This window comes from Streptomyces sp. NPDC040410, from assembly GCF_055595715.1.
Genome location: NZ_JBVIVK010000023.1, coordinates 57,672 through 100,576 on the forward strand (window position 1 = coordinate 57,672; position 42,905 = coordinate 100,576).

The 42,905-nt window shown below is 69.5% G+C and carries 31 protein-coding genes and 2 pseudogenes (1 of these 33 only partly in view); 22 read left to right on the plus strand and 11 right to left on the minus strand.

Going from position 1 to position 42,905, the window contains the following annotated elements; translation table 11 throughout:
• From ACZ562_RS32475 to ACZ562_RS32490, 4 genes are all read left to right on the plus strand, one after another.
• Positions 1-1,123: the 3' portion of a solute symporter family protein gene (locus tag ACZ562_RS32475; protein ID WP_471186563.1), read on the plus strand. It extends 470 nt beyond the left edge of the window; the window shows 1,123 of its 1,593 coding nt (coding positions 471-1,593); its start codon lies beyond the left edge, outside the window; the stop codon is at positions 1,121-1,123.
• Positions 1,124-1,986: 863 nt separating this feature from the next.
• Positions 1,987-2,649, plus strand: coding sequence for a helix-turn-helix transcriptional regulator (locus tag ACZ562_RS32480; protein WP_471186566.1), 663 nt, complete (start codon positions 1,987-1,989; stop codon positions 2,647-2,649).
• Between the two features lie 10 nt (positions 2,650-2,659).
• Complete coding sequence (locus ACZ562_RS32485; RefSeq protein WP_471186569.1) at positions 2,660-3,664, plus strand: ornithine cyclodeaminase family protein; 1,005 nt, start codon at positions 2,660-2,662, stop codon at positions 3,662-3,664.
• Positions 3,661-4,839 (plus strand): DSD1 family PLP-dependent enzyme, encoded by a 1,179-nt coding sequence (locus ACZ562_RS32490; RefSeq protein WP_471186572.1) that lies wholly within the window; start codon positions 3,661-3,663, stop codon positions 4,837-4,839. The genes ACZ562_RS32485 and ACZ562_RS32490 overlap by 4 nt, the downstream gene beginning before the upstream one ends.
• Before the next feature lie 247 nt (positions 4,840-5,086).
• On the opposite strand, the gene ACZ562_RS32495 is transcribed toward ACZ562_RS32490, so the two are convergent.
• Positions 5,087-5,521, minus strand: coding sequence for a hypothetical protein (locus ACZ562_RS32495; RefSeq protein ID WP_471186575.1), 435 nt, complete (start codon positions 5,519-5,521; stop codon positions 5,087-5,089).
• Between the two features lie 250 nt (positions 5,522-5,771).
• On the opposite strand from ACZ562_RS32495, the gene ACZ562_RS32500 reads away from it, so the two are divergent.
• The 4 genes from ACZ562_RS32500 to ACZ562_RS32515 all read left to right on the plus strand — a co-directional run bounded on the left by ACZ562_RS32500 (position 5,772) and on the right by ACZ562_RS32515 (position 12,016).
• A complete protein-coding gene (locus ACZ562_RS32500; protein WP_471186578.1) occupies positions 5,772-8,630 on the plus strand; it encodes an AfsR/SARP family transcriptional regulator in 2,859 nt (952 codons plus the stop codon).
• A gap of 275 nt (positions 8,631-8,905) precedes the next feature.
• Positions 8,906-9,472: a DUF4291 domain-containing protein gene (locus tag ACZ562_RS32505; protein ID WP_471186581.1), complete on the plus strand. Its 567-nt coding sequence runs from the start codon at positions 8,906-8,908 to the stop codon at positions 9,470-9,472.
• A gap of 933 nt (positions 9,473-10,405) precedes the next feature.
• Positions 10,406-11,614 (plus strand): S8 family peptidase, encoded by a 1,209-nt coding sequence (locus ACZ562_RS32510; protein ID WP_471186584.1) that lies wholly within the window; start codon positions 10,406-10,408, stop codon positions 11,612-11,614.
• Between the two features lie 264 nt (positions 11,615-11,878).
• A complete protein-coding gene (locus ACZ562_RS32515) occupies positions 11,879-12,016 on the plus strand; it encodes a hypothetical protein (protein ID WP_471186586.1) in 138 nt (45 codons plus the stop codon).
• 69 nt (positions 12,017-12,085) lie between these two features.
• Here ACZ562_RS32515 and ACZ562_RS32520 read toward each other — a convergent pair whose 3' ends face one another.
• Positions 12,086-12,286: a hypothetical protein gene (locus tag ACZ562_RS32520; protein ID WP_471186589.1), complete on the minus strand. Its 201-nt coding sequence runs from the start codon at positions 12,284-12,286 to the stop codon at positions 12,086-12,088.
• 129 nt (positions 12,287-12,415) lie between these two features.
• Between ACZ562_RS32520 and ACZ562_RS32525 the strand changes: the two genes are divergently transcribed.
• The 4 genes from ACZ562_RS32525 to ACZ562_RS32540 all read left to right on the plus strand — a co-directional run bounded on the left by ACZ562_RS32525 (position 12,416) and on the right by ACZ562_RS32540 (position 16,298).
• Positions 12,416-12,832, plus strand: coding sequence for a MarR family winged helix-turn-helix transcriptional regulator (locus ACZ562_RS32525; RefSeq protein ID WP_471186592.1), 417 nt, complete (start codon positions 12,416-12,418; stop codon positions 12,830-12,832).
• A gap of 678 nt (positions 12,833-13,510) precedes the next feature.
• Positions 13,511-14,851 (plus strand): phosphatase PAP2 family protein, encoded by a 1,341-nt coding sequence (locus ACZ562_RS32530; RefSeq protein ID WP_471186595.1) that lies wholly within the window; start codon positions 13,511-13,513, stop codon positions 14,849-14,851.
• 268 nt (positions 14,852-15,119) lie between these two features.
• Positions 15,120-15,299, plus strand: coding sequence for a hypothetical protein (locus ACZ562_RS32535; RefSeq protein WP_471186599.1), 180 nt, complete (start codon positions 15,120-15,122; stop codon positions 15,297-15,299).
• Positions 15,300-15,461: 162 nt separating this feature from the next.
• Positions 15,462-16,298, plus strand: coding sequence for a DUF2182 domain-containing protein (locus tag ACZ562_RS32540; protein ID WP_471186602.1), 837 nt, complete (start codon positions 15,462-15,464; stop codon positions 16,296-16,298).
• A gap of 315 nt (positions 16,299-16,613) precedes the next feature.
• Here the strand turns inward: ACZ562_RS32540 and ACZ562_RS32545 are convergent, their stop codons facing one another.
• Together ACZ562_RS32545 and ACZ562_RS32550 are read right to left on the minus strand one after the other, a co-directional pair.
• Entirely contained in the window at positions 16,614-17,270 is a 657-nt protein-coding gene (locus ACZ562_RS32545) for a DUF1326 domain-containing protein (protein ID WP_471186605.1), read from the minus strand.
• Between the two features lie 556 nt (positions 17,271-17,826).
• Positions 17,827-18,213: a hypothetical protein gene (locus ACZ562_RS32550; RefSeq protein ID WP_471186608.1), complete on the minus strand. Its 387-nt coding sequence runs from the start codon at positions 18,211-18,213 to the stop codon at positions 17,827-17,829.
• A gap of 291 nt (positions 18,214-18,504) precedes the next feature.
• On the opposite strand from ACZ562_RS32550, the gene ACZ562_RS32555 reads away from it, so the two are divergent.
• Positions 18,505-18,768: a hypothetical protein gene (locus ACZ562_RS32555; RefSeq protein ID WP_471186610.1), complete on the plus strand. Its 264-nt coding sequence runs from the start codon at positions 18,505-18,507 to the stop codon at positions 18,766-18,768.
• Positions 18,769-18,885: 117 nt separating this feature from the next.
• On the opposite strand, the gene ACZ562_RS32560 is transcribed toward ACZ562_RS32555, so the two are convergent.
• The 4 genes and pseudogenes from ACZ562_RS32560 to ACZ562_RS32575 form a co-directional block, all read right to left on the minus strand.
• A complete protein-coding gene (locus tag ACZ562_RS32560; RefSeq protein ID WP_471186612.1) occupies positions 18,886-20,112 on the minus strand; it encodes a hypothetical protein in 1,227 nt (408 codons plus the stop codon).
• A gap of 785 nt (positions 20,113-20,897) precedes the next feature.
• A pseudogene (locus ACZ562_RS32565) lies at positions 20,898-21,035 on the minus strand (helix-turn-helix domain-containing protein); the annotation flags it as partial.
• A 360-nt stretch (positions 21,036-21,395) separates the two neighbouring features.
• The gene (locus ACZ562_RS32570; protein WP_471186614.1) at positions 21,396-22,547 is read right to left on the minus strand and encodes a WD40 repeat domain-containing protein; all 1,152 of its coding nucleotides are present in this window, start codon (positions 22,545-22,547) and stop codon (positions 21,396-21,398) included.
• A gap of 739 nt (positions 22,548-23,286) precedes the next feature.
• Positions 23,287-23,562 carry a helix-turn-helix domain-containing protein gene (locus ACZ562_RS32575; protein WP_471186617.1) on the minus strand — a complete coding sequence of 92 codons (276 nt, stop codon included), beginning with the start codon at positions 23,560-23,562 and terminating at the stop codon, positions 23,287-23,289.
• A 61-nt stretch (positions 23,563-23,623) separates the two neighbouring features.
• Here ACZ562_RS32575 and map point away from each other — a divergent pair.
• From map to ACZ562_RS32590, 3 genes and pseudogenes are all read left to right on the plus strand, one after another.
• Positions 23,624-24,390, plus strand: a pseudogene (map, locus tag ACZ562_RS32580) (type I methionyl aminopeptidase).
• Positions 24,391-24,586: 196 nt separating this feature from the next.
• The gene (locus tag ACZ562_RS32585; RefSeq protein WP_471186620.1) at positions 24,587-25,387 is read left to right on the plus strand and encodes an IS630 family transposase; all 801 of its coding nucleotides are present in this window, start codon (positions 24,587-24,589) and stop codon (positions 25,385-25,387) included.
• 447 nt (positions 25,388-25,834) lie between these two features.
• Complete coding sequence (locus tag ACZ562_RS32590) at positions 25,835-27,490, plus strand: SWIM zinc finger family protein (RefSeq protein ID WP_471186622.1); 1,656 nt, start codon at positions 25,835-25,837, stop codon at positions 27,488-27,490.
• A 238-nt stretch (positions 27,491-27,728) separates the two neighbouring features.
• On the opposite strand, the gene ACZ562_RS32595 is transcribed toward ACZ562_RS32590, so the two are convergent.
• Positions 27,729-28,355 carry a hypothetical protein gene (locus ACZ562_RS32595; RefSeq protein WP_471186625.1) on the minus strand — a complete coding sequence of 209 codons (627 nt, stop codon included), beginning with the start codon at positions 28,353-28,355 and terminating at the stop codon, positions 27,729-27,731.
• A 325-nt stretch (positions 28,356-28,680) separates the two neighbouring features.
• On the opposite strand from ACZ562_RS32595, the gene ACZ562_RS32600 reads away from it, so the two are divergent.
• Both ACZ562_RS32600 and ACZ562_RS32605 read left to right on the plus strand, forming a co-directional pair.
• Positions 28,681-30,021 carry a sensor histidine kinase gene (locus ACZ562_RS32600; protein ID WP_471186628.1) on the plus strand — a complete coding sequence of 447 codons (1,341 nt, stop codon included), beginning with the start codon at positions 28,681-28,683 and terminating at the stop codon, positions 30,019-30,021.
• Positions 30,018-30,704: a response regulator gene (locus tag ACZ562_RS32605; RefSeq protein WP_471186631.1), complete on the plus strand. Its 687-nt coding sequence runs from the start codon at positions 30,018-30,020 to the stop codon at positions 30,702-30,704. The genes ACZ562_RS32600 and ACZ562_RS32605 overlap by 4 nt, the downstream gene beginning before the upstream one ends.
• A 105-nt stretch (positions 30,705-30,809) precedes the next feature.
• On the opposite strand, the gene ACZ562_RS32610 is transcribed toward ACZ562_RS32605, so the two are convergent.
• Complete coding sequence (locus tag ACZ562_RS32610; protein WP_471186634.1) at positions 30,810-31,028, minus strand: DUF5988 family protein; 219 nt, start codon at positions 31,026-31,028, stop codon at positions 30,810-30,812.
• A gap of 804 nt (positions 31,029-31,832) precedes the next feature.
• On the opposite strand from ACZ562_RS32610, the gene ACZ562_RS32615 reads away from it, so the two are divergent.
• The 4 genes from ACZ562_RS32615 (at position 31,833) to ACZ562_RS32630 (ending at position 40,809) form a co-directional block, all read left to right on the plus strand.
• Positions 31,833-32,042, plus strand: a complete 210-nt coding sequence (locus tag ACZ562_RS32615) for a DUF5988 family protein (protein ID WP_471186637.1) — start codon at positions 31,833-31,835, stop codon at positions 32,040-32,042.
• Between the two features lie 185 nt (positions 32,043-32,227).
• Positions 32,228-33,511: a beta-ketoacyl synthase N-terminal-like domain-containing protein gene (locus ACZ562_RS32620; protein WP_471186649.1), complete on the plus strand. Its 1,284-nt coding sequence runs from the start codon at positions 32,228-32,230 to the stop codon at positions 33,509-33,511.
• 196 nt (positions 33,512-33,707) lie between these two features.
• Entirely contained in the window at positions 33,708-40,151 is a 6,444-nt protein-coding gene (locus ACZ562_RS32625; RefSeq protein ID WP_471186640.1) for an SDR family NAD(P)-dependent oxidoreductase, read from the plus strand.
• A gap of 160 nt (positions 40,152-40,311) precedes the next feature.
• Positions 40,312-40,809: an SRPBCC family protein gene (locus tag ACZ562_RS32630; RefSeq protein WP_471186643.1), complete on the plus strand. Its 498-nt coding sequence runs from the start codon at positions 40,312-40,314 to the stop codon at positions 40,807-40,809.
• A 321-nt stretch (positions 40,810-41,130) separates the two neighbouring features.
• Here ACZ562_RS32630 and ACZ562_RS32635 read toward each other — a convergent pair whose 3' ends face one another.
• Entirely contained in the window at positions 41,131-42,606 is a 1,476-nt protein-coding gene (locus ACZ562_RS32635) for a short-chain fatty acid transporter (RefSeq protein WP_471186646.1), read from the minus strand.
• Between the last annotated feature and the right edge of the window lie 299 nt (positions 42,607-42,905).

The window sequence follows — 42,905 nt, forward strand, 5'->3', positions numbered from 1 at the left end:
GCTCGGCATCTCCGGAGTCGCCGCCCAGAACTTCCTGATGCTGTTCCTCGGCATCCTGATGATCATCTACGTGGTCATCAGCGGAATGTACGGCGCGACGCTCGTGCAGTGCTTCAAGGCCGCTTTCCTGCTGGTGGCCAGCGGGTACCTGGCCGTTCTGGTGCTGGGGAAGTTCGGCTGGAACCCCAGTCACCTGCTGGGGGCCGCGGCCGAACGAAGCGGCGTCGGCGAGGCATTCCTCGCGCCCGGGGCACGGTCTCAGGGCGGTGGTGCCGACAAGCTGGACGCGCTGAGCCTCCAACTGGGAGCGGTGCTCGGGGCAGCCGGCCTTCCCCATCTCCTGTTGCGCCTGCGCGCTGTGCCCAGCGCGCGCTCTGCCCGGCGTTCCGTCCAATGGACAGCCGCATTGACGTGCGTCTTCTGCGTGACCGCCGGAGTGCTGGGGTTCGGCTCCGCGGCCGTTCTGGGCCCCCAAGCGATCACGAGCAACAATCCCTCCGGGAACACGGCCACCCTGCTGCTGGGGGGCTCGCTCGGCGGGTCGGTGCTGCTCACCGTGATGTCGTGCGTGGCGTTCGCCACCATCCTGGCCGTTGTGGCGGGCATCGCTCTCGCCGCCGCGACCTCACTGGCGCACGATATCTATGGTGCGGTGATCAAGAAGGGGCGCGCCAGCGCCTCCCAGGAAGTGGTGGTGGCCCGGGCGTCGGTGGTGGTGATCGGCGCTGCTGCGACGACCATTGCCCTCTTCGCCTCACGCATCAACGTCTCCTTCGCGGCGGGACTGGCGTTCGCCGTCGCGGCCTCGGCGATCCTCCCGGCACTGCTGTTCGGCCTGTACTGGCGGGGCTTCACCACCACCGGAGCACTGTGGAGCATCTACGGCGGCCTGATCTGCTCGGTGTCACTGGCCGTGCTCTCTCCCGCTGTCTCCGGAACGCCGACGGCGTTGTTCCCCGACATGGACTTCGCCGTCTTCCCGCTCAAGTACCCGAGCATCGTCTCGGTCCCCTTCGGCTTCTTGCTCGGCTGGCTGGGTTCAGTGATGGGAGGGGAGAGGCCCCGGCCGGCCGCCCGATCCGCCTTCGAGCTCCGCATGCTCGTGGGCAGCGACTCCTCGTAAAGCCGCACGGTAGTGGTCGCCAGCATGCCGCCGGTATGGAAGGTCGATCGACTGCGCCCTACGCGGCGCCGCCAGAAAGGGATGGAAGCCGGCGGGCGGGTGGTCGATGGGGAGAGAGGCCGCCGGACGGGGGACGGTGATCCGGTCGGCCCTGTCATGCCGGAGCTGATGTCACGGCCGCGGCCATGGTCGGCGGCGATGACGCCAAGACGCGCCCGCTCGAAGTCGACCCAGTCCGCGCTCACACGGTCACCGGCGGCAGCCGGGTTCCTCTCCGCTCCACGTGACATCCGTTCCGGCTGCTTTCGTTGCGGCAGCTGAGCGTGTCCGTGTGCCCAGGTTGAGGGACCAGGAGACCAGGAGGGGTGGAAGCTACCATTGGTAACACGCCCAGCACACCCAGCAGCCCCACCAGCAGGGCACGCGTGGAGCCTTCGATCGGCCGGATCTACGGATGGACCCGGTGCCACGTTCTTCGTCCGCTGCCGGCCCTGACCTCGGGTGAGGACTCCACCCGCGGCCCGTCCGGCGTACGGGCCACGCCGAGGTAGTCGCCCGTCGGAAACGGCACAGGGTCAGCAGCCGCTCAGAGATGCACGGACCGAGCAGCGCCGTGCCGGCTGATCCGGGCTCCCCACGTCGTCGCGGACCCCCCGACGGATTCAGACCCCTCCGCGCCCGCCTGGCCGCCGGTGACCGTGCCCGCTTCGAGGCTGGCTGGCTGCTGCACAGCAACACTGACCGGCCGGTTCGCGGCATCCTCCTCGACCCCACCATCTAGACTCATTATCTAGAGCAAGATAATGTGTCTATTCACTTCTTCGGGATGAGGCATGGTGGAAAGCGTCGCTGATGATGCGGAGATGGACGAGCCCCGCCAAGGCGTGGTCGTCGCGGCCACGGCTGAGGCGGACGAGCACTTCATCCACGAAGCCGAAAAGATCGCTGTTGCGCTGGGGCGCATGTTCCCGGGCCTGTGCGAGGTGGTGCTGCACGACCTGCGGGATCCGGATCACGCGATCCGGGCGATCGAGAACAACCTCTCCGGCCGCAAGGTCGGGGACTCCGTCACGGAGCTGGGCCTGGCCCGCATCGAAGACCCCAACTACCCCAGCGTCATCCAGAACTACCCCAACCGGTTCCCGGACGGCCGCCCGGCGAAGAGCACGTCCATCGGCATCAAGAACGCCGCGGGCGAATACATCGCGGCACTCTGCCTGAACCTCGACGTGTCCGTCCTGTCCCCCGTGACACTCGCATTGTCCAACCTCGTGGCCACGGACACCGACCACCGCGAGCAGCCCCTGGAGACCCTGCGGGACCGCACCGCGCGCGAACTGCGCCTAGCGGTGGAGGCACTCGCCGCGGAGCGGGCCACCACCCCCAGGTCGCTCAGCCGGGAAGACAAGAAGGCGGTCGTACGGCAACTGCACCGCGACGGCTACTTCGACTCACGCGACGCCGCACAGGCCATCGCGGACCTGCTCGGCGTGTCCCGGGCGACCGTCTACAACTACGCGAAGTGAAGGACCACTCATGACCGCCCCCGGACCGACCACAGGCTCCGTGTCCGCTCCCGGTCCCGACTCGGGCCGGGGGCAGGGTGCACGCCGCCTGCTGCACATCACCGAGGAACAGACCGCCGTGCTCGTGGACGAGGAGCTGGCCCTCGAAGCGGCCCGCGCCGCCTTCGCCGCGACGGTGGACGGCACGGTCTTCCCCAGTCTCGCCCTGCACGGGTCGGATCCGCGCAACCGCTTCACCCTCAAGCCGTCCGCGTCCGCGACGCACGCCGGGGTGAAGATCGGCACCTTCTGGCCGGACAATCCGGAGCACGGGCTGCCGCGCCATCACTCCACCCTGCTGCTGTTCGACCAGACGATCGGCCGGATCGCGGCCGTCCTGGAGGTCGGCACGGCCAACGCCTACCGGACGGCCGCGGCGGACGCCCTCGCCGTCGACCTGTTGGCCCGCCCCGACGCCGCCACCCTGGCCGTCTTCGGCACCGGTCACCAGGCCGCCTACGAGGTACGGGCCGTCAGCCGTGTCAGGCCGATCGGCGAAGTCCTGGTCGTGGGAAGGGACGTTGACCGTGCCACGGAGACGGCCTCCAAACTGACGGCACAGGGCCACCACGCCCGTGCCGCCGGCGCCGAGGAAGCCTGCGCCCAGGCCGACGTCATCGTCACCGCCACCACCGCCCGCACCGACGACCCACCCCTGTTCGAGGCCGACTGGGTCCGCCCCGGCACGCACCTCTCCTGCATGGGGGCCGACGCCCCCGGCAAGCGAGAACTCCCGCCCGAACTGCTGAGCCGCGCCCGTGTCTTCTGCGACCTTCCCGAGCAGGCCCGCCGCATGGGCGAAAGCCAGCACGCACCCGCGGCGACGGTCCTCACCCCGCTCGGCGACATCCTCACCGGACGCGCCGTGGGGCGCGCCGACGACCGCGACACCACGATCTTCGACAGCTCCGGAATCGGGCTGCAGGACCTGTATCTGGGCCTGGCCCTTCTGAAGAAGATGGACATCTCCCTGTGAACAGCCCCACGAGCACCACCCCCTCAACCGCTCCCCGGACCCTCGCCGACCCGGACACCCCGTTCGCCGTCGTCGACGTGCACAAGACGCGGCGCAACATCGCACGCCTCGCAGAGCGGGCCGACCGGCTCGGGGTCACCCTGCGCCCGCACGTGAAGACTGCCAAGAGCCTCGACGTCGCCGCCCTCCTGCACGGCGAGACGCCCTGCCCGGTCACCGTCTCCACCCTCGCCGAGGCCGAGGCGTTCGCCGACGGTGGCTACACCGACATCACCTACGCCGTCGGCATCGATCCGCGCAAACTCCCGCGCGTGATCGCTCTGCTGCGCCGCGGTGTGACCCTGCGCATCCTGCTGGACAGCATCGAGCAGGCGACGTCCGTCGCCGAAGCCTCCCGCCGGGCCGGCCTCCGCATCCCCGCCCAGATCGAGATCGACTGCGACGGCCACCGCGGCGGGCTGAAGCCCGATGACCCCACCCTGACCGAGGTCGGCCGTATCCTGTACGACGCGGGCTGTCTGGACGGCGTACTCACCCATGCGGGCGAGTCGTACTTCGCCTACACCGCCGTAGAACAGCGCAAAGCCGCCGACAACGAACGCGACACCGCGATCGCCGCGGCCGAGCGGCTGCGTCTGGCCGGCCTGCCGGTGGACACCGTAAGCGTGGGTTCCACCCCCACCGCCCATGCCGCCGAGGAGCTCGCCGGGGTCACCGAACTCCGCGCGGGCAACTACGTCTTCTTCGACCTGGTGATGGCCGGCCTCGGCGTCTGCGACATCGACGACCTTGCCCTCTCGGTCGTCGTGACCGTCATCGGCCGCCGCCCCGGGTACGGGTGGATCCTCACCGACGGCGGCTGGATGGCCACGTCCCGCGACCGGGGCACGGCCGTTCAGGCACAGGACCAGGGCTACGGCCTGGTCACCGACCTGGAAGGCAGCCCGATCCCGGGCCTGGTCATGACCGCCGCCAGCCAGGAACACGGCACCCTCACCGCCCGCGACGGCGCCCACCTGCCCGACCTGCCCCTCGGCACCCGCCTGCGCATCCTGCCCAACCACGCCTGCGCCACCGCCGCCCAGCACCACGGTTACCACGTCATCGACGGTGTCCAGACCACGAACACGGCACCGGAGATCCGGGCCTTCTGGAAGCGCGTCACCGGCTGGTGACCTGCCGTCGGCGAAGGAGCCGGCACGCAGCGTGTCACCTTCTTCAACTCCGTGCTCTGATCACGATCGTTGCGGCGTGGGCTGACCTTCGGCGGGCCGGCCACGCGGTCCTCCACCGCCGATCGGCAGTGGAGGACCTGCGACTTGGCCCTGGCGGTTACGGCCGGTGCCGCGTGCGTGCTCGTCCGCCGGCGTTGCGCCCGTGCGCACGTCGCCGTCCGACTGCTGGGCCCTGGGCCCGGCAGGGTCAGGTCGATGCCCACGTCCACGAGCTGCACGTGTCCCCGATGACCACGCCGTCCGACAGATCGACCTCGCACACCCGGAAGTTGAAGTCACCGTATTCATCGAAGCTCTTGTTCAGATTGGTCCATCCGGCCGCGGAACCGCCGTCCCAGTAGGCGTGTCCGGAGCGGTATCCGGAGGGGCCCTCGTAGGACCATTCCATCGCCACCGGTTCCCCGTTGGTGTACGTGTCGCGCAGCCAGATCCACTCGCCGTAGCCCTGGAAACAGGCCTGCCCGTACGCAGTGGTGGCGCACTTCTTGGCGTGGCCGTTGGCGTAGGAGCTGTCCGACACGTCGGCGGTGCGCTGCCAGCCGTCGGCCGCGGTGGCCGGAGAGGTCACCACCCCCAGGGCCAGTACCGCGCCGAACAGCGAGCCTGCAAAAACTCGTCCCATGCGCAACTTCTTCCTCCGTTTCGCCGCCGGCGGCGGCTGTTGGTGTCGGACGCCGAGGTTCCTGTCACAGCCGTCTGGTGTCCTTCACGGACTCCGGCCTTGACTGAAGCTCCCGGTTGACCCTCGCTGAACCTGCTGGGTGACAAGGCCACCTTGGTCGGCTGAGCGTGTCCAAACCTTGAGAAGAGCTTGAAATTGCTGGTCAGAGCCACTGGCTTCGACCCTAGGATCCTGCCTGGGGGTGGTTCGTGTGGCGGTGGAGTTCCGTGTGCTGGGCGGAGTCGAGGTCCGGGCGGACGGCAACCGGCTGGACCTGGGGCCCGCCCGGCAGCAGCGCGTTCTGGCGGCGCTGCTGTTCGAGGCCAACGGCGTGGTGACGGTGGACCAACTCGTCGGCCGGGTCTGGGGAGAGCGGGTTCCGCAGCGCGCCCGGCCGACTCTGTACAGCTACCTCTCCAGGCTGCGCCAGGCCTTGGGGCCCGCGGCCGAGGAGGCTCGGATCGAGCGGCGATCGGGGGGTTACGAGCTGGTTGTCGCCCCGTCAGCCACCGACCTGCACCGCTTCCGGGCCCTCACCGCCGGGGCACGAACCGCGGTGTACGCGGGGGACGAGGACGAGGCTGCCCGTCTGTTCGAGGAGGCCCTCGCGCTCTGGCGGGGCGATGTGTGTCCCGGCATGGACACCCCCTGGTTCAACGCCCAGCGCGAGACGGCGCAGGTGGAACGGCTCGCTGCCGCCCTGGACTGGGGCGACGTCCAATTACGCCGGGGGCTGCACGCCGAGTTGTTGACCGCGCTGCCTGCCCACGCCGAGACACACCCTCTGGACGAGCGGCTGGCCGCCCAGCTGATGCTCGCCCTTTACCGTGGTGGACGTCCGGCCGAGGCCCTCAGTCACTATCAGGCTGTACGGCGGCGCCTCGCCGAAGAGTTGGGCATCGACCCGGGGCCACCGCTGCAGGAGCTTCATCAACAAATCCTGATCTCGGATCCGCGGCTCGCGCCACCAGTCCGGGTCGTCAAGCCGAACCTGGCGCGTACCGCCGCAGCGCACCCCAGACAACTGCCAGCACCGCCGTCGCTGTTCACCGGCCGCGACAGCGAACTGTCCCGCCTGGCAAAGCTGTTGGCGCCGCAGGACGAGTCGGCCGACGGCACCGTGGTGGTGGCGGCGATCTGCGGCACAGGCGGAGTGGGCAAGACCTGGCTGGCGCTGCGCTGGGCTCACGACCAGCAAGAGCGTTTCCCCGATGGGCAGTTGTACGCCGATCTGCGGGGCTTCACCCCGTGCGGGGAACCGGTGGGCCCGTACGCGGTCATGCGGGGATTCCTGGAGGCCCTGGGCGCCGACCCGGCGAACCTGCCCACGGCCCCGCAGTCACAGGCCGCGATGTACCGAAGTCTTACGGCGGGCCGACGACTGCTCATCGTGCTCGACAACGCTCGCGACAGTGACCAGGTGGTGCCCCTGCTGCCAGGCAGCCCCACCTGTACGGTCCTGATCACCAGCCGCCACCAGCTCCCAGGGCTGGCCGCCTCCCACGACGTCGGCCAGCTCACCCTGGAAACGCTCGACGACACCGAGGCGAGCGACCTGCTCGTCCGCCGTATCGGCGCCGACCGGCTCGCCGCGGAACCCGCCGCAGCGGCAGAGCTCCTCCATCACTGCGCGGGGCTCCCGCTGGCCATCAGCGTTCTCGCCGCCCGCGTCGCCACCAACCCGGTGCTCACCCTGACCGCCCTGGCGAGCGAAGTGGGCGACACCGAAACCCGTCTCGACGCCTTGGAGAGCGGCGAGGCGACCAGTGACGTACGGACCGTATTCGCCTCGTCCTACCTCGCCCTCGACCCCGATTCCGCCCGGGTCTTCCGGCAGCTCGCCCAGGCACCCGGCGCCGACATCGGCCTGTCCGCCGCCGTCAGCCTCACCACTTTGCCGCTCGCCCGGCTCCGCACGCGGCTGCGCCGTCTCCAGGCCCACCACCTCGTCCAGGAACGCGTCCCCGGCCGTTTCGGCTGCCACGACCTGCTGCGTGCCTACGCCCTCGAACTGGCTGAAACCGCAGAGTGGGCCACCGAAGCGGACGCGGCACTGACCCGCGTACACGACCACTACGCACACACGGCGTACGCAGCCGACCGACTCCTGCTGCCCCACCGCGACCCGCTCCAGCCGGCCCCGGCGGCAGACGGCACACAACCCGAGGAATTCGCCACGCATGACCAGGCCATGGGGTGGTTCACCGCCGAGCACGCCGTGCTGACGGCGTCCGTCGACCACGCCGCACGCACCGGACGCGACGCCCAGGCATGGCAGCTGGCGTGGGCCCTCACCACCTTCCTGGCCCGCAGGGGACGCTGGGCCGACGTCACGGCCGTGCACACCACCGCCCTCGCAGCCGCGGTTCGCCTCGGCAGCCCGGCGGCCCAGGCCGAGTCCCACCGCACGCTCGCCTGGGCCTGCACGGAGACCGGCCGCTTCGCCGAGGCCCACCACGAGCTGGCCCATGCGTTGACCCTCTCGGAGTCGAGCGGCAAACTCCTGTCGGCTGCCCACACTCACCTTGCTCTGGGCTGGCTGTACGAGCGCCAGGGCGACAGGCCCGCTGCTCTTCGGCACGACCAGCGCGCGGCCGGCCTGTTCACCTCGCTCGGGAACCTTCCAGGACAGGCCCGGGCCCTGAACGCGGTGGCCTGGGATCACGCACAGCTCGGGGATCACGCCGCATCGGTACGCCACTGCCAGGAGGCACTGGCCATCCAGCGCGAGCTGGGCGACGAACGGGGCCAGGCCGCCACCTGGGACACGCTCGGATACGCATACCACCAGCTGGGCGAACACAAGAACGCGATCGTCTGCTACGAGCACAGCCTCGACCTCAACCGGGCACTGGGCCACCGCTACAACGAGGCCGAGACCCTGGTCCACCTGAGCCAGACCCGCCGGGCAACAGGAGCCGTCGAAGCGGCCGGGGAAGCCCTGCGCGAGGCCCTCGGCATCTACCTCGACATCGACGCCCCCGACCCAGACGTGGACCAGGTCCACACACTCCTGCGCGAACTCGACAGCCCACCGGGTCCGGCGGATCCGGACACCACAACCCCGTAAGAAGGACGTTCCGGGGCGACGGGCTTATGGCGCGTATCGGCGCATGCGCAGTGGCCCCGCCTGGGGCTGCTGTGGTCGGCGGGCAGGAAGCCGGGACGCCCGCCGGTATGGCCCCGCGGCAGCTGAATGACGGCATACGTGGCGGACTCGAATGGTGCCCGGCCGGGCACCACGGCAACTCCCCTCGGTTCGAGCCCGTACTTCGAGACGGGCTCCGGGATCGGTGCGAGAAAACGGCTCGCCAGGCTGATGGGAGGGGTGGCAGGGTGCGGCGCATGGCCCCCCAGCATCAGATTCGTGCCGACTACGACGCTCAAACGATCGTGGTCTACCAGGCGTACGCGCCTGTCATCGCCGACGTGGCGCTGCGAGCGGGCCGCTTTGTTGCGCCGTTCTCGTTCCATCGGATGACATGGATCAAGCCGTCGTTCATGTGGCTGATGCACCGCAGCAACTGGGCCCGCAAGCCCGGTCAGGAGCGCGTTCTCGCGGTGCGGATGACGCGGGAGGGCTGGGAGGAGGCCCTGTCCCAGGCCGTGCTGACGACCGCAGACCCGGCGGCCGTGGCCCAGGCGACCGTGCATGTCCAATGGGACCCGGAGCGCTCGCAGCGCGGGGCGGCGCTCAACCACTACAGCATCCAGGTCGGCATCGGCCGCCACCTGATCCGCACGTTCACCGACGACTGGATCGTCAGTCTCACCGACCTCACCCCGCAGGTCCGCAAGGCCGCGGCACTGATACAGACCGGGCATGCCACAAAAGCCCAACGGCTGTTCCCCACCGAGCGCGCCTACCCGCTGCCGCAGGCGCTGGAGAATCGCCTTTCCTCAGGTGGGTGACCACCAACTGGTGCGGAGCCGTGTACCGCACCGACTACCATCGCACGCCGGTGAAATGGCCCCAACCAGCTCTAATCGCAACATGCTCCGGCTCCGGTTCTCGGCCGCAGCCCCCTGTCCCTGCGCCGCGTCTGTCGCAGGCAGTTGCGTGTGGCTGTCCGCTCGGCCTCTGCGCGCAGGTCTGTGCGGCAAGCGACAGCCTTTGCCCGTGCTGCGGTACCTCCGCCATCACGGTGCGGCGATTTCGTGAGAGAAGTGCCGCCAAACCTGCGGGAGTTGAAGGCGAGCGCGGGACGGGTGACCGGACGGGTTCCTGCGCACCTTATCGAGCGGCAACTGGACAGGCAGCAGTGAGTCGTGCTTCTCGACGGCTGGACGAGACTGCAGACGTACACGATCGCAGGCTGGTGGCCTCCTGGATACGGCGGCAGATCGAGGGCGATGGGGCCGTCTGCCGGTCTCCGAAGAGGGCGTATTCCGTGCCGACCTCTCACCACTGGACCACCTCCTCACGGTGAGGGGCCGTCAGCTTCCCCCGTTGCGTTAGGGCCTGCGCTCGACGCACGGCGACACTCGCTGGCTAAACACACCACGCCCTGTTTCACAGTGCCACGAGTGCTTTTTGGTCTTTCCGCGCAGCGGCTTTCCCCTGCCGGATCCCTTGAGGGGTTCTGCTTGATGAGGATTGTGTAAGGAGACACTCACAGCCCCCACGCAAGTAGCGTTTTCCATTTTCAACCAACGCGTCTAGCTGAGCGTTCGCACCGGGGTTGGTTCGGCAATGAGCGAATCCTGTGCAGATCCAGGCCGAGGGCCCGTCGACGGGCCACCGCAGGTATTGATCTGAACGTGACAACCCGTCAGTCTTCTCGTCACCTCCGCGTGACGCCTTCGCTGGAGGCAATCCCCCCACCGATGAGGAGACCCCTCACAATGACGCATCAGTTGCGTGTCGGCACCTTGAAGCTGACCGTCGCGGCCTCTACCGCAGCGGCTGCGACCACGGCAGCCTTGCTCATGCCGGCATCGGCCCATGCTGGTGAGCCCGCCCAGGGCACCGTTCACGGCCTCGGCGCCAAAGGAAGGGTCGCCGGCAGCTACATCGTCCTGCTCGACGAGCAGGCATCGACCGATGACAAGAAGGAACTGGCCCAGCACTACGGCGGCCTGCTCCACCGGTCCTACGGCTCGGCTGTCAACGGCTTCGCTGCGACAAACCTGACCGAGGAAGAAGCGAAGAGCCTCGCCGCCGACCCGGCAGTGAGCACCGTCGTGGCCAACCGCACGTTCCGCGCCACGGCCACCCAGGACAACCCGCCCTCCTGGGGTCTGGACCGGATCGACCAGAGCGACACCGCCGGCGACAGCAAGTACAGCTACCCGGACAAGGCGGGAGAAGGGGTGACCGCCTACGTCATCGACACCGGGGTGCGCATCACGCACAAGGACTTCCAGGGACGGGCCGGTTACGGCTTCGACGCCATCGACAACGACGACACCGCGGACGACGGCAACGGCCACGGCACCCATGTCGCCGCCACCATCGCCGGCGCCCAGCACGGCGTCGCCAAAAAGGCGAAGATCGTCGCCGTCAGAGTCCTCGACAACAACGGATCTGGCACCACCGAGCAGGTCGTTGCCGGCATCGACTGGGTCACCAAGAACCACCAGGGACCCTCGGTGGCCAACATGAGCCTCGGCGGCAGCGCCGACCCCGCCTTGGACGCGGCGGTGAGCAAGGCCATCGCCTCAGGCGTCACCTTCGCCGTCGCCGCCGGCAACGAATCCACCGACGCCGGCCAGTCCTCGCCCGCCCGCGTACCGGAAGCCATCACGGTCGCCTCCAGCACCAAGGACGACGCCCAGTCCGACTTCTCCAACTTCGGCCAGGTCGTCGACATCTACGCGCCTGGCTCCGACATCACCTCGGCCTGGAACGACAGCGACACGGGCACCAAGACGATATCCGGCACCTCTATGGCCTCACCTCACGTAGCCGGTGCCGCCGCCGTGTACCTGGCCGGCCACCCCGACGCCACTCCCGCGGCCGTGGCAACAGCGCTGACCGGCGGCGCCACCGCCGACAAAATCAACAACCCTGGCTCCGGTACACCGAACAAGCTCCTGAAGATCACCGAATAGGCGGCCACTCCGCCGGCAGCGGGTGGCTCTGGCCATGGCGGGACGACGGCCGGCGCGGCGCCGGCCGTCGTCCCGCGGGCGGTGACGGAGCTCCGGCGCGGCCTTGCACGGAGTGCGGTCAGGCACTGACCGCCGTGCGTGCGGACGTGGTTTCGCGATCGCTGGCGGGGCGGGCGCGCCGGTGGTGGGCGAGGGGGACGTGCGGCGGGTCGCCAGGCCGACCATGGCCACGGCGATGACCAGCAGGAATGCCATGTCAGCGTCTTGGAGGCGACGAGCGAGCTGATGACCGCGCTGCCGATCGCACTGCCGGTGCGGCGGGAGATGGAATTGATGCCGTTGGCGATGCCGGTCTGGTGGTGGGGAACGACGGCCACGATCAGGGCGGCCATCGCGGCGTAGCCGAAGCTGATGGCAACGCCGACGACCATGCCGGCCAGATCACCGACGCGGTGGTGTCGTGGGCGAGGGTCAGCCAGGCGAACCCGACGACGCCGAAGGAGGCACCGGCGGCGAGGGTGAAACGTGCGCCGATGCGGCGTACCAGCATGCCTCCGAGGCGGCCAGCCAGAAGACGAGGTGGTAGTCGGGGTGCGCACCCTGGGGCAGGAGTCCGGCGCTCACCAGGGCCAGGCCGCTGCCGAACCCGAGCGTTCCGCTGACCAGGGCCATGGCGCCGGGCAGCCGCGCGGACCAGCGGCGAGGCCTAGCACCAGGACGAGGCTGCCGGTGCAAACAATGGGAGCTGGTGGTGGAGGTCAAAGATCGGGAGGGTCAAGCTTCGCGCGGTACCCTCGACGCATGGCGCCCATCCCGTCCAAGGCGCAGCTCATGGAGCTGCTCGCTCATTCGGTCAGTACGCACTACGCCGACTTCACGGCAGCCGCCGCTGACATGAGCCTCACCGCCAGCCAGGCGAAGACCCTCACGGTGCTGCGCCGGGCGCCCGCCTCGATGCGCTCGCTCGCGGACACCCTCGCCTGCGACGCGTCGAACATGACCGGGATCATCGACCGACTCGAAAAGCGCGATTTGGTCCGCCGCGAAGTCAGCACCACCGACCGGCGCGTGAAGAACGTCGCCCTCACCGAGGTGGGCGAGAAGGCGATCGACGCGATCCGCGAGCGGATGGAGCAGACGCAGACCGGCCTGGACAACCTGTCCGACGAGGAGCGCGCCGAACTCTTCCGCCTGTTGACGGTCGTCTTCCCACGCTGATGTGCGCGGGTGTTGTGCTGGCGAACACCACGAGCGGTGGCTGACGCGCCGGCCAGGGCCCAAGAGCGTCTGCTGCTGCGCGCTGATGATGGGCACGGAAGACCGGCCCTGCCCTTGCCGGGCTGCCGGGCGAGGGCCGGCGGCTGCCACCGCGCATTTGCTGCGCAGACTCGCTGTCACCGCCACACGAGGCTGAGCGGGGAAGGCGACGGCACTGACCGGCAAGCAGCCGGGTCCACCGCCATCGCCAGTCCGGCTGGTCTGGCGTCACAGTGGGCCACACCCTCAGACCTGCGAAGATGGTTGAATTGCACCGCGTGCGGCGGTCAGGCTCAGTCGACGTGACCGTTGTCCCAGGCTTCGTCGCCAAGGGGAACTGCTCGCCGTATTCGGTGTGTTGGCCGTATGCCAACATCCCTGCCCGGGCTGCCAGTTCACGGCCCCGCGCACACGCCTCAGAGCCGCTGGGCAACGCGTGACGCCTCTATGCCCGCGGGCGTCGAGAGTTCCATGGTCATCCCCGAGGTGCTGGACCATCGAGCGCAGCATCGACCGGCCCTCGCGCCACCCGTGACCAGCGAAGTCCGGCCGTTCCGCTCCGATAACATGCTCGAACTCACGATGATCGCTCTGAAAATCTAACAAATCGGCTGAAAATTGATAGGCATAACATCACGGATGTTTTCGCGAATAAGATGCAGAATTGCATTCACCGCGTGGCGTCAACCACGGGCGCTGCTGTGGGCCTTGGTGGGTGTGGCGACCCTCGGATTCCTCATCGCGCTGGAGATCGCCGCGCGCCGCTACGGCCTGCCGGGGCCGATCACGAACCAGGCGCGAGAGCTGATATTCCCGCCCAAATCGGGCTTCCTGTTGTACGCCAGCATGGCGTTGATGATGGTGGTGCTCACCCCGCGGCAACGGTTCATCGCGGCTGGTGCCGCGATCGGCATCGACGTCGTCTTCTTGCTGGTGCGGTGGGCGGTCGGCGCCAAAATGACCGACGGCCACCCCTTCGGCAACGGCGCCTTGTGGGTGATATTGGGCTATGCGGTCATCGCTGTCACGCACCGCACCGGCCGGGAACGTGTCCTGCTGCTGAAGGCCGTCGGGCTGGGCCTGCTGCTGGTGACGGGCCGCAAGACTGGCGATACCTGGCTACTCATCACGTCGAAGAGCCGACCGGTTGTGCTCGACCAGTACGTCGCAACCGCCGATCACGCGCTGGGCGACCCGTCGTGGCTGGTAGGCCGGATGGTCACGGCCACCGGCCCGATCGGTGCCCGTACACTCGACTACATCTACGCTCAGCTTGCAGTGGCCGCGGTCGTCGTCGCGCTGTACCAACTGCGTAACGTGGCGGCCGAGCGCCGCTTTCCGAGCCATCATCTGGTGCGCACCTTTCTGGTGATCGGCCTCCTCGGGCCGGGCATCTACATGATCTTCCCGGTGGTCGGACCGATCTTCGCCTACGGCGCCGACGGCGGGCACTGGGCGGTGGCCAACCTGTGGCCGGACACGCCACCGCCATTCGATACCCCGCACGAGATGCCGTTCGACGAGATCACGCCGCGCAACTGCATGCCCAGCCTGCACACGGCGTGGGCTACCGCGATCTTCATCCATTCCCGCAAGGGACCACGGATCCTGCAATTCGCAGGCACGTTCTGGCTGATTGCTACGCTCGGCGCAACACTGGGATTCGGCTACCACTACGGCGCGGATCTCGTTGCAGGCGTGGTGTTCGCGTTCACGATCGAGGCAGCGCTGCGGTCGCTCGACCGCGGCTGGGACCGGCCAGGAATCCGGCTGGTCACTTACGGGGCAACGGTCTTCGCTGCGCTCTTGGTGTCATATCGCTATCTGCCGATGGAGATGGCCGAACATCCGTGGGTGTTCGGACCACTTCTCATTCTGGCGATGACCTCAGTGGTCCGCGGCTACGTGCGGACCACCGAACTGTGGGAACCGAAGGCCGCACCAGCGCAGCAACCGGAACCGCAACCCGAACCAGTTTGAGGCATGTTGCATCAGACTTGGGCTGAGCGCGTTCCGAGTGGGCCCGTGCCGCCGCATGAAGCTGACGATACGGCTGCGCGGCGGAAGCGCGCGGCGCGCCGCGGATCCCTGGCGAGCAGTGCGGTGATCAGCCGGTCGGTGGGCCCGTTCCCGCCTGGGCACACCCACACGAATCGCCTTCGAGTGCAGGCGCGGTCGACGGAGCGGTGCCCGCGCGCGCAGGACGGTGGCCCGGTCTTCCCGCCGCCCGGCCTGGCAGGTGGCTCCGTTGACGGACACCAGCACCGCGAGGGAGGCGGTGAGGATGGTGAGCGCGCGCGGTGCGGTGACGTCGTCCCAGCCGGGCACCGGCCGTGGGCGTCTGCGGTGGCTTGACGACCTCGTGCCCACCCGGCCCTGGTGCCAAGCACTCGTCGCCGTCGGACTGCCCGGACCGGCCGCCGACTGAGGAACTGCGCTTGCCTCCGAGAAGGCGCCTGCCCGAGGCGGATAGCCGGCCGCCTGGCCGTTCTGCACCCCGGGCAGGGCCTCTCAAGGAACGTGAGTTTGGTGAGGTCGCGCCGTACGTTGAGGCGTGGTGTGCTGGATGTATCCGTAGGAGGGCACGCCGATGCGCTTCGCCCGGACCTTCGTCTTCGCACGCACGCAGTCGCCCGCGCCGACCGGAGCCAGCGGAGGCCTGCTGCCGGCGCGGGATCTCGCGGCCGCCTGGTTCCTGGTCGTCCTGATCGCGGCGCCCGCCTGGGCGCTGACGATTGAGCAGGCCCGGGACATGGGAGTCCAGCCCGGCACGATGGGAATGGCTTTGCCGCTGTTTCTGCTGCTGTGGGTGACGATGATGGCGGCCATGATGCTCCCGTCCATGGCGCCGGTGGCCATCACGTGGGTGCGCGGGATCGGCCGGCAGTCCTCCGGCTGGACGCGGACCGTGCGCACCGTCGAGTTCGTCGGCGGGTATCTGCTGGTGTGGACCGGCTTCGGACTGCTCGCCTACGCGGCCCTGGCCCTCACCGGCGGCTTGGTAGGCGACCATCCGGCCGTCGGACGCTGGATCGGCGCGGTGGCCTTCCTGCTCGCGGGCCTATATCAGCTCGGCCCCCTCAAGTACGTCTGTCTGCGGCACTGTCGCGACCCCATGAGCCACCTGGTGCGCTACGCCGGGTTCCGGCAGCCCGCGCGTGACCTTCGGGTGGGAGTCCATCACGGCGCCTACTGTGTCGGCTGCTGCGCGGGACTGATGGTCGTCCTGATCCCGCTCGGCGTGATGAACGTGGCGGCGATGGCCGGACTGGCCGTGGTGATCTTCGTGGAGAAGCTGTGGTCCCGGGGCCCGCTGCTCGCCGGCGTCGTGGGCGTCGCGTTTCTGGTGCTGGCCGTGCTCGCGCCGTTCCAGGACTGGCTGCTGCCGGGGCTGCAGGATTCGATGCCGTCGATGGACGACATGTGATCACCTGGCCCGTTCCGCCCTTCCTGTGCGAGCGACGGGTGAACCAGGCACGGAGCAGGCCGATGGGACCGCCCGTTCTATGGAGGCCACGCGGTGATGGACATGCCAGTGCGGGCGGAGGCACCCTCGCCCAGGATGAGGGGGCGGAGACGAAGTGGCCGATGATCTTGAAGGGCAACGCGCCCCGTAACATCGCACACGTCGGGAGTGGTAACGGTCCCGTGTTCACGGATTCGGCCGGACGTCGAACCGCCGCGGCACGTGCCCGGTGTCGCGCGTCCGCCGGATACGGTTCCCGCCGGGCCACCCGGCTTTTCAGTCAGGCCCGCTCCAGTCGAACCGGAAGTGTTTGCTCGACTTCCCCGAGCGTTCCCAAGAGAAGCCGAATGCGTCGGCACGGTCGGCAGTGGCCCGTCCCCAGGTGGCGATCTGGCCCGGCCCGACCTCGGCGCCCGGGGCGTTATGGACCTGGACGCGTGCACCGTCCGGAGTCGTCGGGCCGGTGAGCGCCTCGGCGGTAGCCGTGACCCGGCCCGGAATCTCGGCTCGCCAGGTGGCGAGGTCCTCGTCGATCTCCACGTGGATGGGGGCGATGTCCATCCCCCGCATCTCGGGGTGGAACATCTCCCCGAACTGCGCCGGCCATCCGCCCGCCTCACCGCCGAAAATGGCCCCGAGCGCACCGCGCTGCTGTTCGTCGGCTCGTTCGTCGAGGAAGACCGCGGCGTACGCGTCGGTGTGCGCGCCGGCCCAGACATTACCGACGAAGGACCCCAGCATCAGGACGTTGAGATCGTCGAGCCGCACGTCGCCGAAGCTGCCCTCCCGGATATGCCACACCAACACGCCTTCGCAGTCGCCGTAGGTCGGAGCCTGGGCGAACGTGCAGGGGCACGGTATGGCGCACTTGCACACATCGAACCAATCACCGGCCAGGCGCCAACGCGTACCGGTGGTGACCTGCTCTGTCATCTCGCTTCCCTCCTGACGAGCCCGAGGGAGCCCACTCGGAGTGGCGAGACCGCCCGTGCCGAGCCCGTTTCCGGGGTGGCGAGACGGCCTCAGTTCCAGCTTGCACCTCACGTTCCGGTATGGGAAACCCGGCCATCGCGGCGCTCACGTGAGCGGTCCTTCCGGGGCCCGCCCCACTTGGCCGATTGAGGGGCGTCGTGGCCAGACCCTGTGCCTTGGCTGGAGTGAAGGAGAAGGGCTGGGCGGGATGTGCGGCTCGGGCGCAGTAGGGGATCGGGGCAAGCTCAGTCGTTTTGCGCGTCGGCCGGGGGCGACGCGCCCGCGCTGCCCGACGGACTGACCTTGAGTAGAAGTCATGAAAAGGGTTTGGCCGGGCCGCCGCCCTCAACCTCCGCCGACTGATCACCTTCATTGGCGCGCGCGAGCCTTTGACCTGCACCGATGTCGTCGCTGACGGACTCTGGAAGGCTGCAGAGTCACTGGCATTGAGACCGCCGACACCGACCGCGCCGCGGTCGTCCTGCACGGAATCCGGAAGTGATCAGCGTTGTGAACCTCACTGTTCCTCGGCCCAGGCTTGCACCATCCCGAACCATATGAACACCAGGAGACCGTTCGCACCGAACATTACGAGGGCCCAGACTATTGGTTCTCCTCCGAGGAAAGTCGGGCCGAGGTAGCCGATCAGTCCGGCTACGAGCGATCCGAGTGCGGCCAGCACGGCCGGCCGCACCAGCCTGACCCACAGCGGGCCGTGCAAGCGCCCCCCGATCAATTCAACCAACAGGGCCACACCGCAAGGGCCCCCCACTGCTTTAGCAATCTGCGCCACCGTCAACTGCGGCGGCTGTTTCATCGAGGCCAGCTTGTGCAGAAAGAACATCGGATACGAGAGCAGAGCGCCTACCACGAGCAAAACTATCAGCATCGCCATCAGCGCCATGATCCCCCCTACGATCTTCCCCAGGCATCCCTCATCACGTTCCACCACCCAATCTCGCGCGTCATGTATTCCTCCCGCATCGTGCCGAACCGCCATCAGGGCAGAAGTGAGCCCCACAACGAGAGACAATTCTTGGTGGCAGGCACCCGCCCGCCATCTGTAGAACTACTCAGCCCTGACCTGAGGTTGCACCTTGGGCGTGGACACCCCTGACAACCGGATTCGAGGATCCGGGAGGGGAGATCGAGGTGGGACGTTCGTCGAAGTACAGCGACGAGTTCAAGAGACGCGGTGACGCTGGTCCGGTCCACCGGCCGGACGATCGACTCGGTGGCGGTGGAGCTCGGGGTGAACCGGGAGACCTGCGGACCTGGGGGCGCCGCTCCCGAGCAGGAAGACACCACCGCGGGTGCGTTGAGCGCCGACGAGCGTGCCGAGTCGGCCCGGCCGCGCAAGGAAGAGCGCGAGTGGGAGCTGGAGCGGGAGATCTTGCGCCGGGCGGCCCAGTACTTCGCCAGGCATTGTGTCCTGAAGACGAAGGGGAGTTGGTTGTAGGACAGCTTCCAAGAGTGGTGCTGTGCGGAAGTTGAACGTTTTGTGGCCTTTCGGAGTCGCCCTGCGGGGGAAGACTCGACAGCGCTGCCGCACCAGACCGGTACGAGGAGCTGATCCTCACCGATCGACGTCTGCCTTCTTGCGAACGGCCGCCAGCCATGTGTCGACGAGCCCACACACGACAACGCCCGTCACCAGGAATCCGGCGAGGGCGGACAGCAGGGCCACCTCGTCGTACGACCTGGGGGTCAGTCGGACGGCCACGGCCGCGCCACCGGTTCCCGCTGTGATCGCGCATCCGATCGCGCCGGCCAGCAGCAGGGCAGACATCGGTCGCGCGGCTCCTCCGGGCGAGTCCCACGTCTTCGTCAGCGTGTCGCGGCCAGCCTGCATGCACGCGACCGTGGCCGTCAGTCCGCCCGTCGCCAGGGCCAGTGACGGCGTCCCGAACAGCAGCCCGTACCGCACCGCCAGGGCCGGCACGAAGAACAGCACCAACCAGCGCCGCAGGGCGTGGACCACAAACGTCCGCGCCGGCGCGGACGTGGACCGGGCCTGCAGGCGCGGCGCGGCCGCGCGCAGACAGAGCAGGACGCCCGCGGCAGCCAGGGCGAGCGGCAGACGGTCGTCGAGCCGGCCCAAGTTGTACAGCAGCGCGGTGTCGTACACGACCAGTACCAGGCCGCCCAGAGCTCCCAGAGAGCCGATGAACACCAGCAGTCCCGCGACGGAGGCCGTCACCCGGGTCGTCCCCGTGTCACGCGCGGCCGCACGGGCGATCAGCAGCGGGGTGATCACGGCCGAGACGGCGCGGATCGCCAGGTCGTCGACGGTGTACGGATTGCGCAGGTCCCACTCGACCAGACAGAACACGGCCGTGTACGACATGGAGGCCAGCGGCAGCAGGGCGGAGCACGCGATCCGGCGGTACAGATCAGCGTCCAGCCAGCGCACCGCTGTCGCGAACGCCAGCAGCACGAAGGGGAGTTCCAGGAAGGCCTGGATCCGCAGCACGCTCGGCGCGAGAAGCCACGGCGCCGGGAAGTGCTCCGCCAGGCTGCGTAGCACGGGATGCGCCGACGCCAGGTCGAACCATCCGGCGGGCAGATACCGCGCGACGAACGACGGGTCCCCGCCGTGCACGCGGAGCACATAGACGGTGAACAGTACCTGGTTGACGTAGACCAGGCAGGTCACCAGCGCCAGCCAGGCGGCCGGCGAGAAGACGCGGCGGTCCGCCGCCGCGACGGGGTCCGGGCGGTGGCCCGGAACACGCGGGCTGATCGCGAGGGCCGGGACGACCGAAGCGACCACCACCACGTCCACGAGTACCCGCACGTTCATCACGCGTGCTGGTACACCCCCCAACTGGTGCGAACAAGTGCCCCGAACTTTGAAGCTCTGGGCGGAGCCGTCGGTGTGCAACTGTGCCAGATCGTTCCGGAGGCCACGTTGATGCCGATCAGCCACAGCCGCCTCGGCTGCCACGCCTGCGACGATTGGTCTTACCGTCGCCTCCGCGTAAGATCGCGGCCCTGGTTGCTTCCTGCGCGGGGGGTGGCGGGGGTGGCGGGCTCGGCCAGGCGGCACAAGCACGCCGAGGTCCGGGCATGGGGCGCCGACAACGACGTCGAACTCCCGCAGACACAGCCTCAAAACCGTCAACGCGCCGATCATCAGACATATCCCGCAGCGCTCCACCGACACCGCCGATTGCGCTCGCCCATGCATGAGTCACCACCCCCCAGCGGCACCAGGTCCGCAGCCACCCTCGCCCGCGACCTACGCCGCCCCTGGGAAACAGCGTCTGACGCCGGATCGGTCACTCCGGGACGAGTCCGACGAGGCGATCCGCCTCCGGCGCACCCCTGGGCACTCCCGCCGGCGCACCGAAAGCCGCCCGCCGCGGCCCCGGCAGCCCCAAAGGCCGCACCTCCAACCCCACTTGCGGGCACCTCGTCGGCAAGGAACAGCACAAACCGGACGTACTCAAGCGCAGCAAAAACACCGCAAAAACCTATAAAATTCAAGCTAAGTGGTCGACGCTCGAAGTCCTTCGGGGGTTGACGTAGGAGTTCGTGCTGCGTCAGGAACTTCTGATTCCCACCCGGATGGCGCGCGCCTGACGGTCACGCTGACATGGCTTGCTCGCCGCCTTCGGCGTCTTCCGCGCAGGCGGCGGCGAGGTCGTCCAGGGACAGGTGCAGGGCGTGGGCCAGGGCTGCCACGGTAAAGAAGGCCGGGGTCGGGGCCCGGCCGGTCTCGACGTCGGCTGTCACCGACCGAATACTCGATCCATGCCTCTCGACGGTCGACGTCGACGTAATCCCGTAGATCGGTCAGGGCTTCGGGCCGACCGGCGATACGGCACAGTTGTCTGGCGATCGTGACGTACGCGCCCTGGCCACGGACACATGCGGTGTCGAAGTTCCACGCACGGTCGCAGAACCATCGCCCCCATGGCTCGGCCTCGACTTCGCTGCCCAGCGTGAACAGCAACAGGTCGAACGGCATTCGCTCATAGAATTCGCCTGGAGTACAGCATTCATCCGCGGTCCTACCCGCTGCGAGTGGCAGGCCGAGTCCCGCCAATGCGGAAATCTGATGTTCGAGCTTCTCCAGCTTGGTCAGTTCGTGGACGGGCCGACGTTGCGTCCGGTGACGAGTGACGGGTCCCAGTAGCGGATCGTGCCGTCGCATCCGCCGGACAGCAGGGCGGTGCCCTCCGTTGTGGACCACGGGAGGAGGGCGATCGGGATGCCGTGCCCCCAGACAGCCTCGGTATGACCGCGCAGCGATGCGAGGAGGGCGTGCGAAACGGGGTCCCATATCTGGATGTCCCCCCCCAAGGTGTTCCGGGCGATCAGGTCGCCGCGAGCATCGGGCACGACTGCGAGCTCGAACGTCGACTCCGAGGAACCGTCGCTGAGTTCCGCTGCACGGCTGCCACTGTTCGCATCCCACATCACCACCCCGCTGGTGCACTCGCCCCCGGCGGCTATCAGCGGCCGCAGCCCAGGACCGCGTACGGCGGTCAGCGCCTGGACCCGGTCGCCGAACCGCAGCGGCTCACCGACCTCGGTCGCGGTCGCGGTGTCCCACCGTCGAACGGTCTGGTCCATGCCTCCGGAGACGAGCATCGGCCGCTGCCCCGGCACCACGGTCAGCGTGTCGACACCGGCGGTGTGCCCTGCCAACACGCGGCTCACCGGTCGATCGCCACTCAGGTCCCACAGGCGCACCCAACCGTCGAAGCTCGCCGAGGCGAGCAGGGACTGCCCGTCGGCGCCGGTGAAGGTCAACAGGGCGGTCACACCTTCGATGTGTCCGTCCAGCGGCTCACCGACCGGCCGGCCAGTGGCCGGGTCGAACAACCAAATGAGCGGGTGGGAGCGGCCGGCCGTTGCCACCAGTGGCTTGCCACCCGGGCCGGTCACCACGGCGAGCGCGTCGACGTAGCGCTGTGGCGTGACGTCGATACGGTCGATCCGGCGCCCGGTCAGGCGATCCCACAGCCGCAGCTCGTCGGCGTTTTCGTGCGCGGACACCACCGTGTCGGTGCCCGGCAGCCGCTGCAGCGCCGTGATCCTGCCGACCGAGACGTCCAGCTCGGACGCCAGCGGCTCGGCGAGGTCAACGGTGGTTTCCTCCTCGACGATCGCCACCTCCGTGTCGTCCGGGACGCGTGCCCCGGTGGAGGGATCCCACAGCCACCTGACGTCTTCCTCCATGTCGCCCGTACAGGCGATGAGTTCACGCCCGGACCGATCGCGCACCACGGTCACTTCATAAGCGGCTGTGACGGCGGACACCGGTAGCGGCGGGCCGACTGGTGCATGGCTCGCCACATGCCACAGCCGCGCCGTCCCGTCGGAGAGCAGTGTGACCACGACAGGCGTACCGTCCGCCAGACGTATCCGCCGTGCATCGGCTCCCAGGTACCCGTGCGTTCCCGCCAGGACCTTCTGTCCTGGCGTGGGCAGCAGAAAATCGTCGATCACAGAACCGTCCGATGCGCTCGGAGCGGACCCCGGGCCGGACCTGTGGCCCACGCCCGACGGCACCCGTTTGCGTACTGCGTCTGCATGCTGCCGTTTCTTGTTCTCTTCATCGTTCTGTGGGGTTCCCGTGCATCCGTGCGAGGGCGTTGAGTGTGACGTCATCGATCTTCTCGACTGCGTCGCGCTCCCACATGAGGGTAACTACTCAACCGTCGCTCCACCGAGGTGCGGTCGGCGAATTACTCGGCGGCGTTGAGGCCTACAGGGTCAGTGTCGGCCAGATGACCGGGTACGGCCGTCCGGGTTCGAGCCAGTGCAGCCGGTCCCCAGCGTCGGACGCGGTGCCGCCGCACCGGCCCGGGTGCACGTTGCCCGCAAACGGGCGATCTGCCCGCGGAGCATGGTCATACCGCGCAGAGCCCAGGGGTCCGGTTTTGACAGCATTGCAGCCGGCAGGAAGGTAGGCCGTTGTATGACTTACTGGTCGACGCTCACCCGGATGGCGCGCGCCTGACGGTCACGCCGACATGGCTTGCTCGCCGCCTTCGGCGTCTTCCGCGCAGGCGGCGGCGAGGTCGTCCAGGGACAGGTGCAGGGCGTGGGCCAGGGCTGCCACGGTAAAGAAGGCCGGGGTCGGGGCCCGGCCGGTCTCGATCTTGCGGAGCGTTTCAGCGGACACCCCGGCGGCTGCTGCCACGTCGACCATGCTGCGGTCACCGCGGGCCCGGCGGAGCAGGATCCCGAAGCGCTCTCCGCGTTGCCGCTCTTGCGGACTCAAAGGAACTCTCACCATGCCGTGATACTAATACCGGTATAAGTATTGGGTAGCGTTGCATCGCAGGGAGTCACGACACATGGTGGAGATCAAAACCGACACGGCACTGGAGACGATGCGAGAAGCCGGACGCATCGTGGCCCAAGCACTCGCAGCCGTCCGCGCAGCGGCAGCCGTGGGAGTTCGCCTGCGCGAGCTCGACGAAGCCGCCCGCGCGGTTCTCAGCAAGGCCGGAGCACGCTCTCCGTTCCTGGGCTACCAGCCCTCCTTCGCCCCGATCCCCTTCCCCGCCGTGATCTGCGCCTCCGTGAACGACGCCGTCGTGCACGGCATCCCCGACGACTACCGCCTGCGCGACGGCGACCTGGTCAGCATCGACTGCGGAGCCGAACTCGACGGCTGGACCGGCGACGCCGCGATCAGCTTCACCGTCGGCACCCCTCGCCCCGCCGACCTCGAACTCATCGCCGCCACCCAGCAGGCCCTGGACGCCGGCATCGCCGCCGCCACCATCGGCCACCGCATCGGCGACATCTCCCATGCCATCAGCACGGTCGCCCGCAAGGCCGACTGCGGCATGCCGGCCGACTTCGGCGGCCACGGCATCGGCCGCCAGATGCACGAAGACCCCCACGTCCCCAACCACGGACGCCCCGGCCGCGGCTTCCCCTACGCCACGGCCTCGCCCTCGCCATCGAGCCCATGCTCATGGCCGGAGGACGCAACGACTACCGCACCGACCCCGACGGATGGACCCTGCGCACGATCGACGGCAGCCGAGCCGCCCACATCGAACACACCATCGCCATCACCCAGGACGGCCCCCGCATCCTCACCCTGCCCTGACCTCGAATCCGCTCACACCCGGCAGCCAGACACATCAACCATGCTCGGGAAGCACCGACCAGCGATCACGGCTCCTACCGGCGCCGAGCCCCTGGTTGGCAGTACAGGCAACCCTTGAACCACGGAGCGGACGGCGCGTCGCTCAGGGTGATTGACCGTCCCGAACCGTTCCCCCCGAGATTGGCCGTTGCCTTCCATGCCTGTGGCCCGAGCCGTGTCGCTCACCTTGACCGCCTCCGAGCGCCACCGGCTCAAGAAGATGGCCTACGGTCACAAGACCCCGCACCAGGCCCGACAGCGCGCAACTATCGTGCTGCTGGCTGCCCATGGGTGTTCCAACGCCCGGATATCCGAGCAGACGCGGCTGCATGTGGAGACGGTGCGCACCTGGCGGGGCAGGTTCGCCACCGGTGGCCTGCCCGCCCTCGCCGACCGCAAGCGGTCCGGTCGGCCGGCCTCGTTCACAGCGTTGCAGGTCGCGGAGGTCAAGGCGCTGGCCTGTCAGTTACCCGCCGAGACCGGGACACCGCTGTCGCGCTGGTCGTGTCCGGAGCTCGCCCGGGAAGTGGTGGACCGGTCCATCGTCGGGTCGATCTCCACTTCCACCGTGCGGCGCTGGCTCAAGCAGGACGCGCTCAAGCCCTGGCAGTACCAGTCCTGGATCTTCGTGCGCGACCCCGCCTTCCGGCCCAAGGCCGCGCGCGTGCTGGACCTGTACGCCCGCACCTTCGACGGCACCCCGCTGGGAGAGGACGAGTACGTGGTCTCCGCGGACGAGAAGACTTCCATCCAGGCGCGCTGCCGCTGCCACCCGACCCTGGCACCCGGGCAGGCCCGGGCCATGCGCGTCAACCACGAATACGACCGCGGCGGCGCGTTGTCCTACCTGGCCGCCTACGACGTCCATCGCGCCCGTGTCTTCGGCCGCTGCGAACCCAGGACTGGCATCGTGCCGTTCATGAACCTGGTCACCCAGGTCATGACGCAAGAGCCCTAGGCCAGTGCCAGACGCGTCTTCTGGATCGTCGACAACGGCTCCTCCCACCGGGGGAAGAAGGCCATAGATCGCCTTACCAAAGCGTTTCCGAACGCCGTCATGGTCCATACCCCCGTGCACGCCTCCTGGACAAACCAGATCGAAATTTTCTTCTCGATCGTCCAGCGCAAGGTCGTCTCGGCCCAACGACTTCACGGACCTCAGCGAGGTCCAGGATCGGCTCCGAGCATTCGAAGACCGCTACAACGCCACGGCACAGCCGTTCCAGTGGAAGTTCACCACCTCCGACCTGGACGAACTGCTGGCCCGGCTCGACCGACACACACTCGGCCGACAGGAAGAATCCTCCGCCCGCCCCGCCGCATGATCAACCCCCGAAGGACTTCGAGCGTCGACCACTAAGCTGACGCGACGTTGAGTGCACGACCAGAGCAAGGCGGAACGACCATGGGCGGTCTCACCAAGGCGAACCTGAAGAGTCTGTCCGGTGTCCGTTCCTTCGAGCGCGGGCTCGGATACCTTGACGCGGTGTCCGGGGTCGAGATCGGTGACGGCTGGGTCACCGCCACCGTCCACGGCACGCAACGGTACGAGGTCGAGCTGACCCTGGAGGGACCTGGCGGGCTGTCCGGTGAGTGCGACTGCCCCTACGGTCTGGAGGGCAACTTCTGTAAGCACCTGGTCGCCCTCGGCCTGACCGTGCTTGCCCAGCGGGAGAGTCTGCCGCGTCAGCGGAGGGCGGCCCGGGACCGCGCGCAGGGCCTCGATGCCTGGCTGTCCGCCCTGTCCAGGAACGAGTTGCTCGACCTGCTGCGGCAACAGATCGGTGAAGACCGGCAGTTGCGGCGCCGCCTGGAGCTGCGGGCCGCGAGCCACCACGGGGACCACGGCGCGGTCCGGGCCCGCATCCGCGAACTTTTCGACATCGGTCCGTTCGCGCAGTACGGGTACGTCGAATACGCCGATGCCCGCGCCTACGCCGACCAGGCCGGCCAGGCGGTGTCCGCGATCGGCGCGCTCACCGGCTCGGGACGGGCCGCCGACGCGATCACGCTGGCGCGGGAGGCGATGAAGCTGCTGGCTGTGGCTGTGGAGAGTGTCGACGACTCCGACGGATGGCTCGGGCAGGTTGGTTCCTCTCTCGCAGACGCCCATCTTGCCGCCTGCCGCGCGGGGCGCCCCGATCCGGAGGAGCTCGCCCGGTGGCTGGTCAGCCACGTACTCGGCGACCTCGACGACCCCACAGACATGGATCCACTGGACTACGAGGACGTCCTCGGTGAACGGGGGATGACCGTCCTGCGGGAGCTGGCGATCGAGGCCTGGCGGTGCAACCGCAGTGGCTGGACCGAGAAATACCTGATGGAACGTCTGGCCAAGGCCGACGGCGACGTTGACGCGATCATTGCCGTGCACGCGGCCGACCTCGCGCCCAACGGTCAGACGCACCTGGTCATCGCCCGCGAACTGGACACCGCCCGGCGGCCCGACGAGGCCCTGCGCTGGGCGGAGCGTGGAATCCGGGAGGCCGGCGACTTGGCCACCGTCGACACCGCCCTCGTCGACTACCTCTGCGAGCGCCACGCCCAGGCGAACCGGCTGCCCGACGCCGTCGCCGTGCGCCGCGCCCACTTCGGGGCCCGCCGCTCGCTGCTCGCGTACCAGCAGCTGCGCGCCGCCGCGCGTGCCGCCGACTGCTGGCCAACGGAGCGGGAGGGAGCGCTGGCCCTGCTGAGTGCCGAAGCGCAAGTGGGCGGCCAAGCCCTGCTCGACGCCCTGCTCGACGACAAGGACATCGACGCCGCCTGGCAGACGGCCACCGAAACCGGCGCACACGACAGGCAGTGGCTCACCCTCGCCGACCTGGCGCGTGCCACTCGCCCCGCCGACTCGCTCGGCGTCTACCTGCGCCTGGCCGAGTCGCTGACCAAGCACACCGGGAACACCGTCTACGAGCAGTTGGTCGGCCTGCTGCAGAACGTCCGCGACTGCCACCGACGCCTCGGCACGCCGGACGAGTTCACCGCGTACGTTGCTGCCCTGCGCACCACCCAGAAGCGCAAGCGGAACCTGATGCGCCTGATGGACGAACACGGCCTGTGAGCCTGGATAGGCATCACAGCGGTTTTCGCGACGCCCCACGGCCTGGTGCAGGACGCGGTCGGGTACTGGGCGCGGGCTTGAGGTCGTGGCATAGCGGGGCGCGCCGGGCGACGCACACGGGGCCATCAGCCGTAGCCCCCCGGGCAGTGACATCTGGACGAGGAGCGCTGGGCGTCGCTCAGGGCATCGCCCGGGTTCCCGCGTGCGTTGAGGTCGCCGCCCGGCCCGGCGACGGCTGTCAGGGCGCCTGGCTGCGCCGCTCCCGTGCCGCGGGTACCTGTGCCGCCGCCCCGCCGGTCACGACGGACGGCCGGGACCACAGGAACACCGACAGCCAGACGAGGGACGTCCCGGCGAGGACGTGTACGGCGCTGGTGAACACCGAGTCCGGCAGCGGTCCGACGAGAGCCAGCGTACCCAGCCCCAGGATGTACAGCGACGACGCCAGGCGCGGGAAGACTCCCGCACGCACCATCGACACGCCGAACATCACCGTGCCGACGGTGAAGACGGCCACGCTCCCCAGGAGGGCCGTGCGTGCCGGGCCCTGCAACAGATCCTTCACGACCGGCTTGTCGAGGTAGAAGACCACGTTGTCCAGGGCGAACACCGCACCGCCGAAGAGGCCGAGGCCGATGAGGTTCACCCCGTAGGCGACCGCGCCGAAGCGTCCGGCCTTGAAGTGCTGCCGCAGTTGGAGGGCGGTGAGCAGGGGGATGGCGAGCGGCGGCGACAGAGCCAGTACGAAGCTGGTCGCGGCGGTCTCTCCGGTGAACGCCTCGATGATGCCGGGCAGGCTGATGAAAAGGCCGCTGAGGGCGCCGCAGACGGCGCCGAAGCGGAAAAGCCAGGAAGGCAGTGGCATACGTCACGCTCTCGTGGTCGATGGCGGGTTCGCAGGATGCGCGGGTATGCGCTGTCAGGATGCGGCGAACCAGGGACACGACGACCGTAGAAGCCGCCCGGCGGGGGCGGTAAGTGACGGATGGCCGGACCTGGCGGGGAGGTCATGGGCCGCGCGCCGGATCGGTGGCCGAACGGCATGTGCCGTCGGTCAGGCCCCGCCGTGAAATGCTGGGCGGCCGTGTCGCCGGGCCCTAGCCTGGGAAGCCGTGCCCGGACCGGCCGCGCCGGGGGAGGCAGGACGGGGAAGGGCCGGAACACGGACGGACATCTGGGAGGTACCACCGATGGCGATGCCATGGGCGGCGGGCGCGGTGGCGCGCCTGCGAGGCCGCGACGGCCTGAGCCGCGCGCCCGGCACCGGTGAGGTCCCCCGTCCCGTGCCGTGGGTGGCGCCACTGCTCTACGGCACCGTTCTGGCCGCAGGGCTGTACCTCACTCTCGCGGGCCCCGGCGCCCAGGATGCGCGCACCGCACGGACCGCGGGCTTCGTCGCGGGTCTGGTGCTGCTGTTCGCCCTGGAGCAGGTGGAAAAGCACCGCCTCCTCCGCTGGCCGCCCCCATGGCCGACGGCGGTGCTGCTCGCCACCCGCCTGGGTCTGATCGCCCTCGTCGCCTCCCTCGACATATCGGGGCTGTCGCGGGCTCTGCTGGTGCTGGTGCCGTTCAGCGCGTACTTCGCCTTCGGCCGGGCTGCGGCGCTCGCGCTGGGCGCGTGCTGTGCGGCCGTGGTCCTGGGCCTGTATTCCCTGTCGGCGCCGGATTGGTACACGGACCCGGCGTATGTCTCCGACCTGCTGATGCTGGTCATCGGCCTGGTGCTGACCCTCTCGATGGCCGCCGTCGCGGTCGGTGAGCAGGACGGCCGGGCGCGGCTGGAGGGCGCCTTGCGCGAGCTGGAGGACTCCCACGCCCGGCTGACGGAGTACGCGGAGCGGGTCGCGGAGCTGTCCGCCGCGTCGGAACGCAACCGGCTCGCCCGCGACATCCATGACAGCCTCGGCCACCACCTGACGGCGGTCGCCGTCCAGTTGGAGAAGGCGTCGGTTTTCCGCGACCATGATCCGGCCGCCGCGGAGCAGGCCCTGTCCGACGCCCGGCGGTCGGCGGGGCTCGCCCTGGAGGACGTCCGCACGTCGGTGCGTGCGCTGCGCGACGACACCGCGCCGTTCTCCCTGCCGTCCGCGCTCGCCGAGCTCGTACGGCAGGGCGACGACGGGAGCGTACGCACCCGCCTCGACGTCGAAGGCGAAGCCGAGGAGCGCGCGTACGACCGGGCCACGCTGATGGCGCTCTACCGCTCGGCCCAGGAGGGGCTGACCAACGCGCGCCGGCACGCGGACGCCCGCCAGGTGTCCGTGTCGCTGCGTTACGGCGAGAACGGCGCGCGTCTCGTCGTCGCGGACGACGGGCACGGGTTCCGGCCCCCGTCCGGCGGGACGGGTGACCAGGGGCGGGGATTCGGCCTGCTCGGCATCCGGGAACGGGTGCTGCTGCTCGGCGGCAGCGTCGGCGTCGACAGCTCACCGGGGGCGGGAACACGGCTCATCGTGGAGGTCCCGCGCACGCCCCGGTCCCCGGCTCCGGGCGCCGACGCGGATTTCGCCGCACGGGAGGCGGCCGGATGACCGCGGGCCCGGCCTCGCCGCCCGAGGCCACCGTCTCCGTTCTGGTGGTCGACGATCAGCAGCTGGTCAGGGACGGTATCGCCTCCCTGCTCGACATCCAGCCGGGCATCAGCGTCGCGGGGACGGCCGTCGACGGCCGGGACGCGGTCGAGAAGGCGCTGGCGCTCAGCCCGGACGTGATCCTTATGGACGTACGGATGCCGGGCCTGGACGGCATCGAGACCCTGGCGGTCCTGCGCCGACGCGGGTGCGGGGCCCGAATCGTCATGCTGACCACGTTCGATGACGAGGAGTACGTGGTGCAGGCGCTGCGGGCGGGCGCCGGCGGCTACCTGCTCAAGAACCTTCCGGCCGCGCAACTGGCCCACGCGGTGCGGCTGGCGCACGCCGGGATCACCCAGCTCGACGCCTCGGTGACCGGCTACCTGGCCTCCGCACCGGAGCCGGCGAGGGGATCGGCACACCGGCCGCCCGTCGGCCTGCCCGTCTCGACCGGCCTGACCGCCCGCGAGACCGAGGTGCTGCGGCTCATCGCCGAGGGATCGACGAACCGCGAGATCGCCACCCGGCTCTTCCTCAGCGAAGGCACGGTCAAGAACCACATCTCCCGCATTCTGGGCCGCCTCGGCCTCCGCGACCGTACGCAGGCCGCCCTCTACGCACGCGATCACGGACTGCTCTGACATGACAGGGCGGCAGGCGCCGGTCGGGCGGGTGGAGCTGGTTCAGGGGCGGCTACGGCGGCAGTGGGGGCGGGGGCGCCGCCTGACCACGTAGGACACGGGGTCCTACTCGGCGATGGCGGTCCGGTACGACCACTCGTAACGGCGCACTCTGTGCCCGTGGCCGTCCGGCTCCTCATCGGTCACGTACCAGAAGTGCTCGTAGCCCGCGAGGTGCCGCACGCGGATGTGGTCGTCGATGCCTTCGACAGGCACCAGCCGCTCGCGCAGCTGCTCGTCGAGGCCGGCAGGACCGCCGACGAGACGAAGTCGGACAAGCGACACGGGACTCCTCCAGCCAGGGCAGCGCCCGGCGCAATCGGCAGGCGGCAGACATAGGGGAAGGCATGCGCGTTGCTGAACAGCGGAAAGACAGAAATCGCTTCCCATAACCATGCTGGTCACAGAACGGATCAGGGAGGCGTGAACAGCCACTTCTGACGTGTGCGCACGACCTACGAGGTGCGCCCCCACAGACGGCCGCGCCGCCTCGTGTGGCCCTATGAGGTGCGCACGCCTACCCGGCCCGCACCTCGCACGCCCCGCGTACACGACTTGGCGCTCTTGTCCCCCAACCGACCGCCGTGTATCTGCGCGCCTTCCGACGCGCGGCCCCCTGCCGGCACTTACCCCGCACCATGAGCCGTTGCCAAGCTGACTCTCCTGCCCGCGAGTTGGACGCGCCAGCGGAACGATGAACTGGTAAACGGTTTCACGACCAAGATCAACCGTGCTGCGGCAGCTCCGTGTGCTTGTCTACCGGTCGGCGATCGAGCTGTCCAGCCGCACCCTCCGATGCACGGACAGGCTCCCGGTCGGGGCAGCCGCGTTTCACCGCAGCGCACTTGCTCACGGGCTGATCGGCCAGGGTGTGCGCCGGAGCAGCCCCTGACGTACGGGGAGCTCATTTGCGTGGCGATTAACGGACGAGAACATTTCGCGATCGCACACGTCTCCTGCGCTTCAACACTCGTCTGTACTTTGCCTCTTTGCGGAATTTAACTGGGTATGGGTTCTCTGGAAACGCTCGCGGCGGAGCGTCCTCCACAAATTCCCAAAAGGTGCTTCGAATCGCAGGAGGATACTGCCATGCCTTCCGTCAGTCTCGTGTTGCTCAAAGGCGGTCCGAGCGGTGCTCCGCAGGTAGCGCAGGCGCCGTGCGGAGGAACCACCTCACCGGTGAAGATCGAATACTGCGGCCGCTGGGAGCACTACGAATTCACCGGCGAGTACACCGACATCGGTGAGGGCCCCATGCCGGTGTACCACTGGACGCGCCATCAACCCGGAGCACAGTAGCCGCGTTGGCTTTGCAGCCGCCTGGGACGAGCTGGCCCCGCAGGGCCGGTGCCGTGACCCGTTTTCCCTTTGTGGTACCGGCGAACCCTCAATTGCCTCTTGGAGGTCAAGATGAGCAACCCCCTTTGCCCGCGCCCGGAACACCAGATATCCGCAGGACCTGTCCAGTGAGCGCGCGGGACGTCATGGTCACCGGCATGGGGTTCTGCCTGCCGGGCACCAGTCGGCCGGTGTTCACCGTGGACGACCTCTGGGACGTCGCGTCGCGCGGCGCGTCATGCCTTGTCCATGGTGACGTCTACTACGGTTCGGTCGACCTGTCCCGGGCCATGTTCGACTCACGGCTGCCCGACATCCCGCCGGCGTTCTCCCGCCACTACACCAATGCCCACAGGTTCGGACTCGTGTCGCTTGTGGAGGCCTGCCGGGACGCCGGGCTGGACTTCCGTGCGGGCGACCTGACGTGTGCGGCGGTGCTGGCAGGACGTGGCGGGGTGGACACCAACGTCGAACCGTACATGGCGGTGCTCGAGGCCGATCCGCTGACGACCAGCCCGCAGGAGGCGATGGAGCTGTTCGTCCGAGGTCAGCAGGGCATCACACCGTCCGACGTCTCCCTTGTGCAGGGAGCGCTCATCCGGTCGACCGGTCCGTGCTTCACCGTGTCCTGTGGATGCGCCTCGTCCGCCGTGCAGGTCGCCAACGCCCAGCAGATGATCGCCAAGGGCGTGGTCGACCTGGCCGTCGTCTCGGGCGTGGACCTCTTCGGCCTGGAGGTCATCCTGAACGTCCAGCGACTGCTGCGCTCTGCCCAGGGCGCGTACGAGGCTGTCCGGGTTGACGGCATGCCGGAACTCCTGCCGTCCTTCGACCGTCTGATGCGCCCGTACGACCGCCGGGCGGACTGCGTGAACCACGGCGAAGGAGCGGCGACCCTCATCCTGGAGTCCCGGAAGCACGCCGACCAGCGAGGCGCCCGCTCCTATGGCCAGGTGCTGGCTCATGCCATGACCCGCGACGGGCTGTTGAACCCCCTGGCGAGTGACGACAGCGGAGCCGCCCTTGTGGAGGCCGTCCGCCGGTGTCTGGGAGACCGGTGGGACATCTCGCAGGTGCCCTACGTCCACGGCGGCAGCGACGGTGACGTGGTGGTCACGGCATTCGAGGCGAACGCGGTAAGGCAGCTCTACGGCCCGGACAGCGGCCTGGTGATGACCTCGCAGGAGGCATGCTTCGGCCACAACGGAGCTCCGGCGGGCTGCATCGGGGTGGCGTTGAGTCTGCTGATGATGCAGCGCGGCCAGGTGTGTCCCACGGCCAACTGCGAACAGCCCGTCGACGGCCTGCCGTTCGACCCCGTACCCGGCACGAGCAGCAGGCCTCTCGACTTCGACTATGCGCTGACCTGCAATTACCAGATCGGCGGGGTGAAGAGCGTGATTCTCGTCGGCAGCCCGGACGCCGTCTGACGGCGGTGTCCGTTCCGGCACACGCGTGCGATGCCGGCCCGTCGCCCCGGCTCGCCGCCTGCAGGGGTGAGCAGTACGCGCGACTCGGTGCGCTCGCCGGCCCGACGGCAGGCCCTGCGGCACCGGCCACCGGATCGGCGGCGGCCCTCTTCCCACCAGCACACCAATCCGACGGCGACAACAGAGGGAGCAGCTCATGGGACGCAATGCCAAGGATTCAGCAGCCGGTGCCGACGGACGCATCGCCGTCATCGGCATGGGGTGCCGGCTGCCCGGGGACGTCGACTCCCCGGCTGCCTTGTGGCGGCTGCTGGCCGCCGGTCGCGACGCGGTCGGAGATCCGCCGCCCACACGCACGGAGATCGGGCGTACGCCGGATGCCGCGCTGCCCCGGCAAGGCGGCTGGCTGAGGGACGTCGCCGGTTTCGACTCGGCGTTCTTCGGCGTCTCCGGACGGGAGGCGGACATACTCGACCCGCAGCACCGACTGTTACTGGAGGTGTCCTGGGAGGCGCTGGAGCATGCGGGAGTGCCGCCCGGCCGCCTCATGGGAACGTCGACCGGGATCTTCACCGGGCTTAGCTACACCGAGTACATGGACCGCCTGGCGGGGCATCCCAAAGAACTGGAGGGGGCGGTCCTGACGAACGGTCACTGCGTCGCGCCGGGACGCGTCTCCTACCTGCTCGGGCTGCAAGGGCCGTCGGTGGCCCTGGACACCGCGTGCTCGTCCTCGCTGGTCGCCCTGCACCTGGCGGGCCAGGCCCTGCAGAACGGGGAGTGCGATGTCGCGCTCGCCGGGGGTGTCACCCTGGTGCTCGCCTCCAGGACGACACGGTCGTTCGTCCGGATGGGCATGCTCTCAGAGTCGGGCCGCTGCCGCGCGTTCGATGCCGCGGCCGACGGCTTCGTGCGCGGTGAGGGCTGCGCGGTCGTCGTCCTGAAACGCCTGCGGGACGCCATGCGGGACGGTGACCGCGTGCTGGCCGTGATCCGGAGCTCTGCCGTGAACCAGGACGGCCGGTCGGACGGTCTGGCCGCGCCGTCGGCGGCGGCCCAGGAAGCGCTGTTCCGCCAGGCGCTGGCCCGTGCCGGCGTCGACCCCGGCGAAGTGGGCATGATCGAGGCGCACGGCACGGGCACCCCGGTGGGCGATCCGGTGGAGTTCACCAGCCTGGCCCGCGTGTACGGGCAGGGCCGGGACCGTTGTGCGCTGGGCTCGGTGAAGTCCAATCTGGGTCACCTGGAGCCCACTGCGGGCGTTGTCGGTCTGGTGAAAACGGTGTTGTGCCTTCAGCAGGGTGTGGTCCCGCCGAGCCTGCACTTCACGCGCTGGAACCCGGCCCTCGCACCGGAGGGCACGCGCTTCTTCGTGCCCGTCCGGCTGACGGACTGGCCCACGCGGACGCCGTCCCGGCTGGCGGCCGTCTCCTCGTTCGGGTTCTCCGGCACGAACGCGCACGTGGTGCTGGAGCAGGCGCCTGCCGCGGCCGTGCGCCGCCCGACGAACACGCGTCCGCGCCGGGGGCGTTCGGCGGTCGCGGAATCGCATGTGCTGCTGGTGCCCGCCGGCTCGGGGAACGCGTTGCCCGCGGCGGCGCGGCGGCTCGCCGACTGGCTGGAGGGCGATGGCGCGAGCGTGCCACTCGGCGACATCGCGCATACCCTCGCGCTGCGCCGCCCGGCCGGACACGGGCGGCTCGGCGTGGTGGCCTCCTCGCGCCCCTCCCTCGTGCGTGCCCTGAGGTCGTTCGCCGACGGGGAGGCCGTGCCCGGCGTGGTGTCGGGGACGGTGGCTGCCGGTGTGAGCAGGCGGCCGGTGTGGGTGTTCTCCGGGCAGGGCTCCCAGTGGCCAGGCATGGGCCGCGACCTTCTCACGCACGAACCCGCCTTCGCCGCCGCCCTGCGCGAGGTCGAACCGCTGATCGCGGACGAGGCCGGTTTCTCCGTACTGGACGTCGTACGGGAGGGCCGGGAGATCACAGGGTGCGGACATGTGCAGCCGGTGCTGTTCGCGGTGCAGATCGCTCTGGCCGCCGCATGGCGGGCCTACGGCGTGGAGCCCGCCGGGGTCCTGGGCCACTCGATGGGTGAGGTCGCCGCCGCCGTCGTGGCGGGGGCGCTGTCCTTGCAGGACGGCGTCCGGGTGATCTGCCGGCGCTCCGCCCTGCTGACCCGCATCGCGGGCGCCGGTGCCATGGCAAGCGTCGGACTGGGCCGCGGCGATGTGGAGGCGGACCTGGCATCCGCCGACGCCTCGGCATCGGTCTCCGTCGCGGTCCTGGCCGCTCCCGGCTCCACCGTCGTCGCCGGCGACACGGCCGTCGTGAAGCGCCTGGTCGAGCGCTGGGACACCCGGGGCGTTCCCGCCCGTCTGATCGCGGTGGACGTCGCCTCGCACTCGCCGCAGGTGGAGCCGCTGCTGGACGACCTGGCGGCGGCCCTCACCGACGTGACGCCCCGCCCGCCCGCCGTACCGTTCTACTCGACGGTGCTGGACGACCCGCGCGCGGTCCCGGCCTTCGACGCCGCGTACTGGTGCCACAACCTGCGCCGCCCGGTGCGGTTCACGGACGCGGTCCGTGCCGCCGCGCAGGACCGGCACACGGCGTATGCGGAGGTGTCCCCGCATCCGGTCGTCACCCAGGCCGTCACCGGCGGTCTGAGGGGGCTGGTCGACGAGCCCGTCGTCGTGCCCACACTTCGACGCGGGGAAGACGAGCAGGCCACCTTCCGCACCCAACTCGCCGCCCTGTATTGCGCGGGCGTATCCGTCGACTGGGCCGCCCTGTACGAGGGCGGCGCCCTGGCCGATGTGCCCACCATCGCCTTCGACCGGAAACGGCACTGGGTGGATCCGAGCGACCGGCCCGACGCCGCCGGGTACCGGGCGGCACCCGGCGTGGAGGACTCCGGGCCGGGCGGCGGGACGAGTTTCCTGCCCGGACTTCACGAGAGGATTCCGGGCCGTACCGTCCGGCACATCTGGCGGGCGGAAACAGGGACTCACGCCCACCCGTGGCTGGCGGACCACCAGGTGAACCACGGGGTGGTTCTGCCTGGAGCCGCGTACTGCGCCCTCGCCCTCACCGCCGCCTGCCAGGCGTTCGGCGCGCCGCCGCGCGAGGTGGAGGTCAGTGACATCGATTTCCATGAACTGCTCGCCCTGGCCGGCCGCTCCGAGCTCACCATGACGGCGGACCTGTCCGCCCAGGGCCGCGCCACCTGCGAGATCTACGCGCGTGCCGACAACGACGAGGACGGTCGGGGTGACACCCACGAGGGGCAGTGGGCGCTGCATGCCAGTGCCACCCTCGGTTCCGGCAGTCCGGCGAAGGATGCCGCATCCGTTTCCGTGCGCGACCTGGTCACGGAACACCCCGTGGCTCTGCCCGCCGCCACCATGTACCAGCGCCTGCGCTCCAGGGGCCTCCACCACGGAGCGGCATTCGCGGGGATCAGCGAACTGCGTCTGTCGGCCACCGGTGACAGTGTCTGGGCACGGGTCGCCGTCCCGGCCGCGGCCGGTCCCGCGCCGGGCTCCCTGTGCGTCCATCCCGTGCTCGTGGACCTGTGTGCCCAGCTGGCAGTGGCCTCGCTGGTACGCGAGGAGGCCGCAGGCGGCCTGGTCCTCCCGGTCGGCGCGGAGTCGCTGAGGATCCACGGTGATCCCGGCGCGGTCGTCCACGGGCACGCGAAGATCACGCGGAAACAGGCCGATGGGATCACCGCGGACATACGGCTGCTGACCGATGACGGACATACGGTGATCGCCCTGAAAGGCCTGCGCCTGCTGCACCGCGAAACCAACGCGGGCACCGACGTCGGCCGCTGGTTCTACGCCATCGACTGGCAGGCCGCGCCCGCCGAAGCGCCGCCCGCCACGACGGCGAAGGCCGCAGCGGCCGGTGACTGGCTGGTGGTCGGCGAGCCCGGCAGCCGAGCGGAGGCGCTCGCCGACGTGCTCCGCGCGTCCGGGTCTCACGCCCGGGTCGTCGCCCTTTCGGAGAACGAGCAGCGCCTGTCCGCCCTGCGGGACGGTTTCGCCGAGCGGGAGCTGACCGATCCGCCGGGCGCCGTGGTGTTCCTGTGCGCGCCCGCCGACGGGCCGGGGCTCGGCGTCGACGGGCCGGCTGCCGATCCCACGCCGGTCGCCCTGCAACGCACCCGGCGGCTGCTGGGCATCGTCCAGGCGGTCACGGACTGCTCTCCCCCTCCGCGGCTCTACGTCGTCACTCAGGGCGCCCGCGCCGTCGAACCGGGCGAGAGGGCCGACCCCGCCCAGAGCCCGGCCCGCGGCCTGGTGCGCGTCCTGGCGCACGAGCACCCGGAGCTGAGTCCGACACTCCTCGACGTGGGACCGTCCGACGACGACCTGCGGCACGCGGCCGGCCTCCTGCGGGGCGGGACGCCCGGGGACGAAATGGCCGTGCGGGGTGCGGGCCGCCGCGTGGCCCGGCTCGTGCCCGCTCCGCTGACGGACACCGAACGCCTGACCGCGACCGGCCGCCGTGTGCGCTACGGCGCCGACCGCTTCCGGCTCCACGTGGGCAGGGTCGGAGACCTCGGTTCCCTGCATCTCATGGTGGGCGGGCGGCGCCCGCCGGGCCCTGGACAAGTGGAGCTTCAAGTCCGCGCGGCGGGAGTGAACTTCCGCGACGTCCTCACCGTCATGGGGCTGCTGCCGGCCGCGGGCCGGTGCGCGGGCGGCGGTGACCGTATCGGTTTCGAGTGCGCGGGAACCGTGACCGCGGTCGGCCCGGGCGTCGAGCACGTCCGCGCCGGGGACACCGTCCTGGCCGTGGATCTCGCCGGCGGCGCCTTCGGCTCGTTCACCACGGTCCGGGCCGACGCCGTGCTCCCCCTTCCACCCGACGTCGGCACCGTAGCCGCGGCGGGCATCCCGACGGCGTATCTCACCGCCTGGTACGCCCTGCGGCACACAGCGCACCTCGCCGCGGGCGAACGCGTACTGATCCACTCCGCCACCGGGGGGACGGGCCTGGCCGCTGTCGCCGTTGCCCGTCACCTCGGCGCACAGGTGCTCGCCACGGCCGGCAACGACGAGAAACGCGGGTACCTGCGAGGCATGGGCATCCAGCACGTCATGGACTCCCGCTCGCTGGACTTCACCCGACAGGCCCGCGAAGCGACCGGAGGCAAGGGCGTCGACGTCGTGCTCAACTCGCTCTCGGGGCCGGCGATCAGGGCGGGTCTGGAGGCACTCCGTCCCTTCGGCCGGTTCGTCGAGCTGGGTGTCCGTGACATCCTCGCCGACACATCCCTCGGGCTGGCGCCGTTCCGGCACAACGTCACCTTCAGCAGCGTCGATCTCATCGAACTCCAGCAACTCCAGCCGAAGGTGTTCCACGCCGTCCTGGGCGAGGTCATGGACCTGATGGCCGCAGGCGCCCTCCAGCCACTGCCGCACCAGGAGTTCCCCCTGGCACAGGCCACAGAGGCGTTCCGTCTCATGGCGGGCGCCGGGCACATCGGCAAGCTCGTCCTGACCATGCCCGAGCAGGGGGAGACGACCGCCGTCCTGGCAGAGCCGCCCTCACCGGTCCGCTCCGACGGCGCCTACATCATCACCGGGGGACTGCGCGGGGTCGGCCTGGCCACGGCGGCCCGCCTGGCAGAACTGGGCGCCGGGCACATCGTCCTCAACGGCCGTACACCGCCCGGCGATGCCACCGAGACCGAGCTGGCCCGGCTGCGTGCCGCCGGCGCCCGAATCACCGTGGAACTCGGTGACGTCTCCCGGCAGGGGGTTGCCGAACGGCTCGTATCCGCCGCCACGGACGGAGGCCAGTCATTGCGAGGAGTGGTGCACTCGGCGATGGTCCTCGACGACGCCGCCATCACCAACATCACCGACGAACAACTCGAACGCATCTGGCGGCCCAAGGCCACCGCCGCATGGCGGCTCCACAAGGCGCTCGCGGAGCACGCGACCGACTGGTTCGTGCTCTACTCGTCCATGGCTTCGCTGCTGGGCAACCCAGGCCAGGGCGCATACGCCGCCGCCAACTCCTGGCTCGATGCCTTCGCCACCTGGCGCAACGCCGAGGGGTTGCCCACCCTGGCCATCAACTGGGGGCCGTGGGGACAGACCGGCGTCGCAACCGACTTCGCCGACCGGGGCTACGAGACCATGGCCACCGAGGACGGCCTACGGGCCCTGGAGGCACTGCTCACCCACCGCAGGGCGGCCACCGGTGTCCTGCCCGGACCACCGGAAACCTGGATCCTGCCCAAGGTCCGCAGCTCCCCCTTCTTCGCAGGCCTCATCGTGGGCCACGAGGACCAGGGCACCAAACCACCGGGCAGCAAGCCCCCCACCGAAGCAGACGTCCCCGCCCGTCTGGCCGGGCTTGACTCCCCTCTCGCCCGGCGAGCGGCCCTGGAGTCCTACCTCGCCGCGGAGATGGCCGTCGTCCTGCAGTCCGGCAGTGCCCGACTGGACCCGCAGACACCGCTGCGCAGTCTCGGCTTCGACTCCCTGCTCTCCATGGAACTGCGTACCCGGCTGCAGGCGGGACTCGGCATCAGACTCGCCAACGACTTCATCTGGAAACACCCCACCATCGCGGCGCTCGCCACCGGCCTGGCCACCAAGATGGGACTGGACCTGCCATGAGGAACCGCACCGCGGGAGATTTCGGGGTGGGAACCACGTCGAACGAGGATCCTCCCGAACCGGGCGACGTTGTCGACGGGCGGGCGGTGCCGCGCTCCCACACTCCATACGGTAGCGTACGGTCCAACCTCAAACCGTACGGCACCGTATGGAGTTACAGATGCAGAACATCCAACATCGAGTGATCGACGCGCCCGCGGACACGCTCGGCGCCCTCCTGGACCGGGTGGCCACCCCTGACGACCGCATATGGCCGGCCCCGGCCTGGCCGCCGCTGGTCCTCGACGCGGGCCTGACCGTCGGCTCGCGCGGCGGACACGGCCCGATCCGCTACCGCGTCGCCGCCTACGAGACCGGCCGTCGCATCCGCTTCACCTTCGAGCCGGGGCGGGGACTCGAGGGGTACCACGAACTGCTCATCACCGCGGAAGCCCCGAACCGCTGCCGCCTGACACACACGCTCACAGGCACCGTCGGCGGCCGCATGACGCTGCTCTGGCCGCTGGTGATCCGCTGGATGCACGAGGCTTTGCTGCAAGACCTCTTCGACAACGCCGAACGCGCCGCCACCGGGCGGCTCAGCGGCCGCCCCGCCCGCTGGTCCTGGTGGGTACGCCTACTGCGCCGGGTCCGCCGCTTTCCGGCAGCACGACCGTAGAGCCAACAGGCCCGGCTCGTCCGCGCTGACCCTCGTCCGGTGCCGGCCGCCAGGCTCGCATCTCCCCACCAGCGCCCGCTCAGGCGACCGCCTGACGGCGGTTCGGCTCGCCCCGAGGGCCAGGGCGTCGCGGCGTAGCCTCCCAGGACCGGACGGGGTGACGGGGGAGGGGAGTCGTCCGGGCGCAGCTGCAGCGTCCCCTTGTGGGTTCTGCCGATGAGGGGGAGCGGCGGGCGAGAATGTCGGCGCCTGTGCCGGCCAGGCCGTAGAGGAGCGCACGCCAGGGGGTGTCGCGCAGGCCCGGGTGGGATCGAGTCGCGCTCAGGGGAAGGGGAGGGTACGGGCGAACAAGGTGACGAGGATCAGCACGACGGGAAAGCAGACCACGAACATGGCGAACGTGTAGCCCATGATGTCGCGAGCCTTGAGCCCGAGGATCGTCAGCGTGGGCAGCATCCAGAACGGCTGCAGCAGATTGGCACTGGCCTCACCGAGGTCGTACACCACGACCACCCAACCCTGGTTCACGTGGAGTTGGTTGGCCGCATCCAGGACGTAGGGTGCTTCGATCACCCACTTGCTTCCGCCGCTCGGGACGAAGACGCCGAGTACGCAGCTGTAGGCGGCGACGAAGGCCGGGTAGAAGAACTCGTTCGACACCGATACCAGCCAGCCTGCGATGGTCTTGCTCAGGCCGGTGAAGGCGATCATCCCGAAGATCCCGCCGTACAACGGGAACTGGAGCAGTACGCCGGAGGCCGCGGGCGTCCCGTCCCTGACCGCCTTCGCCAGGCGTACCGGACGCCAGTGCAGGATGAGTGCCAGCAGGACGAGGACGAGGTTGATCGTGTTCAGGTCGAGCGCATTGAGGGCGTTGCCCTCTGCGCTCGCGAAGTGCCGTACCAGGTACCACACACCGAGTGCGAACAGCAGGATCGCGAACACGGGGCTGTACTCGATCCACTCGCCGGGCCTGTTGCGGCGCGGCAGCGAACGTTCTTCACCGACGCCGGGACCCAGATCGATGCCCAGTTGTCCGGCGGTCTTCGCGCGCTCCGGGGAGGGCGACAGCAGCCAGGCCGTGCCGACCGCGACGACGAAGACGATCGCTGTGGCCGTGATTCCCTGCCACAGGAAGATGGTGTCGGTGAGAGGGATGAGGCCGCTACCGCGCCCTTCCGCGATGACCTTCTGGACAGCAGGCGGGCTGGACGCGTCGCCGGCCACCTGGAGCGCAGCCGAACCGGACAGACCTTGGGCCCACACGGTGCCGAGGCCCAGGAAGGCCATCGCACCGAGCGCACGGTAGTCCACGCCGGGGACCCGGCGTGCGATCTCCTTGGCCAGAATCGCCGTGAAGATGAGGCTGAACGCCCAGTTCAGGTAGGAGCTCACCATGGCGACGGCCGCGGTGAACGCGATGGCACCACGTGGCGTACGAGGCACCCGTGCGACCCTGGCGATCAGTCGGCCGACCGGCGGTGAGGCCGCGACCGCGTACCCGGCGATAACGATCATCGCCATCTGGAGCGTGAAGGTGATGAGGGACCAGAAACCCTGCCCCCACGCGTCGACCAGGCCGTATCCGGTGGTTGCCGCAGGATCGGACGGGGCGCCGAACAGCTTCTCGCCGGACGCAAGGCCGAGCGCGAAGACCGCGATGGTCCCCACCAGTACGAACCCCAGTGCATCGGGCAGCCACTTCTCGGTGAAGGCGGTGAAGCGCAGCGCCATGCCCGCAAGCCAGTTGTCCTTGCTCACCGCCTGGTTCTGTTCCTGCGAGGCGGGCGTGGTCATCGAGGGTCCTCCCGTCGGGGTGGGCCCCGAGATCCCGTGGCCCAGGCCGCGCCAAGGATCCTGTGACGTACACGGGCGAAAGACCATGGAGGCGATCCACATAGCGCCGGGAGCCGCTGTATGTGGCACCGCCATTCCGGCGGTGCCAGGCGCATCGAGAGCTGTCGGTCTCCGTGGCGGGTTGGCCTCAAGGCCGTTCTGGCCATGAGGGGGTGAGGTGCGGTCAGGCGTCCTGCTGGCTTGTGGTCCATTGGGTCAGCCACTGTTGTTCGTCGTGCTGTTTGGCGTGGTGCAGTTCC

Coding starts and splice junctions, on each gene's coding strand:
- ACZ562_RS32630 (WP_471186643.1), top strand. CDS start 40,312: ATGCAGAACATCCAACATCGAGTGATCGACGCGCCCGCGGACACGCTC.
- ACZ562_RS32585 (WP_471186620.1), top strand. CDS start 24,587: ATGCCTGTGGCCCGAGCCGTGTCGCTCACCTTGACCGCCTCCGAGCGC.
- ACZ562_RS32575 (WP_471186617.1), bottom strand. CDS start 23,562: ATGGTGAGAGTTCCTTTGAGTCCGCAAGAGCGGCAACGCGGAGAGCGC.
- ACZ562_RS32505 (WP_471186581.1), top strand. CDS start 8,906: ATGGCCCCCCAGCATCAGATTCGTGCCGACTACGACGCTCAAACGATC.
- ACZ562_RS32600 (WP_471186628.1), top strand. CDS start 28,681: ATGGCGATGCCATGGGCGGCGGGCGCGGTGGCGCGCCTGCGAGGCCGC.
- ACZ562_RS32620 (WP_471186649.1), top strand. CDS start 32,228: ATGGTCACCGGCATGGGGTTCTGCCTGCCGGGCACCAGTCGGCCGGTG.
- ACZ562_RS32595 (WP_471186625.1), bottom strand. CDS start 28,355: ATGCCACTGCCTTCCTGGCTTTTCCGCTTCGGCGCCGTCTGCGGCGCC.
- ACZ562_RS32615 (WP_471186637.1), top strand. CDS start 31,833: ATGCCTTCCGTCAGTCTCGTGTTGCTCAAAGGCGGTCCGAGCGGTGCT.
- ACZ562_RS32540 (WP_471186602.1), top strand. CDS start 15,462: ATGCGCTTCGCCCGGACCTTCGTCTTCGCACGCACGCAGTCGCCCGCG.
- ACZ562_RS32530 (WP_471186595.1), top strand. CDS start 13,511: ATGTTTTCGCGAATAAGATGCAGAATTGCATTCACCGCGTGGCGTCAA.
- ACZ562_RS32485 (WP_471186569.1), top strand. CDS start 2,660: ATGACCGCCCCCGGACCGACCACAGGCTCCGTGTCCGCTCCCGGTCCC.
- ACZ562_RS32590 (WP_471186622.1), top strand. CDS start 25,835: ATGGGCGGTCTCACCAAGGCGAACCTGAAGAGTCTGTCCGGTGTCCGT.
- ACZ562_RS32520 (WP_471186589.1), bottom strand. CDS start 12,286: ATGGCCCTGGTCAGCGGAACGCTCGGGTTCGGCAGCGGCCTGGCCCTG.
- ACZ562_RS32495 (WP_471186575.1), bottom strand. CDS start 5,521: ATGGGACGAGTTTTTGCAGGCTCGCTGTTCGGCGCGGTACTGGCCCTG.
- ACZ562_RS32560 (WP_471186612.1), bottom strand. CDS start 20,112: ATGAACGTGCGGGTACTCGTGGACGTGGTGGTGGTCGCTTCGGTCGTC.
- ACZ562_RS32510 (WP_471186584.1), top strand. CDS start 10,406: ATGACGCATCAGTTGCGTGTCGGCACCTTGAAGCTGACCGTCGCGGCC.
- ACZ562_RS32625 (WP_471186640.1), top strand. CDS start 33,708: ATGGGACGCAATGCCAAGGATTCAGCAGCCGGTGCCGACGGACGCATC.
- ACZ562_RS32480 (WP_471186566.1), top strand. CDS start 1,987: ATGGACGAGCCCCGCCAAGGCGTGGTCGTCGCGGCCACGGCTGAGGCG.
- ACZ562_RS32635 (WP_471186646.1), bottom strand. CDS start 42,606: ATGACCACGCCCGCCTCGCAGGAACAGAACCAGGCGGTGAGCAAGGAC.
- ACZ562_RS32525 (WP_471186592.1), top strand. CDS start 12,416: ATGGCGCCCATCCCGTCCAAGGCGCAGCTCATGGAGCTGCTCGCTCAT.
- ACZ562_RS32550 (WP_471186608.1), bottom strand. CDS start 18,213: ATGGCGCTGATGGCGATGCTGATAGTTTTGCTCGTGGTAGGCGCTCTG.
- ACZ562_RS32605 (WP_471186631.1), top strand. CDS start 30,018: ATGACCGCGGGCCCGGCCTCGCCGCCCGAGGCCACCGTCTCCGTTCTG.
- ACZ562_RS32545 (WP_471186605.1), bottom strand. CDS start 17,270: ATGACAGAGCAGGTCACCACCGGTACGCGTTGGCGCCTGGCCGGTGAT.